The organism is Pedobacter sp. A2324 (genome assembly GCF_059693705.1).
This window is the reverse complement of the sequence record NZ_JCASSK010000006.1, coordinates 403,699-446,697: the sequence shown is the minus strand read 5'-3', so window position 1 is coordinate 446,697 and position 42,999 is coordinate 403,699. Positions and strand designations below refer to the sequence as shown.

General features: G+C 41.8%; 40 protein-coding genes, 2 tRNA genes and 1 riboswitch (1 of these 43 only partly in view). Of the genes, 27 read left to right on the top strand and 15 right to left on the bottom strand.

All coding sequences use genetic code 11. The features are described 5' to 3' along the window. From AC570I_RS19120 to AC570I_RS19100, 5 genes are all read left to right on the top strand, one after another. Positions 1–180, top strand: a 180-nt coding sequence (locus AC570I_RS19120; protein WP_497406758.1) for a type IX secretion system membrane protein PorP/SprF, incomplete at its 5' end; no start/stop codon positions are given. Positions 181–222: 42 nt separating this feature from the next. Next, positions 223–2,184: an OmpA family protein gene (locus tag AC570I_RS19115; RefSeq protein WP_497406757.1), complete on the top strand. Its 1,962-nt coding sequence runs from the start codon at positions 223–225 to the stop codon at positions 2,182–2,184. Between the two features lie 201 nt (positions 2,185–2,385). Then, on the top strand, positions 2,386–3,690 hold the full coding sequence (gene dinB / locus AC570I_RS19110) for a DNA polymerase IV (RefSeq protein ID WP_497406756.1): 1,305 nt from the start codon (positions 2,386–2,388) through the stop codon (positions 3,688–3,690). A 67-nt stretch (positions 3,691–3,757) separates the two neighbouring features. Then, the gene (gene dnaE, locus AC570I_RS19105) at positions 3,758–6,757 is read left to right on the top strand and encodes a DNA polymerase III subunit alpha (RefSeq protein ID WP_497406755.1); all 3,000 of its coding nucleotides are present in this window, start codon (positions 3,758–3,760) and stop codon (positions 6,755–6,757) included. A 53-nt stretch (positions 6,758–6,810) separates the two neighbouring features. Then, positions 6,811–7,329, top strand: coding sequence for a YdeI/OmpD-associated family protein (locus tag AC570I_RS19100; protein ID WP_497406754.1), 519 nt, complete (start codon positions 6,811–6,813; stop codon positions 7,327–7,329). Here AC570I_RS19100 and AC570I_RS19095 read toward each other — a convergent pair. From AC570I_RS19095 to AC570I_RS19065, 7 genes are all read right to left on the bottom strand, one after another. Continuing rightward, positions 7,318–8,058: a polyprenol monophosphomannose synthase gene (locus AC570I_RS19095; RefSeq protein ID WP_497406753.1), complete on the bottom strand. Its 741-nt coding sequence runs from the start codon at positions 8,056–8,058 to the stop codon at positions 7,318–7,320. The genes AC570I_RS19100 and AC570I_RS19095 overlap by 12 nt on opposite strands. Positions 8,059–8,172: 114 nt before the next feature. Further along, positions 8,173–9,654 (bottom strand): peptide MFS transporter, encoded by a 1,482-nt coding sequence (locus AC570I_RS19090; RefSeq protein ID WP_497406752.1) that lies wholly within the window; start codon positions 9,652–9,654, stop codon positions 8,173–8,175. 66 nt (positions 9,655–9,720) lie between these two features. Continuing rightward, positions 9,721–11,316 (bottom strand): peptide MFS transporter, encoded by a 1,596-nt coding sequence (locus AC570I_RS19085; protein WP_082120746.1) that lies wholly within the window; start codon positions 11,314–11,316, stop codon positions 9,721–9,723. A 146-nt stretch (positions 11,317–11,462) separates the two neighbouring features. Continuing rightward, positions 11,463–12,356, bottom strand: coding sequence for a hypothetical protein (locus AC570I_RS19080; RefSeq protein ID WP_497406751.1), 894 nt, complete (start codon positions 12,354–12,356; stop codon positions 11,463–11,465). Beyond that, positions 12,357–13,535, bottom strand: a complete 1,179-nt coding sequence (locus tag AC570I_RS19075) for an acetyl-CoA C-acyltransferase (protein WP_497406750.1) — start codon at positions 13,533–13,535, stop codon at positions 12,357–12,359. It abuts the gene before it with no gap. A 104-nt stretch (positions 13,536–13,639) separates the two neighbouring features. Then, positions 13,640–13,813 carry a type II toxin-antitoxin system antitoxin gene (locus AC570I_RS19070; RefSeq protein WP_082120747.1) on the bottom strand — a complete coding sequence of 58 codons (174 nt, stop codon included), beginning with the start codon at positions 13,811–13,813 and terminating at the stop codon, positions 13,640–13,642. A gap of 34 nt (positions 13,814–13,847) precedes the next feature. Beyond that, positions 13,848–14,705 (bottom strand): SPFH domain-containing protein, encoded by an 858-nt coding sequence (locus AC570I_RS19065; RefSeq protein WP_497406749.1) that lies wholly within the window; start codon positions 14,703–14,705, stop codon positions 13,848–13,850. A 190-nt stretch (positions 14,706–14,895) separates the two neighbouring features. Here AC570I_RS19065 and AC570I_RS19060 point away from each other — a divergent pair, with 190 nt between their 5' ends. From AC570I_RS19060 to AC570I_RS19020, 9 genes are all read left to right on the top strand, one after another. Further along, positions 14,896–16,902 carry an HD family phosphohydrolase gene (locus tag AC570I_RS19060; RefSeq protein ID WP_497406763.1) on the top strand — a complete coding sequence of 669 codons (2,007 nt, stop codon included), beginning with the start codon at positions 14,896–14,898 and terminating at the stop codon, positions 16,900–16,902. 81 nt (positions 16,903–16,983) lie between these two features. Continuing rightward, positions 16,984–17,070: transfer RNA gene (locus AC570I_RS19055), tRNA-Ser, on the top strand. A 100-nt stretch (positions 17,071–17,170) separates the two neighbouring features. Beyond that, positions 17,171–17,244: transfer RNA gene (locus tag AC570I_RS19050), tRNA-Pro, on the top strand. A 533-nt stretch (positions 17,245–17,777) separates the two neighbouring features. After that, positions 17,778–18,116 (top strand): avidin-fold protein, encoded by a 339-nt coding sequence (locus tag AC570I_RS19045; protein WP_497406748.1) that lies wholly within the window; start codon positions 17,778–17,780, stop codon positions 18,114–18,116. Between the two features lie 112 nt (positions 18,117–18,228). Further along, on the top strand, positions 18,229–18,816 hold the full coding sequence (locus tag AC570I_RS19040; protein WP_497406747.1) for a DUF4468 domain-containing protein: 588 nt from the start codon (positions 18,229–18,231) through the stop codon (positions 18,814–18,816). 286 nt (positions 18,817–19,102) lie between these two features. Next, on the top strand, positions 19,103–20,998 hold the full coding sequence (locus tag AC570I_RS19035; protein ID WP_497406746.1) for a 7TM diverse intracellular signaling domain-containing protein: 1,896 nt from the start codon (positions 19,103–19,105) through the stop codon (positions 20,996–20,998). A 253-nt stretch (positions 20,999–21,251) separates the two neighbouring features. After that, on the top strand, positions 21,252–24,338 hold the full coding sequence (locus tag AC570I_RS19030) for a SusC/RagA family TonB-linked outer membrane protein (protein ID WP_497406745.1): 3,087 nt from the start codon (positions 21,252–21,254) through the stop codon (positions 24,336–24,338). An 11-nt stretch (positions 24,339–24,349) separates the two neighbouring features. Beyond that, positions 24,350–26,224, top strand: coding sequence for a RagB/SusD family nutrient uptake outer membrane protein (locus AC570I_RS19025; RefSeq protein WP_497406744.1), 1,875 nt, complete (start codon positions 24,350–24,352; stop codon positions 26,222–26,224). A gap of 36 nt (positions 26,225–26,260) precedes the next feature. Next, on the top strand, positions 26,261–27,433 hold the full coding sequence (locus AC570I_RS19020; protein ID WP_497406743.1) for a glycoside hydrolase family 88 protein: 1,173 nt from the start codon (positions 26,261–26,263) through the stop codon (positions 27,431–27,433). Between the two features lie 101 nt (positions 27,434–27,534). Here the strand turns inward: AC570I_RS19020 and AC570I_RS19015 are convergent, their stop codons facing one another. Genes AC570I_RS19015 through AC570I_RS19000 form a run of 4 tightly spaced genes read right to left on the bottom strand, consistent with a single transcriptional unit; the run spans position 27,535 to position 30,204 of the window. Next, on the bottom strand, positions 27,535–27,792 hold the full coding sequence (locus tag AC570I_RS19015; protein ID WP_497406742.1) for a Trm112 family protein: 258 nt from the start codon (positions 27,790–27,792) through the stop codon (positions 27,535–27,537). After that, complete coding sequence (locus tag AC570I_RS19010; protein ID WP_497406741.1) at positions 27,789–28,445, bottom strand: thiamine phosphate synthase; 657 nt, start codon at positions 28,443–28,445, stop codon at positions 27,789–27,791. The genes AC570I_RS19015 and AC570I_RS19010 overlap by 4 nt, the downstream gene beginning before the upstream one ends. Then, positions 28,442–29,479 carry an AIR synthase family protein gene (locus tag AC570I_RS19005; protein WP_497406740.1) on the bottom strand — a complete coding sequence of 346 codons (1,038 nt, stop codon included), beginning with the start codon at positions 29,477–29,479 and terminating at the stop codon, positions 28,442–28,444. The genes AC570I_RS19010 and AC570I_RS19005 overlap by 4 nt, the downstream gene beginning before the upstream one ends. A gap of 8 nt (positions 29,480–29,487) precedes the next feature. Further along, complete coding sequence (locus AC570I_RS19000) at positions 29,488–30,204, bottom strand: class I SAM-dependent methyltransferase (protein ID WP_316799623.1); 717 nt, start codon at positions 30,202–30,204, stop codon at positions 29,488–29,490. Positions 30,205–30,289: 85 nt separating this feature from the next. Next, positions 30,290–30,391, bottom strand: a riboswitch (TPP riboswitch). Positions 30,392–30,459: 68 nt separating this feature from the next. Here AC570I_RS19000 and AC570I_RS18995 point away from each other — a divergent pair. Next, positions 30,460–30,642, top strand: coding sequence for a hypothetical protein (locus AC570I_RS18995; RefSeq protein WP_316799622.1), 183 nt, complete (start codon positions 30,460–30,462; stop codon positions 30,640–30,642). A gap of 17 nt (positions 30,643–30,659) precedes the next feature. Here the strand turns inward: AC570I_RS18995 and AC570I_RS18990 are convergent, their stop codons facing one another. Further along, positions 30,660–31,421, bottom strand: a complete 762-nt coding sequence (locus tag AC570I_RS18990; RefSeq protein WP_497406739.1) for a hypothetical protein — start codon at positions 31,419–31,421, stop codon at positions 30,660–30,662. Between the two features lie 137 nt (positions 31,422–31,558). Here AC570I_RS18990 and AC570I_RS18985 point away from each other — a divergent pair, with 137 nt between their 5' ends. Both AC570I_RS18985 and AC570I_RS18980 read left to right on the top strand, forming a co-directional pair. Beyond that, entirely contained in the window at positions 31,559–32,140 is a 582-nt protein-coding gene (locus tag AC570I_RS18985; RefSeq protein WP_497406738.1) for a DUF5025 domain-containing protein, read from the top strand. A 25-nt stretch (positions 32,141–32,165) separates the two neighbouring features. Beyond that, positions 32,166–32,303 carry a hypothetical protein gene (locus AC570I_RS18980; protein ID WP_497406737.1) on the top strand — a complete coding sequence of 46 codons (138 nt, stop codon included), beginning with the start codon at positions 32,166–32,168 and terminating at the stop codon, positions 32,301–32,303. A 26-nt stretch (positions 32,304–32,329) separates the two neighbouring features. Here AC570I_RS18980 and AC570I_RS18975 read toward each other — a convergent pair whose 3' ends face one another. Continuing rightward, positions 32,330–33,418, bottom strand: a complete 1,089-nt coding sequence (locus AC570I_RS18975) for a ligand-binding sensor domain-containing protein (protein WP_497406736.1) — start codon at positions 33,416–33,418, stop codon at positions 32,330–32,332. A 100-nt stretch (positions 33,419–33,518) separates the two neighbouring features. Here AC570I_RS18975 and AC570I_RS18970 point away from each other — a divergent pair, with 100 nt between their 5' ends. From AC570I_RS18970 to AC570I_RS18960, 3 genes are all read left to right on the top strand, one after another. Continuing rightward, complete coding sequence (locus AC570I_RS18970) at positions 33,519–34,409, top strand: winged helix-turn-helix domain-containing protein (RefSeq protein ID WP_497406735.1); 891 nt, start codon at positions 33,519–33,521, stop codon at positions 34,407–34,409. A 188-nt stretch (positions 34,410–34,597) separates the two neighbouring features. After that, positions 34,598–34,816 (top strand): hypothetical protein, encoded by a 219-nt coding sequence (locus AC570I_RS18965; RefSeq protein ID WP_497406734.1) that lies wholly within the window; start codon positions 34,598–34,600, stop codon positions 34,814–34,816. A 329-nt stretch (positions 34,817–35,145) separates the two neighbouring features. Continuing rightward, positions 35,146–35,709 carry a hypothetical protein gene (locus AC570I_RS18960; protein WP_497406733.1) on the top strand — a complete coding sequence of 188 codons (564 nt, stop codon included), beginning with the start codon at positions 35,146–35,148 and terminating at the stop codon, positions 35,707–35,709. A gap of 74 nt (positions 35,710–35,783) precedes the next feature. Here the strand turns inward: AC570I_RS18960 and AC570I_RS18955 are convergent, their stop codons facing one another. Beyond that, complete coding sequence (locus AC570I_RS18955; protein ID WP_497406732.1) at positions 35,784–36,053, bottom strand: DUF3072 domain-containing protein; 270 nt, start codon at positions 36,051–36,053, stop codon at positions 35,784–35,786. A gap of 449 nt (positions 36,054–36,502) precedes the next feature. Here AC570I_RS18955 and AC570I_RS18950 point away from each other — a divergent pair, with 449 nt between their 5' ends. The 7 genes from AC570I_RS18950 to AC570I_RS18920 all read left to right on the top strand — a co-directional run bounded on the left by AC570I_RS18950 (position 36,503) and on the right by AC570I_RS18920 (position 42,668). Beyond that, entirely contained in the window at positions 36,503–37,726 is a 1,224-nt protein-coding gene (locus AC570I_RS18950; protein ID WP_497406731.1) for a hypothetical protein, read from the top strand. Next, positions 37,723–38,238, top strand: a complete 516-nt coding sequence (locus AC570I_RS18945) for a hypothetical protein (protein WP_497406730.1) — start codon at positions 37,723–37,725, stop codon at positions 38,236–38,238. The genes AC570I_RS18950 and AC570I_RS18945 overlap by 4 nt, the downstream gene beginning before the upstream one ends. Before the next feature lie 145 nt (positions 38,239–38,383). Continuing rightward, entirely contained in the window at positions 38,384–38,899 is a 516-nt protein-coding gene (locus tag AC570I_RS18940) for a PH domain-containing protein (RefSeq protein WP_497406729.1), read from the top strand. Between the two features lie 90 nt (positions 38,900–38,989). Continuing rightward, entirely contained in the window at positions 38,990–39,283 is a 294-nt protein-coding gene (locus AC570I_RS18935) for a hypothetical protein (RefSeq protein WP_497406728.1), read from the top strand. Then, complete coding sequence (locus AC570I_RS18930) at positions 39,274–40,506, top strand: redoxin family protein (protein WP_497406727.1); 1,233 nt, start codon at positions 39,274–39,276, stop codon at positions 40,504–40,506. The genes AC570I_RS18935 and AC570I_RS18930 overlap by 10 nt, the downstream gene beginning before the upstream one ends. 678 nt (positions 40,507–41,184) lie before the next feature. Next, on the top strand, positions 41,185–41,883 hold the full coding sequence (locus AC570I_RS18925) for a DUF421 domain-containing protein (RefSeq protein ID WP_497406726.1): 699 nt from the start codon (positions 41,185–41,187) through the stop codon (positions 41,881–41,883). Positions 41,884–42,116: 233 nt separating this feature from the next. Then, the gene (locus tag AC570I_RS18920; protein ID WP_497406725.1) at positions 42,117–42,668 is read left to right on the top strand and encodes a hypothetical protein; all 552 of its coding nucleotides are present in this window, start codon (positions 42,117–42,119) and stop codon (positions 42,666–42,668) included. A 31-nt stretch (positions 42,669–42,699) separates the two neighbouring features. On the opposite strand, the gene pncB is transcribed toward AC570I_RS18920, so the two are convergent. Beyond that, positions 42,700–42,999, bottom strand: the 3' end of a protein-coding gene (pncB, locus tag AC570I_RS18915) for a nicotinate phosphoribosyltransferase (RefSeq protein ID WP_497406724.1). 888 nt of this gene lie beyond the right edge of the window; the window shows 300 of its 1,188 coding nt (coding positions 889–1,188); its start codon lies off the right edge, out of view; the stop codon is at positions 42,700–42,702.

Genomic DNA, 42,999 nt, shown 5'->3' with positions numbered 1-42,999 from the left:
CCACGTAACTCTGCTGTTGCAGCGATACAGATCTTCCCATCAGAAAAAATCAGGATTGGTTATGGTTATGATTTCTCTATCGGTCCTTTACAGGGGTATAGCGGAGGTACACATGAGATCTCAATTGCGTATTCATTCATTAAACCAAACATCCGACTGGCAACACCAAGAGTTTTTTAAACATTAAATCAGTAAATTAGCTAAATTATCCAATCAATTATAATGAAGAAAATTTTAATAGGTACCTGCTTCTCTGCATATTGTTTATTTGTAACTGGTTTCTCTGCGCAAGCGCAATATGTAATCAAGGATGCTGATAAACAGTTTGACTTGTTTAATTACAGCAAGGCGGCAGATTTATACGAGCAGGCCTATAAAAAGAAAGAAACTTTACACGCTGCCGAACGTTTGGCCAATGCATACGCCAATATGTACAATTACAAACAGGCAGAAAGCTGGTATGCAATAGCTTCTAAAATGGCCGGCAGTAAACCTGAAAATATTTTAGGCTATGCAAAAGCGCTCCAGAATAATTCAAAATACAGTGAAGCAAAAGTTCAGTATTTAAATTATATCGAGCAGAAAAAAGACGTTCCGGAAAGACAGCAAGCCGTTTGGATCGGATCATGTGATTCAGCAATAAAATGGATCAGGAATCCAAAAAAAGTAGAGCTGATCAATCAAAAGGAATTAAACAGTACACAATCAGACTGGGGAGCTTTCAAATATCAGAATGGAGTAGTTTTTACATCCGACCGTTCAAACAGTAAACTGGAATCGAACGAAAGCCGCCCTTTCTTACGATTTGATGGCACCAAAGAGCCTAATGCTAATATATATGGCTGGACGGGAAATGGCTACCTCAAATTATATTATAAAGCCTCTTCTAAAGACAGTCTGGCATTGTTTCCAATCAGAACAGGTACGCGTTATCATGTGGGTTCAGCAAGTTTTACTGCTGATGGAAAAACCATGTATTTTACACTCACCCGCATTACCGACGAACTGGAACGTTTGAAAAAACAACCCACAACGGTTAACGTTGAAATATTCAGCAGCACCAAATCCGCAGATGGTACCTGGAGCGAACCGGTATCTTTCGCCTACAATAACGTGAACGAGTATTCTGTTGGAGATCCATTTGTCACCACCGACGGCAATAGTCTGTACTTTGCATCTAACATGCCTGGCGGCTTAGGTGGAACAGATATCTACGTTTGCCTGAAAACCGATGCAGGAGAATGGGGAAAACCAATTAACCTGAAAGAGGTCAATACACCTGGTAACGAACGGAGTCCGGTTTTCGATGAGAAAGATAATTTTTATTTTTCAAGCGATGGCAGAGTGGGTATGGGCGGACTGGATGTATACCAGGCTTTAAGACAAGGAGGTGGGATTGGTGTAATAGAGAATCTTGGTTACCCCTTTAACTCTCCGCAGGATGACTTTAGTTTCAGTCTGAATGAAAAAGGCGGCATTGTTTACCTGTCCTCAAACCGTGAAGGTGGAGTGGGTAGTGATGATATTTATTCGATAGATCAGAAAGCGATATTAGCTTTTAAACTGGAAGGACGGGTTTTCGATCGTAAAACCAGCGATCCATTAACGAATGCGGTGGTTACACTTGCTAAAGTGAATGGCTCAGTAATCAAAACCGAAACAGATGAAAACGGATTCTATGAGTTTAATCTCGCGAAAGAATCTGAGTACAATGTTTCTGCTGAAAAAACCGCTTACAGATCTGAGGTAGAAAACCTGGCGACCATTGGCTTAACAACATCGGAAGTGTTGAAACAGGATTTATACCTTGAAGCAATTGAGTTGATGAAAGGGATCAGACTGGAAAATATTTACTACGATTTCGATAAATGGAACATTCGTCCGGATGCAGCGGTTGAACTGGATAAGCTGGTTAAGATTTTGGTTGAAAATCCAACGATCTGGATTGAGCTGGGCTCGCACACCGATAGCCGCGGAAAGGATGGCTATAACCTAAGCTTGTCGCAAAAAAGAGCTGAGTCTGCCGTTCAGTATATCATATCAAAAGGCATTGCTAAAAACCGCATCACGGCTAAAGGTTACGGCGAAACGCAACTGTTAAACAAGTGTAGCAATGGTGTAGAATGCAGCGATGCTGATCACCAGTTAAACAGAAGAACGGAGTTTAAAATTGTTAAGCAATAAATAAGACTAATAGCATAAATATTGAAATGCCCTGATAGCAATATCAGGGCATTTTTTATGCACCAACATTCAGAACAAAAAACGTTAAGCTAAAAATGTTAGTATATTGTGGATAATTCACGAATTCATTTTTAAGTCAAAGCTAAATATATTAGTAATTTTGATTGTAAAATTATTCTTAACATTTTAAACGCTGATGATATGAACCAGACTGATAAACATATCATACACATGGATCAGGATGCCTTTTTCGTATCTGTAGAATTAAGGAAAAATCCCAGCCTGGTTGGGAAGCCTGTTATTGTTGGAGGCGGATCTGATCGGGGCGTCGTAACTTCCTGTAGTTATGAGGCCCGTAAGTTTGGTGTACATGCCGCTATGCCAGGAAGGATGGCCAGACAACTCTGTCCCCAGGCAATATTTGTCCGCGGGAATATGGAAGACTATTCCAAAGCATCTCATGAAATCACAGAGATTATTGCAGATAAAGTCCCGCTTTTCGAAAAGGCGAGCATCGATGAACACTATATCGACATGACCGGAATGGACAAGTTTTTTGGCTCCATGAAATTTGCTTCCGAATTGCGCCAAACCATCATTAAAGAAACCGGCTTACCGATATCTTTTGGCTTATCTGTTAATAAAACGGTTTCAAAGATCGTAACCAATGAGTGTAAACCTAATGGAGAGCTCAAAATCCCCTTGCCTGAAGTACGCTCATTTCTGAATCCCCTGGCCGTGCATAAAATACCGGGCATTGGCGATTCAACCTATAAAAGGCTAAGTGAGATGGGCGTGCGTAGAATACAAACACTTGCAGAAGTTCCGCAGGATTTGATGTTTAAGATTTTGGGTCAGCATGGACTGGGCATCTGGCAGAAAGCCAACGGAATTGATCTTTCGCCCGTAGTGCCTTACCGGGAACGTAAATCAATCGGTACCCAGACAACTTTTGAAAGTGACAGTATGGATATTTCGAAGATGAAGGCTATACTAAGTGGAATGGTTACCAATTTAACTTATGAACTCCGGCACCAGCAGAAACTTACAGCCTGCATTACGGTTACGATCCGGTACTCGAATTTCGAAACGGTTACCCAGCAGGCGCGGATTCCCTATACTGCGCTGGATTCATTCCTGACCGCAAAAGCGCACGACTTGTTTGAGCGACTCTATTCCCGCCGGATGATGTTGCGCCTGATCGGGGTAAAACTGTCTCATCTGGTGAGCGGGTTTGAGCAGATTGGCCTGTACCATACTTCTGAAGTTGAATACGATTTGTACCAGGCAATGGATAAAGTACGGGATCATTATGGATTAGAATCGGTAGTGAAAGCCTGCATCGTCAAGCCCCCGCTTAAAGACGAAAATAATAAAGTAATTAAATATAACCCCAGGAAGAAAAAAGCGACAACAGAGCGGCCGGATGAGACGGAAGAGAAGAGACGTTCGCGGATCAGAACCTTCATTAATACTGACCTGGGAACAGCAACGAAGCTGGATTAGTTAAACTGTCCACCCATCATTCAATCACCCACCATATCTTGTACCTGATACTGAAATGTTTCTAAACGTGCATTCTACATATAGCCTTAAATATGGAACCATTCCCGTTCAGGAAATTGTACGTCAGGCCCGCGCATTGGATATTCACCAATTGGTTTTAACCGATATCAATAATTCAACGGGTGCCATGGAGTTTATCCGTGAATGCGAAAAGCAAAAACTCAAGGTCGACAAAACAGAACAGCACGCAGGAAATGACCCATATTTAATTAAGCCGGTTACCGGCATTGAATTCCGGTTAAATAACCTTTTACTTTACATTGGTATAGCAAAAAACAAGGAAGGTATGCGGGAGCTCAACGAGTTTTTAACCTTTCATAACCTGAATCAGAAAGAACTTCCACGAACTGCACCAGCTTTCGAAAATGCTTTTGTGATTTATCCTTTTTCCAAAAATTCCGACCGGACCTTGAGATCAAATGAGTTTATGGGCATACGACGTGACCAACTCAATTTTTTGTATTCCCATCCTTTGGATTATATCAGGCATAAGCTGGTGGTTTGGCACCCGGTAACAGTTACAGGAAAGTATGAGTATCGTTTGCATGAGTATTTGCGGGCAATCAGTTCCAGCACCTTGCTAACTAAAGTTGATGAAGCAGATAAATGTTTGGAAGCAGAAGTTTTGATTTCGGAACAGGAAATTGAAAATCAGTTTGCCGAATATCCTTTTATACTCGAAAACACCCGGCGTATATTTGATAGTTGCTCCATGGATGACTACCTAGTGAAGGGCAAGTTCTCAAAAAATAAAAAAACTTATACTAGAACAGGTCCGGATGGTGACCGGCTGATGCTTCGCTATCTCGCGTTGAAAGGTTTAGCATACAGATATGGGATGGGCCATGCTGTTGCCAGGGAAAGGATCGAAAAGGAACTCAGGGTAATTGAAGCATTGGATTACTGTGCATACTTTCTGATTACCTTTGATATTATTCGTTTCGCTATCGACAAGTGCGGTTTTTATCATGTGGGGAGAGGATCTGGAGCCAATAGCATTGTTGCCTATTGTTTACGCATTACAGACGTTGATCCAATTGAACTTGATTTGTATTTTGAACGGTTTTTAAATGAAAAACGTACAAGTCCGCCTGATTTTGATATCGATTTTTCATGGGACGAACGGGAGGTGATACAGCGCTACCTCTTTGATCGGTATCCTAAAGGACATGTAGCATTTCTAGGAACCATGAGTACTTTTAAAGACAGGGCAATTATCCGCGAAATAGGAAAAGTACTTGGCTTGCCCAAAGAAGAAATTGACAGTTTTAGCGACCAGACAAAAGAAAGGGACAACCTCCAAAACCCTACGTTTAAAAAGTTAATGCTGGTCCACAGCCTCATGAGAGATATGCCCAACCAAAGATCGATTCATGCTGGCGGGATCTTAATTTCTGAAGAGCCGCTTACTTACTATACTGCTTTGGATTTACCTCCCAAAGGCTTTCCAACCGTACAATGGGATATGTATGAAGCCGAATTTATTGGTTTCGAGAAATTCGATATTTTAAGTCAGCGGGGCATAGGGCACATTAGAGAGGCTGTTCGTATTGTTAAGGAAAACCAGGGTAAGGATGTAGACATTCATAACTTCCCCAGGTTTCGGGACGACCCGAGACTGAACGCTGAGCTCAGGGAAGGTCAGCCCATCGGTTGCTTTTATATCGAATCGCCGGCCATGCGTCAATTGTTGAAAAAGCTTACTTGTGAAGATTACCTTACGCTGGTTGCAGCAAGCTCTATCATCCGTCCCGGGGTAGCCAGCTCTGGTATGATGAAAATGTACATTCAGAGTTATCATGCTCCTCACCAGGTCGAATACCTCCACCCGGTGATGAAAGAGCAATTGCTGGAAACCTTCGGTGTTATGGTTTATCAGGAGGATGTGATTAAGATCTGTCATCACTATGCGGGTTTGGATCTGGCCGATGCAGACATATTGCGGCGAGCCATGAGTGGCAAGTACCGGTCGAAACTGGAGTTTGATAAACTGGTACAACGTTTTTTCGATTCCGCGAAACAGTTAGGACGTGATGAAGAAGTGACTAAAGAGGTTTGGCGGCAGGTTTCATCGTTCGCAGGCTACAGCTTTTCGAAAGCCCATTCGGCTTCCTTCGCGGTAGAAAGCTATCAAAGCCTTTACCTTAAAACTTATTTCCCAAAAGAGTTCATGGTTGCGGTACTGAACAATTACGGAGGTTTTTACAGCAGATGGGTGTATGTACATGAATTACAGAAAACAGGCGCCAGGGTGCATTTGCCTTGTGTAAACTATAGCGATGAGGTGGTCAATATAAAAGGGAATGAAGCCTACCTAGGCTTTATAGGTATACAGGGGCTTGAAAATAAGTTTATCGAACGAATACCCCACGAGCGTGGGTTAAATGGCAATTTTAAGAACCTGGAGGACTTTGTGAAGCGTACACAGATTACACTGGAACAAGCTATTTTACTGATTCGTTTGGGCGCGCTAAGGTTCACGGGCAAAGATAAGAAGAGCCTGTTATGGGATATTCATAACTATCTCGGGCACCAGCGGAAGTTAACCAATACCGCTGAGCTGTTTAGTGTAGAACATAGCGTATATCAGTTGCCAGAACTCGAGAATTCCGCTTTGGAAGATGCCTATGCAGAGCTGGAGCTATTGGGATTTCCTCTAAATTACACCATGTTCGACTTTTTGAAAACCAAATACCGTGGTGACGTAAAGGCGGCAGATCTGCAGCGATTTGTGGGGCAGACAGTGAAAATGGTTGGTAATTATGTTTGTGAGAAAACTGTCCGTACTATCAAAAATACTAAGATGTGGTTCGGCACCTTTATAGATGATCAGGGCGATTTCTTTGATACCACCCATTTTCCGAATACTACACCGTTGTATCCTTTTAAAGGGAAGGGCTGCTATCTGATCTTAGGTAAAGTAGTGGAAGATTTTGGTTTTCCAAGTATTGAAGTTTTGAAGTTTGCCAAGCTCGAGATTGTGATGAATCCGGTAGCAGTTCACTAATACCACCCGATTAATTCATATCTTGGCTGATGTAATGTCCTCGAGATTTAGTTATGGTTCACCTTAAAGCAGAAATAGAGCGCTTCGCGCAAATGGGCGAAAAGACGGGATGGAGTTATGTATTCATTCCCGCGGCTAAGGCAAACGAAATAAAACCCGGTTGCAAAGTAAGTTTCAGGGTGAAAGGAACAATTGATGCGCTTGAAATAAGCGGTCTGGCCACCATTCCAATGGGCGAGGGGGATTACATCATTGCGCTGCGATCTGAGCTTCGTAAAAAGCTTAAAAAAGAGGCGGGAGCAGCTATTGAATTATCCTTGGAAGAGGACATGACATTCAAAATTGAAATGCCCGAAGATCTGGAGATATGCCTGGCCGATGGGGAAGGACTATTGGAGCATTTTCTGGGGCAACCGAAGTCGCATCAAAACTATTTTATTAAATGGATTAACGAGGCTAAAACAGAAGCTACCCGAACTAAAAGACTGACCATGACCGTTAGTGCAATGGAAAAAGGGCAGGACTATGGAGCAATGATCAGAGCATCTAAATCCAGGCCTTTAGATGGATGATTTCCGGTTATAGTCCCTGAACCAGCTACTTGCTTTCATCTGGATAACACCTAAAAATGCTTCACGGAAAATTCGCGTGCTCATCTTTGATGTCCCTTCAGTCCGATCAGTGAAGATGATGGGGACTTCTACCACATTGAAACCGAATTTGATGGCCGTAAATTTCATTTCGATCTGGAAGGCATACCCCACGAACCGTATTTTGTTTAGCGGAATAGTCTCCAGTACAATCCGGCGATAACATTTAAAACCGGCAGTGGCATCCTGAATATTTATTCTGGTGATAAACCGCACATACATTGAGGCGAAATACGACATCAGCACCCTGCCCATAGGCCAGTTTACCACATTAACACCTTTTACATATCTCGATCCAATCGCCACATCCGCACCTTGTAAACAGGCATCACGTAAGCGGGCAAGATCGTCGGGATTATGCGAGAAATCTGCATCCATTTCAAAGATGTATTGATAGTCCCGTTGCAAAGCCCAGTTGAAACCATAAATGTAGGCTGTGCCCAGTCCTTGCTTCCCTGACCGCTCTTCTATGAACAAATGATCCTGATACTCTCCCTGCAGCGATTTTACAATCTCAGCTGTGCCATCGGGCGAGCCGTCATCAATAATTAAAACATGAAAAGGCTGAGTCAAAGAAAATACCTTTCGGATAATCTTTTCTATATTTTCCTTTTCGTTATAAGTAGGGATGATAACTAAACTGTCTGACACGGTTATTATTTTTTTAACGAAAGCCATTTTAGCTTTCAAACTGCGAAAGTAAATATTAAAAGTGAATAATCCCTATCCGGAAGCCTAATAGGGATTAAATGTTTGATGTAAAGCTTAACGAACTTCGCCCATTAATTTCTTCACCAGCTGCGAAAACACGATCAGTCCAACGCCGGCAATTAATGAATACAATGCTAAAACCTTGTATCCCTCGGTGTAAGCAACTAGTTTAGCCATCAGCGAAGCATTCTCTATAGTCGACATTTCTGCGCCTAGTTTACCTGCTGCAAGCTGCCCGAAAGCACTGGATAGAAACCATAATCCCATCATCATACCGAACATCTTTTTTGGGGAAAGTTTGGTGATGATCGACATCCCGATTGGACCCAGGCAAAGTTCTCCGAGGGTAAGCAAAAGATAGGCTAACGTGAAAATATTCAACGAACTAATCCCTTGCGCATTGGCAAAGAAACGCGTAGCATAGAAAACGTAAAAGCTGAGTGCCAGTAACAGAAAACCGATTCCAAACTTAACAACGGTATTAGGTTCTATCTTGCGTTTATGCATCCCTATCCACAAAATACCTATCAACGGGCTGAAAATAATCACAAATAGTGAGTTTACACTGTTGTTAACCACATTAGGGTCGATGTTAAGAAAAACCAGACTATGATCGAGATTATCTTTTGCAAAGAGCGATAATGAGCCGCCGCTTTGCTCAGAAATAGCCATAAAAATGAAATAACAAAAAATGAAAACAAAAGCTGCAATCAGTTTATATTTCGCCTGCAGGGTAGGTACCATAGCTGTTTCATAAATAAAATAAATCAGGGCTATAATGCCAATGGTGTACATGAAATAATCTGTATAATCGGTGTTCTTTACCATGATAAAGATTAGTGGAATCGATATCAGCGAGCCGATGTAGACGGCGATTTCATAAATTGTACGTTTCTTTTTATCGAGGTTAAGGAGTGGAGAATCACCAATAGGTCCGAGGTGCTTTTTAGTAAAGATAAACGTACCAAGACCAAACGCCATCACCGATGCTGCCGATAGAAAGCAATAGTGCCAGTTGTAATACTTGCCCAGATAAATGCACATCGCACCACCAAGCAAACCACCAATATTTATTCCCGCATAGAACAACCCATAGCCCGCATCTCTTCTGTTATCTTTCTCGTGATACAGTTCACCAACCATCGATGAGATGTTGGGTTTAAAGAAGCCGGTTCCAATGATTGAAAGCGTAATGCCCGCATAAAAGAAATCGTGTGGAGAAACCGCGAGGATGAGGTTTCCCAAAATCATCAGCGAACCACCCCAGAACAAAGATTTTTTGAAGCCTAATACTTTATCGGCAAAAATGCCACCTATAAAAGTAAAAGCATACACAAATGCTTGTATTGCACCATATTGAAGATTTGATTTCTGGTCGCTCAAACCCAGTTGCTCCACCATGAAAAAGGCGAGTACACCGCGCATACCGTAAAAACAGAATCGCTCCCACATCTCTACAAGTGACAGGTACCAAAGTTGCTTTGGATATTTACCTTCAAAATTCTGAATCTGCTCTAATGTTATTTCTTTTTCCATTACAAGTTTTTAACAGAAAAACCCACCAGTAGTGGCGGGTTTTTAAAAATTAGATTATTTTATTTTCTAGTGTACGCCATGCATCCATTTACGCAATATCGGACTAATAGCAAACATCACGAATCCGGCCACTACCGGAATAATAGTGAATATTAAGAAGAAGGTTGATATAGAATATTCTGCACTGATTTTATCGATTAAAGAACCGGTTGCACCTGCAAGGTAATTTCCAATCGCTGTACAGGTAAAGAAAACGCCAAACATCAGGCCTACCAGATTGGGAGGGGCAAGTTTACTCACGTAAGATAATCCGACTGGGGAAATGCAAAGCTCACCAACAGTATGGAAGAAATAAGCAAAAATTAGCCAGAATAAACTTACCTGGGCTGAAGTAGCGCCCTGAGGGATATCTGATCCGCCGTAGGCTAAACCCGCAAAACCGATCCCTACAAATATTAACCCTAAACCAAATTTCACCGGACCGCTGGGGTTAAATTTACTCTCCCAGAATTTGGAAAAGATTGGTGCAAGTGAAACAATGAAAAAGCTGTTTAAAACGCTGAACCATGAAGCAGGAACCTCTGTGCTTACAGAACCTAACTCTCTGTCTACTTTCCAGATGGCAATAACCCAGATGATAACAAAGCTTAACAGGGTAAACAAAATGGTTGCCGGATATTTTTTAAATATTTTAGAAGCTAAACTGGCCAATACTACAGTTACCGCTACCAAAGGGAAAATGGTTAAAATACTGTCAATCCATTTAAAAGTTGTCGCTGCACCTCCTGTCAGGTTTCTCAATGTATAATCCTTGGCGAAGATTGTCATAGATCCGCCAGCCTGTTCGAAAACCATCCAGAAGAAAATTGTAAATATAGAAAGGATGGCGATCACCCATAAACGCTGACTCCTCACATGTTTAGGGATTTCAACAACAGTCGGGTCTGCTTTTTCTACTTTTTCGGTTTTATCAACAGCAGCACCGATTACACCGAATATTTTTTGTGCAAAGTAAAACTGGAGCATCCCGAAAAGCATGAAAACTCCTGCTAATCCGAAACCATAATGCCAGCCCACTTTTTCGCCAATATAACCGCACATTAACATACCTATAAAGGCACCTGAGTTGATACCCATGTAAAAAATGGCGTAGGCACTGTCTTTTTTATCGCTGATAGGAGGGTAGAGTTTACCTACAATGGAGGAAATATTTGGTTTAAAGAATCCGTTTCCGACGATAAGCAGTAGTAAACCTAAATAAAAGAAATTGGTACTGATTCCTTCCAGAGCCATTGAAGCATGTCCAAGGGTCATGATAGCAGCGCCAAGGATAACAGCCTTTCTGTAACCTGTAAATCTGTCGGCGATTAATCCGCCCAGTATTGGCGTAAAATAAACAAGTCCGGTATATAATGCATAAAGTTGCAGTGCTTCCGGACGAGGCCAGCCCCAGCCATTTTTACTTAGATCACTGATTAAAAATAAAACTAAAATGGCACGCATACCATAGTAGCTGAAGCGTTCCCACATTTCAGTAAAGAACAGTACAAATAAACCTACGGGATGGCTAAATAGTTTCTCACTTGATACGCCCTGACTTGCTAAATGGAGGTCTAACTCCTTATCATGGTCAATGCTAGTCGTTTCACTAGATGTTTGCATAAAACGTTTGTTGGTTTTAGTTTATGAATTCAGAATTTGTGTGTTGTTTAAGCTAGTTTGCAGGGCGCAATATAGTCAGTGATTGGCAAACTCACAAATATTTAGTATACCCGGAAGGTAATGAACTTGTTAGGTGACCCTAGAAATTAAAACTTCCTGATGGGCTTTAGATTTTTCTTCGGATCGGCATAGAGTTCATCCATTGCATTGGCTTCATTCGTCAATTCTACTTCCTCCTGTAATTTCAGTCTGCCTCCTATAAATTTAAAGCCATCGAAAGTACCGTCAGATCCGTAAAACTCGGGCCTTCCCACCATTTCAGGGTCAAAAGGAGCCAGGTGGTCGAACACAATCATTCCTGCCTTCTGATCGGTTTTAAGAACCATAGCATTCGATTTAGCATACTCGAAAATGATTCTGTTTTTACCCTTCAGTTCTTTGCCGTCAAAAACAGGCGCGCCAAAAACAAGGTTATCTTTTTCAAAAGTCAGTACTTCGATGATTTTTTTAGTGGTATTTTCATTATTGCCTTTCCAGCCTAATAATACATAATAAGGCAGCCGGTTTGATGTCTTAACCGGAACAATTTCATAATACCTCGCACCATACCATTTCTGGTTATTGTTAATGGCATTTGCATCAGTAAAATTATCTGTCTGATCAATTAAAGGATAGAGTTTTAAAGGCCCGTTATTCGTATTCATCTGTATCGTTCCGTAATAGCGGTAAGTGCCATTACTTTGCTTCAGGTACCAGCTCAGAACTCTGAACGCTCGGTCTGGCGATTGAATGACCGATACATTTTTCAATGAGTCGAATGGATAAGAGAAGGAATTAGGGATTTTTAAAGCCTCTACAAGTGTTTTTACAAAACGCCCGTTAATTTCGGTTTTTACCTCGTCACTTTCAGCAGCAACTGCGGCCGTGGAAATCTTAATAAGGGTATCCTGTAAACTGTTGAGTTTAAGGTCGTGTTGCTGAGCCTTTACTTCAACGATCAGCAACGCCAATATAATGAAGAGATAATATCTGATATTCATTTAATACATTTTCTCAATAACCAGTGCACTGGCACCACCGCCGCCATTACAAATTCCGGCAACACCTATTTTCCCGTTGTTTTGTTCCAGCACCGATAACAAAGTTACAACAATTCTGGCACCAGATGCACCCAACGGATGGCCTAAGGATACTGCACCGCCATTAACATTTACCCGATCGGGATTGAGATTCAGGTTCTGGTTATTAGCAATCGAAACGACAGAAAAAGCTTCATTGATTTCAAAGAAATCCACAGACGCCAGAGGTGTGTTTGCCTTTTGCAACGCTAAGGGAATGGCTTTTGACGGCGCTGTAGTAAACCATTCCGGTGCCTGTTGCGCATCAGCATATCCTAAAATTCTGGCTATGGGTTTTAAACCAAGTTCCTGTGCTTTTTCCAGGCTCATCAAAACCAGTGCTGCAGCCCCATCGTTTAGTGTCGAAGCATTTGCAGCTGTTACAGTTCCATCTTTTTTGAATACAGGTTTAAGACTTGGTATTTTGTCGAACTTCACAGCATAAGGTTCATCGTCGGTATCTATTACAGTGATTTCACCTTTTCTGTCTTTCACTTCAATCGGAATGATTTCTGCTGAAAACTTACCCGATGTTTGCGCAGCTTGTGCCTTTCGATAGGATTCAATAGCAAAATTATCCTGATCCTCGCGGCTGATGTTGCACTCCGATGCACAAAGTTCTGCCGCGGACCCCATATGGTAATCGTTATAGACATCCCAAAGCCCATCTTTTACCAGACCATCCGTTAGCTGACCATGCCCCAGGCGATACCCATTTCTGGCCTTATCCAGGTAGTAGGGTACATTACTCATGCTTTCCATGCCGCCTGCAACAATAATATCCTGATCGCCGTTGCCTATACTCTGGGCAGCAAGCATAATGGCTTTTGTGCCTGAAGCACAAACTTTGTTGATGGTAGTGGCGGGTAGGTCAGGAAGTCCGGCAATTTTAGCAGCCTGTGTAGCCGGTGCCTGTCCCAAGTTTGCCGAAAGCACATTGCCCATGTATACTTCCTGAATTTGTGCGGGTTGTAAGCCTGCCTTTTCAATAGCAGCCTTAATGGCAAAGCCTCCAAGCTGTGTAGCCGAAAACTGAGATAATGAACCTCCAAAACTTCCTATGGGGGTTCTGACTGCCGATACAATTACAACTTCTTTCATGAATTAAAAATTTTATGAACTTTTGGTTAGGCTACTAAGTTATATATTTTTTTTTATCTTCAACTAACGGGTGAAAAGTCATTTTAGCATACCAGTTCAATCGGTTATACCTTGTCTTCTTTTGATTGCCCTCTTTTTCTCAATTTCAAAGCCTGCGTAAGCAAAAATTCAATCTGCCCGTTAGTGCTTCTGAATTCATCAGCAGCCCAGGTCTCAATATCCTTTAGTAAGGCAGGGCTTATTCTTAAAACAAATGCTTTTTTATCTTTCTCCCCCATAGCTATTGCTTAAAGTTTCTCCCGGAAATGCATACTAATTATATAAGGTTCCGGTATTAACTACTGGCTGCACGTGTCTGTCGCCACATAGCACTACCAGCAAATTGCTCACCATTGCCGCTTTGCGTTCCTCATCCAATTCCACGATCCCTTTTTGCGATAATTTTTCGAGCGCCATTTCGACCATTCCCACAGCACCCTCAACAATCAGCTTACGTGCAGCAATAACTGCCGTAGCCTGCTGACGCTGCAACATGGCACTGGCAATTTCAGGTGCATAGGCCAAATGCGAAATCCTGGCTTCCAGTACTTCAATACCAGCCCTCGACAGCCTTTCGTTCAACTCATTTTCCAGTAGCTCACTTACTTTCTCTGCCCCGTCTTTCAGCGTGATACTGGTCTCTTCGCCTTCGGAATGATCATAAGGAAAAATATTGGCCAGGTGCCGTACGGCAGCTTCGCTTTGAATGTTTACGTATTGCATGTAGTTTTCCACCGAAAACACTGCTTTGGCGGTTTCATTAACTTTCCATACTACAACAGCAGCAATTTCGATCGGATTACCCAATTTATCATTTACTTTTAACTGCTGGCCGTTCAGGTTATTGGCTTTTAGCGATAGCCTTCTTTTTGCCGTTAATGGGTTTACCCAGAAAAATCCGTCAGCCTTAACCGTTCCCGTATATTTTCCAAACAAAGTTAAAACCATCGATTGATTGGGATTGATGATTAAGAAACCTGGAAAAATTAAGAAGATATCGATGGCCAATAAGATACTTCCCCAAAGAAAGACTTCTGTGAAAAAACAAAAAACTGATACACCTAAAAGTGCCAGACTTAATACGAAGGTTAAATAACCCGAGGGCGGACTAATGATTTTTTCCTGATACATGATTGATATTAATTTGATATCATAAAGTAAAATATAAAATGCGGTAAATGCAAACAAAACACTTAAAATTTATATTAGATAAAAATGTTAATTTTGAAAGCACAATAATTCTATCGCTTTGGCCAAAATCAAAAGAAATTCTCATAAAATACTGTACCGCAAGTATTCATCAAATCTCAAATATCTGATGATGATATTTACGGTTTTCATCATCACGCTTTTCCTTCCCAAACAACCCCGCTTCAGGTATGAGTTTGAAAAGAATACGGTATGGAAAAATAAAGACCTGATTTCCCCTTTCAGTTTTGCTATCCTGAAAACTAATCCACAGGTAAGTACCGATAAGAAAAATGCGCTTAAAGACATTTTGCCCGTTTATCAATATCAGCGGGAAGTAACCAGCAATTCGCTTGAAGAATTTTCGAATGAATTTGATATCAAATGGAAATCAACCCAGCTTGGTGAAAAAGACCGGATAGAGTATAAAACTCAGGCTTATAAAATTCTGCAGTCTGTTTATGATAAAGGAATTATTGGGCTCAACGTCAAACATCAGGCGGGAGGGAAGAATTACGACTTTTCGTTGATGGAGAATAATGTGGCAAGGGAGGTGAATACACAGGATGTGTTTACGGCTGAAACCGCATTGGATTATTTTAAAGCCAATTTCAAAGCGCCGAATCAGGTAGTTGTAGATTTAATTGTTAATCTGGCACTTGATCATATTTCCCCGAACATCGTTTTCGATGAACGCTTAACCCAGACGATCCAGGAAACCACACTTAATAATATTTCTACGACAAAAGGAATGGTGCAAAAGGGCGAGCTGATTGTAGCTAAGAATGACGTTATTGACGAAGATATTTATCAGAAGCTCGAATCGTATAAGTCAACCTACGATGCACAAACCAAAACCATTGGCAGCCGCGCACTGGTATATCTGGGGCAGGTTGTATTGGTAAGTTTCATCTTAACCATTCTAATGTCGTTTCTGTTCTTGTTTCGCAAGGATATATTTGCCGATAACCGTCAGCTGTCGCTATTATTAATTGTGACAACCGGAATGTTGCTTGCACTTACCTGGGCGATAAAAGTAGAGATTCCGAGCTTATATTACATACCTTTCTGCGTCGTGCCTATTATTATCAGGATTTTATTTGATACCCGACTGGCACTTTATCTCCACATGCTGGTTATCCTGGTTGCCGGTTTCTTCGTAGCCAATAGTTTCGAATTCGTGTTTTATCAGGTTACGGCAGGTATGGTCGCTATTTTTAGTATTAAGAACTTTGTAAAGCGTGAACGTTTTCTGGTTTCTGCCTTGTATATCCTGATGTCGTATTTCGTAGCTTTCGTTGGTATTGCACTTTTGCGCGAAGGCTCCTTTAGGGAAATTGAATGGATCAACTTTGTGCCTTTCATATTTAGCGTATTGTTATCATTGCTGGCTTATCCATTAATTTATTTGTTTGAGCGTATTTTCGGTATCACATCAGATGTAGCCCTAATAGAACTTACCAATACCAACAATAAACTTTTACGGGAACTGGCATTTAAAGCACCCGGAACCTTTCAGCATTCATTGCAGGTGGCTAACCTTGCAGAAGCGGCGATATTTAAGATAGGCGGTAATTCTGTATTGGTTAGGGCAGGAGCATTATACCATGATATTGGTAAAGTAGATAATCCGCAGTATTTCATCGAAAACCAAAATACAGCCATTAGTCCGCATGATAAATTGCCCTATGAACAAAGCGCACAGATTATTATCCAGCATGTTCATAAAGGAATAGAGATTTTGAGAAAAAATCAAATGCCTGAAGTGATCATTGATTTTATCCGCACGCACCATGGAAATACCAGGGTGGACTATTTTTATCAGTCGTTTTTAAAAAATACGCCAGAAAAATTTGTTGATGAAAACATTTTCAGGTACCCCGGACCGATCCCTTTTAGCAAGGAACAAGGGGTGTTAATGCTCGCTGATTCGGTAGAAGCTGCCTCCAGAAGTCTGAAAAATCCCGATGCGCAGAACATAAATGATATCGTTGAAAGGATAATTAATTACAAACTTGAGCAAAATCAGCTCGATGACTGCGATTTGACATTAAAAGATATCGAAACTATCAAATTGATATTCAAGACGATGCTCATGAGTATCTATCATGTGCGCATAGATTATCAACAAATTTTGTAATTTTTTTTTGTAGAATAGGTTGTTTTACTATATTTGCACACCTCAAAACAAGGTCGGTATGACAAAATGATTGAGGAAAACGGAGAGGTGCCTGAGTGGCCGAAAGGAACAGTTTGCTAAACTGTCGTACTGGTAACGGTACCGCGGGTTCGAATCCCGCCCTCTCCGCAAATTGAAATAAAAAGGCAAAAAATAATCGTTTTATAAATTATAAAACATATCTTTGCCACCCCTTGGAGAAGGGAAGTAAAAAAGAAGATACCAAGTTCGGGATGTAGCGTAGCCCGGTATCGCGCCTGCTTTGGGAGCAGGAGGTCGTAGGTTCGAATCCTGCCATCCCGACTTCAGAGGACAAAGTGAATTTACTTTCATTTTGTCCTTTTTTATTTTCTAATAAACCACCACCAACCGCGAATGATTTTTCAATAACTAAATATCTAAACTGAAATACCGCAAGCAAATAATTTTGTTCAATAGCAAACCAAGATTGTTCAGGCTTCAACATTGAACTACTACTTTCTGATCTTATTTCATTTGCCTCCCTGGGGACTACATTTCTATGAATACCAGGAACTAATTTTTGTTTTTCAATTATTCCCATCTGTCTGAATTCACTATCAGCTAAAGGTCCTTCTATAATCCAGAGTCTATATCAACAGAAAGATATCTGGTAGACTTTCCAAGAGGTTAAAGTGTAATTACTCTTTTCTTGCGCAGTGCTCACCCAATTCATGACTGGGTAAGCACTGGGTAAGCACTGGGTGACGACTGGGTAAGCACTGGGTAACACTCAGACGGTTATAACCCTGTCCTATAATGTGTCTATACTGGAATAAGTTTACAGTATAAGACATTACCCTTGTCCAATTAGCACGATGATCAATTATAATAATAGAATCTTCATTCCATCATCCAATTCTGAGAATGGGGAAACTTCTGAAGAGACAAAATTTCATTATTCGCAAGTGGGTACTATACTTACTGCCAGCTATTCAGGAGGTCAAATCCAAACAGGACACTTAATAGGTATTGTTAGTGCCGACGGCTCAATTGATATGCGGTATCATCAGGTAAATTCGTCCGGGCAGTTGATGACAGGAATATGTAATTCATTCCCTGAGATATTGCCTTCCGGAAAAATTCGTCTACATGAAACCTGGGAGTGGACTTCCGGCGATAGATCAAAAGGTTTTTCCGTTATAGACGAGGTTTAGTTTTTGATAATCTCGCCTTTAACTAACTTGCACTTTACATGTGTATTCCTTACGTAGTGTTATGGCCAAATGATTTATCTTTGTTAGTACATTTACTAAATGAGTTATAGCCATGAAAAATATATCAGGTAACCTGGAATTCTGGTCGGTTCTGTTTTTGATCCTTATTTCAACATCATCATATGGTCAAAGCTACCAATACCAGCAGGATTTACCCATCAAAAACGGTAAGCTGGTATACGAAAAAATTGTCGAGGGGATGGACGTAAAGAAGCCGCTATTATACGCCAGTGCAAAAAAGTGGATGGCTGATAAGCTTAAAAATACCGGACCTGTTCTCCAGTCTGAAGACATCACTACAGGACAACTCATCGGGAAAGCATTTTTAGACGTCCAGAACCGGTCTTCCCTGGTGAGCAGTCTTGAAGGATACCCGATCTATAAGTTTAGCGTTCAATTCGATGTCAGAGACGGAAAATACCGGATGAGGATATATGACATCCTTTTAAACATTCAGCCCCGGGTTGGAGAGGAAGTGACCGCTAATCTTGATTCGCTGATCCTGAAATCTCCGCCGATAACAGGAAAAGCACGCATTGACAGGGCGAAGGCAACTTCACTGGAATTGAATACCATTTTCCGGGGGCTATTGAATTCCTTTAATGAAATCATCAAGGAGGCCAGACTCGATGAGTTTTAAATCACTCATTGCCTGCGTGATAAATGTTAAGTGGATTTAAACCAGGCTTCATCGCCGCATCAAGGCAGGATAAAGGCAGTCAAATCCTACCATCCCTGCCCCCTAAACTTCGTGATAAGCACCTTAACTCCACCTTTTAGCGCAAAAAGGTAGTGTCACTGTGGAGTAGAGGTGGAGTCAGATTTTGCGAATAACCCGCTTAGGCAATAATTTTCAGCGAAATCTCACTTAGCAATTGGGTTTCTGCAATATTCTTTGTAATATAAGCCGACTAACCAAATTTATCATGCAAGTTACGTTCCAGTTCATCTACGGAAAGGCAGGGATTATTCGCACATTAAAATCCCTCAAGCTCATTACAATCGGTTTGTGTGCAACCTTATTTATTTTCACAGGTAAAATAAGCGCCCAGGTTCCGCTTAAAATTGATGACAATACCCCACACCAGCTCTTTACTTACAATCAAATCGACATTCTGGAAGATCCAACGGGTAAACTCGGCATCGGAGAGGTCATCACTTCAGTATATCAACATCAGTTTAAACCCAATAAAAACCGGATCCCCAAAAACGAGCATCAGGCATCTGCTTATTGGTACAGGTTTAAAATCGGTCACAATGAGGCCTCTCAAAAGAAATGGATCCTGGAGTTTTTTGATCAGTCCATAACCGACCTCAAACTGTACGTGTCCGACGGCTTCACCAGCTATCAGGAAAATTCATTCGGTACCCGATATGATTTTGCTAACCGGGTATATGAACATAAGAACTTTACATACGACCTCAATAATAATTCTAACAAACTGTTAACTTATTATGTCAGGATTAAATGTGATAATCCGGTAAGCGCTATTTTTGTGGTGCGCGATTTCAGGTGGTTTTTAGGCTATGCCATTAGCGAATACTTCATATTCGGGTTATTCTACGGTATGATCTTCGTGTTTTGCTTGTACAACCTGCTCATGTATTTTGCCATAAAAGGGAAACAATATCTGTATTACGTACTGTACAATCTCGGGATTGGCCTTTACGAAATGTGCAACGATGGTATTGCTTTCCAATACCTCTGGCCTTCTTTTCCTGCACTAAACACCTATGGATTCGGGGTTTCACTTTTCATCAGTAGCATATTCGGAATGCTCTTCACCATCAGATTCCTTTATCTAAAAGCAAAATCACCACTATTCCACAAGATAGTTTTGTGCACCATTTTTCTACGTACCGTATTTTTTCTGGCCTGTTTAATCTCTCCAACGCTTTTCAACTTTAAGATAATAGAAATCATCCCGCTGATCGTGGTTTTTTCATCTGCTATGTCCGTTTACCGGATGGGTTTCAAGCCTGCACTGTTTTTGGTTTCAGGTTACGGAATTCTCCTGTCTGGTTTCGCTGTTAAAATACTATTACTGCTCAAATGGATTCCTTACGGTACGCTGGTTTATTATAGTTTAAGTATTTGCTTTGTAATTGAAATGGTGTTGGTGTCATTTGCAATAGGAAACAGCATCCGGAGTTTAAGAAAGAAAAAGAACTTTGCACAAAAACGCATTATTGAACAGCTTCAGGTGAATGATAAGCTTAACCAGACACTGAATAATGAACTGACAGCGATGGTTGAATCCAGAACGCGTGAGCTTCGTGAGAAGGCAGAAATTATTGAGGCACAAAACGTGGAAATTTCGGTAATGAATGCAATGTTGAAACAGGATGTTAAAGAACTGAACCTGAACATCGAGCGTGTAACTAAGGCACGTGTCATGGCTAAAAAAGTGGATTTTGAAGAGTTCAGCAGAATCTATCCTGACAAAGAAAGTTGCTTTAAGTACCTCTCTGAGTTAAAGTGGTCTGCGGGATATGCCTGTAAAAAATGCAATAATGATCACTATTTAAATGGTGCCACACCCCATGCCCGTCGTTGTACCCGCTGTGGTTACGATGAATCAGTAATTGCCGGAACACTCTTTCAGAACAGCCGGATTCCAATTAATAAAGCACTCTATATGCTGCTATTGGTATACAACTCCAAAGGCACAATATCTTCCTATAAACTCTCTCAGATTCTGGAGATCCGGCAGGGAACCTGCTGGACTTATAACTCCAAAATGCAGAAGATTTATCAGGAAAAGAAAGACATGGTGAAAAAGGCCGGGGAAGAGGGGTGGACTAAACTGATCATGGAGTAGAATGGCTATCAATACCCTAAATCGCTTAAATATTCACAAAAAAAATCTTGCTGTTAAAGCGTATTACCCTGATTTTGATTAGTAGCTATAGCGCTGTCGTAAACAGCTTTTTTGTTTTTAAGTTATTGCGTTTAAAGTGTATTGGTTTTGTCTTTAACTAATTGAAATGTAGTGTTTTATGTGTAATTTCTGTTTGTTTTTTGGTTTTAAATAGAATACGTTTGTGTTCTTAATTTCTTAACCAAATACAATTATGAGAAAAAAAATTACGCTATTTTTTAGTTTGGTTTGCTTTATGCTGCTCTATGCCCACGCGCAGGAAGCCACCATAAAGGGAACTGTAAAAGACAAAGCAGGGGCAGGCATCCCCGGTGTTTCGGTGAAAATTAAAAACGCAAGAACGGGTGTCTCTACCGGGGCTGATGGTGGTTTTTCCATTACCGCACCATCCAATGCTACGCTGGTATTTTCAGCAGTTGGTTATACCCCGCAAGAGGTAGCAGTCAGCAGACGCACCACTTTTTCAATCACACTGCTCGATGAACCGCAGAACCTTAGCGATGTGGTGGTAATCGGTTACGGAACAGCAACCAAACGCGACGCCACCGGTGCCATCTCCAGCGTTAAGGCTACTCAGCTAGAGAATGAAAATCCGCAGAGTCTGTCCGACGTACTCCGGGGAAATGTTCCGGGACTGTCTGTAGGCCTGAGCTCAAGTGCCAAAGGCGGAGGCGATTTCCTGGTGCGTGGAAAATCAACGTTAAGCGCCGGAAGCTCGCCATTAATTGTATTGGACGGCGTGATTTACAACGGACAGCTGGCAGATATTAACCCCAATGATATTGAAACGGTAGACGTACTGAAAGATGCCAGTTCGCTGGCTGTGTACGGTGCCAAAGCTGCAACAGGAGTGATTGCCGTGACCACCAAGAAAGGTAAAGGCGATGAGCCGCTCATCACCATCAACACCAATGCAGGTTTCGCAGAACTGGCCAAAAACATGCGTAGTTATGATGGAGAAGATTTCCTGGCCTGGAGGGGCGACGTATTAAGGAGCGGCGCAACAACACCCGAATATCTGTATAATGACCCCAGAAATCTTCCTGCCGGAGTTACGTTAAACCAGTGGTTAAACGGTCAAACGGGCGATCCCGTAGATTTGTGGTTAAACCGCCTGGGCCTCGTGGCCAACGAAAAAGCCAATTACCTCGCAGGTAAAACAGAACCCTGGTACGATGATATCTTTAGAAAAGGGTTTCGCCAGGACCATACCCTAAGCCTGAGCGGAAGAAAACAGGAAATCAACTATTACATGTCTCTGGGTTACCAAAAGAACCAGAATGTAATTGAAGGTGGAGACTATACCGCCATCAGGGCCAGGATTAATCTGGAAGGACAGGTCGCAAAATCAGTCACACTTGGAATGAACTTCCAGTTCGCCGATCGCGATGAAGCCAGAACCGGCACCGGCTCACTCGAGGCAGACTGGACCCAACTCATCAATCTTTCCCCTTATGGAGACCGTTACCTCGCTAACGGAGAGTTGCGCCGGATCCCTACTGACGACAGCGGATTGAACGCCAGAAATCCTTTTTTAAGCATGACCTATAACGAAAGGATGAATAAACAGAATACCATTTTCGGAAGTGTATATGGCAAGGTAAAACTTCCGTTTGGCTTTAGCTACCAGATCAATTTTAGCCCCGGACTGGATTTCTACCGTACCTTCGATTACCGCTCTTCCAGAAACCCTGACGTGGTAACCCCCGGCGGTTCGGCAACCAGATCAAATGAAACCCGCTACAACTGGCAGGTCGATAACCTTATTAAATGGAATAAAACCTTTGCCAATATTCACAACTTCGACCTGACGCTGCTTGCAAATGCCGAAAAATACCAAACCTGGTGGACACAGGCAGGTAATGAGGGTTTTGTACCGGGGGATGTGCTGAGCTACCATAACTTATCAAGTGGTGTCAAGCCAACAACCAACAGTGAAGATAAAGTTTATACGGGCGACGCTTTGCTGGCCAGGTTAACCTATTCACTTTTACAACGCTACTACCTTACCCTTACCGTTCGCCGTGATGGATATTCTGTATTCGGCGTCAACTCAAAAAGAGCAACTTTCCCTTCCGCCGCGCTGGCCTGGGTATTTACCGATGAAAAGTTTCTTAAAAATCAAAAGTGGCTCAATTACGGAAAACTAAGGTTATCGTACGGGGTAAATGGAAACCGTGACCTGCGTAATCCTGATAACGGAACAGTGGATCCTTATGCTGCTTTAGCACAACTGACCAGTGGAAAATACCAGACGGTAACTCCCGGAGGCACAGCATCTGATGTAAACACGGTGCAGATTTCCAGCAAGATGGCCAATTCCAATCTGAAATGGGAGGAAACCACCGCACTAAATATTGGTTTAGACTTCTCGCTGTTTAATGACCGCATCAATGGTTCCATTGAAGCTTTTACTAAAAAAACAACCGATTTGCTGGTGCGCCAGACGCTGCCTAACGTAAGTGGCTATTCAAATGTATATTCTAATCTTGCCCGTATCAACAACAAGGGTGGTGAATTTAGTGTAACCACAAAAAACCTGATAGAAGGTAATATTAAATGGAGCACAAACTTCAATATCTCCTTTAACCGGAATAAGATTATCGCCCTTGCACTGCCAACCAACGATCCTGGTAACGGATGGTTTATTGGTAAAGACATCGACGTGATCTGGGATTACAAGGTAAACGGCGTTTGGCAGGCAGATGAAATGGCTGAAGCAGCGAAATTCACCAAAGCAGCAATTAAAGCGGGTGATTTCAAACTGGAAGATGTGAATGGAGATTATGCCTATTCTGATGATGATAAACAATTTCTGGGATATAAAACCCCACGCTATTTTCTGGCGATGAGAAATGAGTTCAATATCTTCAAAAACTTTGATTTCTCCTTTCAGCTCTTATCCAACTGGGGACAGATGAAACAGTACAACCTGGCAAAGAACCAGCCCGGAAGTGTAGGCTTTGCCCGCTCAAATTCTTATGTATTTCCGTACTGGACACCATCCAACCCTATCAACGACTATGCGAGATTAAATTCAGGTTCCAGTGGCACCAGCTTCAATGTGTATTGGGATAATTCATTTATCCGCCTGAACACCGTTGCCCTGTCGTACTCTGTTCCTGTAAACCTGCTAACTAAAATACGCGTTAAATCAGCAAAAATATATGCCAACGTCACCAATGCAGGTTATTATGCACCAACATGGACCTTTTGGGATCCGCAGAATGACGGACCAACTCCAAGATACTACACTTTAGGCCTTAATGTGACGCTTTAACATTGATGAATATGAAAAATACAAATAAAAACATACTATTCTTTCTTGGATTCGTTGCCCTGATCATAGCCGCAGGATGCAAGAAAAGCTATCTGGATTCCGAGCAGCTTTCGGCTTATGCTCCGGAGAATCTCAATAATCTCGTTGCCATGAAAGCCGCACTTAATGGTTTAGGTGCAGCAACCAGAAGAGAGTTTTTCGGCGATTCTGCACCTATGCTTACCGAATCAATCTTCTCAGACGTTGCCGTAGAGGGCACCACCGATAAAAATACACCTGCCCAGGACCTGATTTCGAGAATTACGCCCGATGCCAACCTGAACAGTGACGACTACAACAAAATAGGATGGTACTGGGAAAACGAATTCATTGCCGTTAGACAGGCCAACACCATTATCTCCAATATCGACAGGCCTAGCTACAGTTCCGAGGCAGAGAAAAACCTGATTCTTGGATCAGCATTATTTTACAGGGCTTATAACTATTACCGGTTGGTACACCAGTTTGGCGACGTCCCTTTACTTTTACAGGATCTGGAATCTCCTAAAGCCGATTTCTATTCTACCAAAAGAGAGGTGATCCTGGCTAAACTGAAAACAGATCTGGAGTTTGCACAAACCTGGGTAACCGACGGTGGTAATAAAGGTGAGGTGTCAAAAGGCGCAGTCAGCCACCTGCTCACTAAAGTCAACCTGGCCCTGGGCAAATTTGACGATGCTATAGCTGCTGCAAACAATGTGATTAATGGTGGTAAATATGGAATGATGACAGCACGCTTCGGGAGCACCGCTTCAGATGCCAGCAAAAATGTAATCTGGGACTTGCACCGCATGGATAACAAGTCCATTGCCTCAAACCGCGAAGCGCTGTTTCTGGTAATCGACAGGGAAAATTTCGTGGGCTTCACCGCTAACGGATCGCAGCTGATGAGAAATACCGTACCGGCCTGGCATTTTGCAAATGTAAAAACACCTTCCGGCGCTACGGCCATCGTCGATGCCGTAACTGCCGAAATTCCCCTCACCAGAATGTACGGCAGGGGGATCGGACGTTATCGTGGTACGCCGTACAGCACAAAATACATCTGGACAGATAATACGGATTACCGGCATGCAAAAGGGATGTGGATGGATATGACGGATCTGGTTTACAATAACCCAGCCTTGAAAACTTCATCAAACGCTGCAGACAGAGCCCTTTACGGACAGCCGCTACAACCTTATTCGTCGTCAAATCTTGCCCAAAGATTTACCAATGGTGCACTTGATACCATTCGGCATTGGTTCGGATGGCCGCATTATAAGGTGTTTATCAATTCTACCAACGCACTGGCTAACGATCCATACTGGACGCCACCACGCGGAACAAATACGGATTGGTACGTATTCCGATTGGCAGAAACTTATTTGCTGCGGGCCGAAGCCTATTACTGGAAAGGCGATCTTGCCCTTGCAATGGCCGATATCAATGTCGTTCGGGCACGGGCCAATGCAACCCTGTTAACCAACGCCAGTGCCATCACTATTGGTACTATTCTGGATGAACGCGCACGGGAATTGTATTGGGAAGAACCCCGCAAAACAGAGCTGACCCGCATTGCCTATATTTTCGCACAAACCGGCAAAGCAGCATACAATGGAAAAGTGTATACCACTGCCGCATTCTCCGACAATAACTTTATGTACGACAGGATTATGGAGAAAAATGATTTCTATAAAAACCAGGTTCCAACCCTGCAGGGCGTAAATTATAAAATTGCACCGTATCATGTACTATGGCCGGTTCCTGCTTCAGCTCAGCGATTTAATACCGAGGGAAGGATTAACCAGAATAAAGGCTATGCAGGATATGAACTTAATGTGCCTGCCCTCGATAAACTTCCGTAACTTGAATATGAATTTGAAGCATAATCTAGCGACTCCATGAAATTTAAAATCAATATTACATTACTCATTCTCCTGTCTTGCCACGTTGCAAACGCACAAAACGTTGATGTTAAAAAAGCCTTTGCATCCGCCGGCAAGCAAACTGATGTGCTTATCCGCAATGTCGACTCTGCCCGATTGGTGAAGCCTAGCCAGGTTTCACCACGCACGGTAGAAAAGGGTCAGTTCAAAATGGTCGTTTCAAAAGACTGGACAAGTGGATTTTTCCCTGCCGAACTCTGGTACTTTTATCAGTTTACGAAAGACGAAAAGTGGCTCAAGCTAGCCAAAAAGTATACCGACGATATCAAAGAGGAGCAATACAACCGGGGTACGCACGATCTGGGATTTATGATTTACTGCCCCTTTGGAAACGGCTATCGCTTAACCAAAGATACCGCCTATAAGGCTGTAATTATCCAGGCGGCCCGGTCGCTTGCCACACGGTTTAACAAAACGGCAGGCGTATTGAAATCCTGGGACCATAATGGCGATAAATGGAAGTACCCGGTTATCATCGACAATATGATGAACCTGGAATTACTTTTCGAGGCGACCAAAATGACGGGTGATTCTTCATTTTATAAGATTGCCGTTTCCCATGCAGATCATACTATTAAAAACCACTTCCGGCCAGACTTCAGTTCTTATCATGTAATCGACTATGATACCGCTAAAACCGGGAACATTTTACAGAAGGTTACGGCTCAGGGCTACGCAAACGAATCAGCCTGGGCGAGGGGACAGGCATGGGCATTATATGGTTACACCATGTGTTTCAGGGAAACGCAGTACAAGAAGTATCTTGCTCAGGCAGATGGTATTGCAGGCTTTATCTTAAATAATAAGATTACTCCAGCAGATGGTGTTCCTTATTGGGATTATAACGACCCGAAGATTCCAGATGCTTCAAGAGATGCCTCCGCTGCGGCCATTACGGCATCTGCATTGTACGAGCTGGCGAAATACAGCAGCAATGGCAAGAAATATAAAGCCGCTGCAGATCATATCTTGAGTTCACTGAGTAAAAACTACACCAGTAAGTTGGGCGATAACTATGGTTTTATACTCGAACATAGCACCGGTCATCGCCCTGCCAAGTCTGAAATTGATGTGCCCATTAACTATGCAGATTACTATTATCTGGAAGCACTGTTAAGAAGTAAATAGGAAGATTAAGTTGGAAACCTTATATCCTTGACTATCAAATGAAAAAGCCTGTCTGAGTACAGGCTTTTTCATTTGTTTTTATAGTGCTTCAAGCTGAAGCTTTAGGGCAGTAGCCTGGTATCTGTCAGTTCATGCTCAAGTTTCCACTTTTCCATTATTGGTTGTTCAAGTTCAATCTGACGGTATTCATCCGGCGACATAATCGGTACCCCATGAACAATAGGAAATTTACGTTTACATTCTATGCAAGTGAGTACTCCTTCCAGAACGTTTGAGTCGATGTCTTTTACAAATATGTCTAGCTTAAGGTCCTTTTTATCAAATGGACAGCATAGTTTTTCTATGGTTTTGGTTCTCATAATATTTTATTGTTTGTTGTTAATACTTGCTGATATTGCCTTGTTCGCGCAACGGGATTATCAGCGTTTAAAATCCCTGATATCACGGCAACACCATCGAAGGGTATCTGTTTACTCAACACATCCGCATTCTCCGGTGTGATTCCTCCCGAAACAAACAGCGGCAGATGGGTAAGCTCGCGTGCTGCGCTCACGGTTTCCGGTAATACAATGTCGCAACTCCCTGCCGAGCTCGAAGGGAACATCGAGCAAAAAGAGATATAATCAAGCTTATCCTTATGTGCGAGCCGTACCGTATCCAGATTTCCCGAACAGGTTACGCCGATCATAAAGTCTCTGGCCACTTGAGTTTTAATCCAGCTAAGATCATCCGGGAAAACATCGAAATGTACGCCGTCGAGCTCCGAAGATTCTTTCAGCAGGGTCCACTCCTGGTTGATGAGAAGCGGAATTTGATAGGGATGGGAAAGAATGGATATTTCCTTTATAAAACTCAGCTTATCTATCCCTTCAGGCCAGTTATTCCAGATCTGCAGCACATCAATTCCTCCCGCCAGTGCCAGCTTAATTTTATCCATTAAAGCAGCCCTCTGCATTGCCGGATCTATTACCAGATAGATTCCGCCTGTAATATTTTTCCTAATGTTGCTCATGTCCATCCTTTCTTTAGTGCAGAAAAAAAAGCACTCCAATACGGATCCGTAGAGAAATACGGCAGATCAACCAACTCATCCGCTTCGCGTATTTTGTATCCTTTTTCCTTTGCGGTGAAACTACCGATGATAGTCGCCTGAATATTTTCACGCTCGAGCTGATCAGTTAGGTTTTTTGCCTGGTCACGGCTTACCGCCATGATCATACTCCCGGCGCCAACGCAGAATCGTGGATCAATTTCAAAGAGCCTGCATACCTCAATGGCCGTCTGGCTTACCGGAATCGCATGACTATCGATTTCTACGCCATTGCCAGAGGCAATAGCCATCTCATAAACTGCACCCAATACCCCGCCCTCGGTTACATCGTGCATGGCATTCGCCTGTCCGGCCGCGTTAGCAATCATCGCCTCTTTCAGACTTGATGTCTGGTAGAAAAGCTCACATCCGTTCTGATAGGTTTCTGTTCCTAGTCTGGCCACCACAGTTTTAGGAAAACTCATGGATAAAATAGCGGTAGATGAGGTAGCACATCCTTTGGTTACTACAATGAGGTCGCCGGCCTGCGCTTGCCTGCTCAGTAAAATGTTTTGTGCAGGTGCCGTGAGCAGCATGGTGCCACCGCCAGCTATGGTCGAGTTTTGCCCCTCAATGCTACCGGTATGTCCGCCGGTAATCGCTACACCAATGGCTTTGCAGTATTGATGAACATGTTCCCAGTAAATATTGAAATCCTGTTTAGTCAGCGACGCAGGCAGGTTGAGCACCATTTGCGCATACATAGGAGCAAACCCGGTGGTAGCCATGTCGTTAGCCATTAAATGAACCGATAGCCAGGCTGATTCCTGCAAACCCAAAGAGGGGATCAAAGACAAGGGGTCGCTTGTCATCGCCAGTGCCAGTCCGCCGGGCAGGTTGACCACCGATACATCCACGCCAAAAGCTGGTCCGCAATGTACCTCACTACGGTTCTCTCCACAATGCTGAAGAATGATTTCCTCAAGACCATCGTTATCTATTTTTCCTAAGCCCATAGTTTCAACTAATCCCTGAAGTGAACGTAAAGACCAAAAAAATCTCCGTAAGGCAAACTCCATTGCTGAAGGGGAAACCACTTTGGTAAACCGGTACAGGTCCATTCAATGGTATACTCACGTCCTTTTAGCGCCTTATGAACCTTTTCAATCAGCATTTGCGGGGTGTAAAAGGTAGCCGTAACGTAGAATGGGTTTTTTCCGAATGCCTGCTGTATTCGTCGTCTGAAAAACTTGGGAGAATTTCGGTTCATCATCCCAAATGCAATTCCCTTTCTGCCCACTCTGGCGGCCTCCCTGATCACTTGCAGAGGGTCGCGGTAATACTCAAATGTGGTAATGAATGCCACTGCATCAAAGCTGTTATCTTTGAAAGGCATATAGTGAGAATCGGCATTGACCAGGTCGCCATCGAATAAGTGCACAGCCTGGCCAAGCATAAAGGGAGAAAGATCTCCGCCGGTGGCCTCAATGCCTATTTCTTTCCACCATCTGGTGAAGCGGGTAGTGCCGCATCCAAATTCCAGAAGTTCTTTTATGCCGGGATGGCTGGTGAGTAACTGACCCATCACCTTTTTCTGCCACACCTCTGCACGTTTGTAACGCCCTTCGTACCATTGCTCGTAAGTATCGGTATGTTCGCGGTTAAAAAACCATTCTTTCCGTCCCTGCCAGTTAGTAAGTTGGTCTGAAAGTACGCTAAAGCTTTTTTGTTCTAATTGCATATGTTTAAATATTTATTCCTGTCAGCTAACCGGTTTTAACGGATAGTGAACAGGGCAAAAATTCAAACAGCCAGGCAGCCGCAATCCTTTTGAGCCAATGCATCCCTACGCCGGTATTATCCGTGTCAGGTTCGCGGGTATTCATCTCAGCCTTCAACATTAGTTAAAAGCACCCCGTGCAACAATGGCAAATATATTGATTTTAAATTCTTTTTTGCAAACACTTATTGGCCTGTAATTTGCTTCACAGTGCTTATGAAAATACAAATAGAAGCCACAACCCAGCAACTTAATAGCCTCATTCAGCTTTTAGAACCAAATTCTGAATTAGCGGATTTAAAACAGCAGTTGATAACCGCTATAGCGATGGATAACCATGAACAGATGGATGATATTCCAAAACCAGGTGATCATCCCATTATAGATAGGTTTGAATAGGAGCGGGCAGGTTGAACTTATTCATTCCTTTTTACCCCTTCAGCAACCGGTTCAGGATCTAAAATAAATCGCTTTTTAACGGCATTGTAGCTTACATTCAGGTAGCCGCCAACCCGCCCGATTTGATTGGAAACGTAGAAGTTATTTCCATTACTAAGGGTAACATTATCATAAATAATGGTCATGATGTTGCCCGTAGGTGTATCAATGTTTTCAAAGTTAAGCGTCTGAAAAATAGTATTGGTTTTTTTGTTAATGATCCTCAATGCGGTCATATTTGCATCTTCACCGGTACTCTTCTTTGCATACAAACCGACAAAATAATAGTCGTTCAACGATGCAAGCTGAAGGATTTTAATATCCTTAAACGCCTCATCTGAGAGATCGCTCAGTTTATTGTCAAGCTTAAGTTTAACTATTCGTTTGTTTATTCCACTATTCCAGGTACCAATTAATTGCTGATTGGAAAACCGGAGTTGAAAGATTGCTGAAACCTTCCCATTGCTCCCAAGCTCGTAAAGTTCAATCTCATTAGTTTTTTGCTTAAATCTGCCTTCTAATCTGATGGGGTTGTTGAATTTGTCATACTTATAAACTCCAATTGCATTAAAAGTTTTTTTCGCAGCCTCACCAAAGTAGCCGTCTCTTAACTGAAATGATAAGGTAACCGGGTAATGATCAATAGCGCCAGCGTAATTGTAGATTTTGTACCAGCCTCCAAAGGAATCTACAGATGTTAAAACGAAAATGGCGAGCAGTGTAATAAGTTTTGCTTTCATGGAGTGTATTAGAAAACGTCAAAAATAATTTACAGATAAGTTAATAGTCAAATCTAAATCTTTTTTTGATTTCTTGTTTAGCTTATAAACCTATTTTGAAGTAGTCGTTCGATTTGAATTTGTTATATTTGTTATCTATGAAAACGCATAATACAATACTTACACTTTTGTTTCCCGTATTATTCTTTTCCTGTAAGAAAGACGTCGCCGAGGTAACTGAAAAACAACCCTATGTCCAGTACTTCAAAGCAAACGTAGCTGGTCAGTCTCTAGATATAAAAGGATCAAATTCTACAAACAGAGAAATTTTCCGCGGCAGCAGAACCATAATCGGCGACGCTGATGGTACGCAACATGAGATGTATACGGTAAATGTCGCCCTTCAGGCTACAGTTCTCAACACCACATCCCCTTCAAAACTGCAGTTTCAAATATTCGATATCAGGCTAAAGGAATATCAGCTAGCAAACGGTGATGCCTACCAAAAGAATTTTTCAACGCATATTTTTTTGGTAACCGACCTGGGTATGCCAGATTCAAAGTTATATACCACCAGCGCTGTTAAGTCGCCGTTTCATATTGTTATTTCAAAATACGATATGCCAAAAGACAGTGGAATTCCTTTTGTCGGGGGCAAACTGGATGGTGTATTATACAATGTCAAAAACCTTCAGGATTCGATTGTGATCCGCAATGGTGTGTTTGACGTTAGGTTTTAAACTAAAGCTGGCTTATCTTTAGCCAATGCCTCGAAAAACTCCATCTATACCTGTAAATCACTTTGGCGATGAATATGGCCTCGGGCTTAGTATCGAACGCTTCAGTTTTGAAGATTTGCCGGATATGGGTGAATGGGAACAACCGGAATCAATACCGAAATAGCCTTGGTTTCTAAGTAGATATAAAAGCTACTTGAAGTCTTTGATTGCCGTACCATCATACCGGTGTACCCCATCAAAATCACCAAACCAGATATTCCCTTTTTCGTCTTCCTGAATTCCGAAGATCATGGGCTTATAAACAATTTCAGTTGTCATCGGTCTTTTATCAGTTAGCGATTCCGCATGATAGCGTGTAAGCGCCCAGGCAGGGCCTTTCGACCTATTTCCAGTCGCCGTGTTGGTATTGTCAGCGCGTTCGGAACTTGTCCATATGTTTCCTTTCTTATCTTCATAGATGTAGCCTACAAATCTTCTGGTCAAACAAGTAAAAGTTTTGCCGTTGTAGCGCCAAAGCCCATCTGCACCGCCCAACCAGATATTGCCGTTTTTATCTTTAATGATGGAACGCATATTGGTAAAAGGTTTACCATCAATATTGGTTAAAGTGATAAACGTTTTTCCGTTGTAAATGGTAGTGTAACCGCGTGTCGCGATCCAATATCTCCCTCTCTCATCTTCGATAATGCCATTCACATCATTGTGCATCCAGCTGTCTTTCGGAAGCGTGTGCTGGTAAGCTGAGCTGTGGACAGAATCAGCCTGAGCAAGGGTATTGGCCTTATTCATTTTGATATTTCGAAAAGCTTTACCATCATAAATGCTTACCCCATTCTCTGTTCCAAACCAAACATCGCCACTCTTATCTTCGTAAATATGAGTCACTCTGTCGCTGGCCAGCCCATCCTTCGTTGTAAAGTTCTGAAACGATTTCCCATTGTAGTAATAAATGCCCGAACCCACAGAAGCAAACCAGAAATTGCCTTTCATGTCTTCCAAAACAGAAAAGAAGCGTGCCGAACTCACACCGCTGGTCATATTCGTAAACGTTTTTCCGTCATATTTAAAAACACCACTCCATGAAGCAATCCACATATTGCCATTACTGTCTCTTTTAATTGTTCTCACAATACCTTTCGGGATAGGAGTAAGTGGTAAATCGCCAGTGTAAACATAATCCTGAGCGTCGTTTTTTTGTTGTCCTCTTGCTGGCAACTGAAGAAATATTACTGCCATCAAAAAGAGCAGGAAACAAAAAGCATTCGTTGTATTTTTCATGTTTTTTAAATTGGTTCAGCGAAATTACTTTGATATCTTTCCTACAGCCTAATCTGGATTGTAAAAAAAATTGTAAACTTTGTAAATAAAACCTGATCACATGCAAACCGCCCGAAATCTGTTTACCGGAAACCATAAATATATGGTCGGATTGATATTACTTTGTTTTATCTCCGCTATTTGTGTGGCTTGCAGCACGGGCGGTGTTGATGATTTCGATCAATCCAAAAGAGAAATCTTACTTCGCAAATTAGGGCATGAGTTGCTGTTGCAATCAGGCGATCGTACATCAAGGGTGCTGCCCGTGAAAAAGATTGATGAAAACAATTATCAAATCAGCTTTGAGCACGAGTTTAGTTTTCTGCCGGATGCTTTGGTAAATACCACACGGCGTCTGCTGGCCCACGATCCACTCGCGAAAGATTATATGGTTAATGTGCTCAAAAGCGGCAGCACTGCTGTAGTGTATGGTTATGCCATTTCAACAAATAAGCGTGATGATATCATATCCTGTAAAGGAAGAATGCAACCTAAAGCGTCCTATCTGATTAATGTCAAATTCAAACCTACAAAAGGCAGTCCGGCTAACAAAGAGTATTTGCTTGGTAGCCTGTCATTCCTGGCCTTCGTTGGATTTTTCGTTTTGAAGTCCGCTAAGCCGTTAAAATCGCTGCCTGATGATTTGCCCGATGATGTATTCAGGCTAGGTTCGATACTTTTCAATGAGCAGCAAAAAACGCTTCAGATAGATGAAAATACGATTGATCTTACGGGGACAGAAACGCGGGTGCTCCGTATTTTCGCACGCCACCCAAATCAAACCATCGAGCGAAGCCGGCTGCAAAAGGAAATCTGGGAAGATGATGGTGTTATTGTTGGGCGAAGTCTGGATATGTTCATTTCAAAACTCAGAAAAAAACTGGAAACTGATGCCTCTGTTAATATCGTGGTGATCCGGGGGAAAGGGTATAAACTGGAAATGGGTGCTTAAATTATAGAACAAATGGAAACCGATTTCACCAATATAGCCTATCTCGAAAAAGGAAATGCCAAGCAGATGATTGTTTACGATTTGCTTTCCCGGTCCGGGATAATGCATCGGCTGGGTCATTTGATTCTCGGATATATATTGTTTTTAATCAAAAATAATTATATTTGACTGTATCAAAATCAAATTAAATGCGCGATTTCACCTCTCACAGTACCATGGAAGTTGGTCCGGTAGGCCTCTCCATTATTTTACTTCTCTACATTTGCTTATGCTTAATTTCAGCAAGCTACGGGCGGCCAACTAAATTCGGATTTTGGAAATCGTTCATTCTTAGCCTGATCATAACGCCTTACTTTGCAGAGATGATCTTGATTTACCTGAGAAACGAAAAAGCGGTTAGAAGATAGCTGATTGACATTTACTAATTACAAACTCGAATCCTTGTGTTTGAAAAAATACACCAATGCGATTGTAGTAATCATCGAAGATCCAATCTGGACTGGTATAGGAATTTCTAACTGTAGAAAGAGATTTGCTGCATAAAAAACAACATTGTAAATCAAAAGCATTGTCAATGCAATCAGGTAAATTTTCATAGGATGTTAATTAATATTTTAAATATAGTAAATTTTCATACACTTATAAATAATCGGTGACGCCTGATTCACACTCCCTTGCATATCCTGCGACGAATGCATACATTAGTCTCCCAAGATAAATGCTAAATACCTTAAATATGTTAATAACCAAGGTTTTTTATATCATCCTATTTGTTTTCTTTACGCCAATCCTAATCAGCTGCACCAATAACAATCACAAATTGATTTCCATTTCAATAAATGATAGCACGATAAAAAGTAGTTCCGATCGCCGCATTCCACGGCAAGCTTCTCCGGCATCTCGTACAGAAAATGAAATCGCAGGCACCTATGTCATCGTTAACGGGCCAGTAGAAGCTGATAAGTGCTCCATAACAATTACCATTTCAAAGAATGCTAATGGCTATAGTTATACGTTCAAATCTGATAGCAGGTTGTTGAAAGGAAAGCTCTCGGTTGAAGCGACCGGTGAAAAAAATGGTTATTACATTACACTCGAAGGCATTGAATGGAGCGAATATGAAGGGGAACTGGATGATGAGGGTGAGTCCAAATCAAAAGAGGGCTTAGATTTACCCGTAGGTGTAGATGCATTACTTCAGGATCGTTCAATCACGCTGCAAAATTACGGCAACTCCATGAACTATTATGTAAAGCTTGCCGACTGTGGTAAAAAGTACATTATGCTGAATAAGCAATGAGTTTCCAACAGTCACCATTCATCTGTATAAAAAAGTAACTGGAAGCAATTTTCTTTGATTCCAGTTATGCTTTATTATTGGTCGTTATTTAAACCACGGCCTGTTTTGTGCTGCAGTTCATCAATTCGTTTTGAAGCTTCAGATTTGGTGAGACTGTCATCAAATTCTTCTCCTGCCTCGTCAGAAAGTGTTTTCAGGTACGATCCCTGTGCGCCAGTCATTGGCTCATCGCCCGTGGTCCAGTCATCAGGGTTTTTAATGGTATTACTACCTGTTGTATCCAAACCAGTATTGGGAGCAGCCTGGTTGGTCTGCTGTTCGTTTTTTTCTTCGTTGTTAATCATAATATTGTAGTTGATGTGGTTACTTAACAAATAAAAACCAACCAAAGTTTCGCTTCATTCCCTCAAAGGGTAACAATATTATCACACATCGGGGTTTGCGGAGTTCACCATATCTAATCTTAATAATCTAAGATTTTATTCTCCATCTCCGATAAAGTAAATATGTCATCAAATTTAACGCAGTAAATCTAGCCAGTGAAGTTACACAGGTCTTCCAAGATGGGATGATACACCAGCCTATATCCGAATATATTGAAAGATAGCCGAAAATCGATATTCTGCACGATTTTTTATCGCTCAATTGGTCTTGCCCAAAAACGCGGTCAATCTGTAAATATGCTGATCCAATTTGCCTAAATGCCTTGCAAATACTTTGTGATAACAGTTTGATATGTATATCTTTAAATGGCCAAACGTCAACAGCATAGTAACAAACTACTAAAGCAATCATGATTCGAAAACATTTTGACATGCCTTCAGCGGTGAAAAACGAGTTAATCCAAAAACTCCTGGCTAACCGTATTTCTCGTGATGAGCTCGATGTTCTGCGCGCTGAGATTGACGAAATTGATCTCGCAAACATCATTCAGCAAATTTACGACCTCAATATCGAACAGGTTCGTAAACTTGCTGCGTTGGCGCCGGTGATGAGCTGGGTTGACAAATTGAAAAACAGCAGGCGCAACCACCTTTTTGTAAAGAAAGTAAAAGCCAACTTCCGTAAACACATTGCAAAAAAGAACGGACTTAAAAACCGCGTAATTGTAGTGGAGGGAGATTCATGGTTCAATTACCCTGTTTTGCTTAGCGACGTAATTGATTGGATTTCAATGGAAGAAAATATGGCAGTTTATTCGGTGGCTTCTGGTGGTGATTGGCTCCTGAATATGATCAGTGCTAAAAAATATGTAGAACACCTGTCTACCTTGCAGCCCGATGTATTCATTATCAGCGGTGGCGGGAATGACCTGGTTGGGAATAACCGTATTGCCGCCATGGTAACTCACCTGGCCGATTCCAATGAATTCGAACACAGTGAATTTGCACAATACCTTTTCAAAACTGCTTCCCGTCCATTAAACGGCCAGCAACTGGCTGATTTCAAAGACGGCGCCAAATTCATATCCAAAGATTTTTATGCCTTGCTCGGCTTCTTCCAACTGCAATATTATTTCCTTATTAATGGTATCCTTAACTCCGGCAAAAACGAACCTGCAACAAGTAAATTTCCGGGTATTCAGATCATCACTCAGGGCTACGATTATGCCATTCCCAATGATCAGCGATGGGTAGGGTTAAATCCCTTTAAGTGGTACCGCACTTTCGCCCGTACCTTTCTGGGGCATGGTAGCTGGCTCAAAACACCACTTCAACTAAGAGGTATTTATGATTCCGGCGACCAGCGGAAAATCGTGTTCGCCATGATCTTCCTTTTCAACGAAATGATGATCGATATTGGGCGCATCTTCAAAGTAAGACTGGGGGATAACAGGGTGTTTCACATTGACTCCCGCGACAGCGTGGGCGAAAATGGCTGGACGGATGAACTTCACCCGCTGCCGGCCCATTTTAAAGAGACAGCCCAGGCATTTATTCAATGTATTAATAATCCTGATAAAACCGGCGATGCGGTAATCCGGGTTACTGATTTAAATAAGGAGAACAAGCCATGAAACATATATTCATTATAATATTATTTGTTTTGTCGGGCATCATGTATTTTCAGGGCAAAGTATTGCTGCGGGGCAGTGGTTATGGTCTACTTGATATTGAATTTGCCGGCAAGCAGAAAACTGCAGAGATCGTTCAAAGCTGGCACCAGCTATCTGAAGGCGACCAACAGCTCGTCACAATCGCCAGGAGAAATACGTATACCGACTTCTGGTTCATCCCGGTTTATGTACTCCTGATCATTACCTTATCAAACGCGAGAATGCAGCGTGAAAAGCGTTACTGGTTAAACGAACTCTTGCGGCTAAATTTGCTATTAGGAGTATTAGCAGGCAGCCTTGACGTTATCGAAAACCTTATGCTATTACATAATTTCCACTATCCTGGTATTGCTGAAACATGCTATAGCATTCAATACGTTGCTGGTGGTAAATTTGGTATGCTGGCGTTTGTCCTTTCCGTTTATGTGTTTTCGCTGGCTGTGCCTAAAAAGGGTTCAATACACGCGCGGTAGCGATCATCTTAATTTTGCTGTAATTCAAGTATATACTCCAATAATTCTCAATTTCTATTATATTTGAGATAGCCGGCTTTTCACCAAAAAGCCTTTTAAATAACGAACTCGAAAACAGCTCTCGCGAAGGATAGATCTTAACCCTATGGAATACAAAGCATCACTTGACACATTTGGTAAAATCATTACCGCAGGCGTATTAATTGTCTTCATCGCAATAGGGCAGAAGAACGTAAGCGCAATAATTTCATCAAATGGTGATGTCAAAACAACCCTGATACACGGCGGAGTTCTATTGCTCTTTGTGTTAACTGTTATCGGTAGTTATCTATACAGTACCGGGAAATATTCCGTTACCGGAGATACGCTTGTTATTCACCGTCTGATCGGTAACAGAGTAATTAAACTGGCCGACATTACAGAAATAAGATTTATTGATTCAACGGACTTTTCAGGAACCATCAGGACTTTCGGTAACGGAGGGCTTTTCGGTTACTATGGAAAATTTTATAACACTAAAATTGGCAGCATGACCTGGTATGTTACACAGAAGAAGAACCGGATTCTTCTTCGAACACTGCAAGGCGATAAGATCATTATTTCCCCCGATGATATTAGTTTGGTTGATTGTTTGAGGGATTCAACAGTCAATAATATGTAGTTCATATTTACTGATATTATTTTAAGCTATCAACATTCGCGAATAATGGGTCGAATTTGATAGATTTAATTTTTTCAAGTTTCAATGCTAATGAAGTATAACCACTCACTTCCACTCCTATTACTTCTGGCGTTATTGCTTACTTCCACATTTGCAAAGGGGCAGACCGATTATAGAATGTTAGATGTTCCGGCAGCAACAAAGATCAGAAAGTTAATCAAAATGATTGATGAGAATCCGGATGATGCTGAGGCGCATTACTGGTATCTCAATACAATGGGTAAGGATACTACGGCAGTTGAAATGCAGTATGTCTCATGGATGAAAATATTTCCGAAAACAGCGATGGTATCCTTTCAGCTTGCCATTACTACATGCAGCTAGATGTCGCAAAAGCCAGGCAATACCTGGGGCAAGCTATAAAAACAAATCCACAACTGATTAAAGGCTGGCAGGATTTATACCTGTTGTCGTACTTTGAAGGGGATAGGGACGCCACCTCCATTTTAAAAAATGCACTTGCTGCAAACCCTGGTAACGCTGAGCTGGCTTTTCGCTATGCTTACACTTTCAAACTTACCGATCCTGAACAATACCAGCAATCCCTAAAGAAGATTGCATCGAAAAAAAACATCGATAGATACAATGTAAAAGCAGCAAGTCTTTTAGCTGATATCAGTAATAGTTACCCTTATAAAAAAAAGTTATACGAGGGGATAAAAGAAAGGTATCTCTCAATTGATCCGGCTTATGCTTCTCAAGCCATGTTAAAGTATTATCTGCTATTGCTGGGAAACGAAACGGAAAAAACCATTCCGCTGATCCATTCTCTTTTAAAAATGAAGACCCGGCCTTTTGACTGGGGATCTCTATTATTAATCACCAAATCAGTCATGACTTCCCGCGAGTTGCTGGCTGCCGGAAAACCAGCCGAAGCACTGGCGGTATTACATAATATTAAAGCTCCGTATTTTATTAAAATTTCGAAACTTCCGTTATATGATATTAAAGCCGAAGCCATCGCTAAACAAATCGGGACACAACCTGCCATTGATAGCCTCATCCAGTTTTTCACAGAATCCCCTTCAACCGGAATATATAAGTCGATTTTAAAGTATGGAGCCGAGCTTGGCCAGGATTCTCTTGCTACTGCGTCTTATTTTAAAACAAAATTTTATTCTGATGTAAAACCTGCATCATTATTTAGACTTAAAAATTACTTTAATAGCGATTCAACTTCGCTCGATTCATTAAAGGGATGTACTATTCTCCTCACTTACTGGTATCCGAAATGCGGCCCTTGCCGTGCAGAGATGCCTTTTTTTGAAGAAACACTTAGTTTGCTTAATGACAAAAGCATCAAATACGTGGCAATTAATATTGTTCCGGATCAGGCCAATCAGGTGCATCAACTAATAAAACAGGAAAAACATAGTTTTATACCGCTCGAAGAAATCAAGTATCGAAATAAGGGAAATTTGGATAATCTAGGTGCTGCACCGTCCAATTTTATTATCGATAAAGCCGGGAATCTTATGTTCAGTAATTTTTTTATTGACGAGGATAACAGTGATGTTCTTAAACTCATGCTTGATTTGATTCGCTAACTCAAAAAACTTTTTGCAATTTAGAGTTTGAAAGGAAGGTGTATTTAAATAAGATATTAGAATTAATTCCATGCTCTCGTTGGTAGTCGATTATTAACGCATTTGGCATGGTAGACGAATACAATTGAGTGTGCAAAAAAAAACACTGATAATAAACTACGGTAACTAATTAAAATTTAGATTAACGTGCAGTATTTTTTCTCTTTTATTTGGTATACTTACCTCATTCAATCCATATCTGGCATTAACTTTTTCCACACGTTTTTCTAATTTTTGTTCAGGAGCGCTGGCCGAGTTGTTCGGGAGTTGTTCGGGTAACCTTGTAACCCGCTTAGGGAAGTGTTCGGGAAAGCTTCGGGAAACCTCCCGAAAAACTGGCAGAAAACTTCTGGAAAAGTTCGGGGCGAGTTCTGCACGGTCTCAGGTGGGGGCAGAACGCTTGCAAATGCCAACCCGAAGTTTTGTGGAATTTGGTATGAAGTTGTCTGGAAATGAAGCAATCGGTTCGCCAGCGGTCAGTCATTAGTTTCCCGACTCAAATCTTCCCAACCCATCACCCTGGTGTTCTGTGTTTCCACAATAGGAATAATCCCGTCTAACCCATTAAATGCTTTATCCACTTTGCCAGGTCTAAAACTAAATAGGGGCGTCAGTGGTTATGATCTCAAATCTATAGAGATGGTAACTTTAAATATAAACTGGACGGAATTTTTTATTGGTAAAGAGGACTGGGTATTTCTGCTGGAAATTGCGCTTCGTACGTTTGCCATGTATATTATCATTCTTTTAGGCCTTCGATTACTGGGCAAACGAGGGGTTAAACAGTTGTCTATTTTTGAGTTGGTGGTGATCATATCCCTAGGTTCAGCAGCTGGCGATCCCATGTTTTACAAGGAGGTTGGGCTAACGGTGCCTGTAGTGATCTTCGGCGTCATTGTCCTCAGTTACCGTCTTACGACTTTTCTAACCGCAAAAAGCCAGACTGCAGATGACATCATCGAGGGGAAGTGTACGTACTTAATAGAAGATGGTGAATTTTCAATTGATAATTTTAGTAAGGAGACCCTTGCCTACGATGAGTTTTTCGCCGAGCTCAGGCAATACGGCATCTCACATCTCGGGCAGGTAGACACGGCAATCCTGGAAACATCTGGGGCAATCAGCGTTTATTTTTTTGAGGATGAAAAGGTAAAGTACGGCCTTCCGATTTTACCGCACCTTTTCGATGCAAGCTGTGAGGAAATAACATCAGTAGATAATTATGCATGCTGCTTTTGCGGTAATGTAATGGAATTAGTCCCGGCCGAAAAACATATCTGTAAAAAATGTGAACATGCCAGGTGGGTAAGGGCCATTAGCGGAAAAAGGATTACGTAGGTTGGGGTACAAAAGAGGGGCGTGTTGGCGGACTTTTAGAATTGGAACCCAAAAGAAAACGGGAACCATCACGAATGATGATTCCCGTTCATCTAAATTAACGCTCTCGGTATATAATACGCTGATAATTCCGGTTTATTGTATTGAGCTGATTTTTTAACTGCAAAATATATTTTACTCAGGCTGTAGCAAAACTCATTCTCACCACGTTTCTAAAATAAAAACCGCTACATATGAAAAATATCGCTCTGAGAACCTGCACTTTGATCTTACTTTGTACAGTCATGTTCAGCTTAGGCTGTAAAAAAGGTAACAACCCGGTTCAACCTCTTGCTTCTAATTCTTTTCTGCCGATGCAGGTAGGCAATCTTTGGTATCATAACAGCCAGAACTACACAGAAATTAAAGACAGTGTATTGATTAATGGCAAGCTTTACTACAAGTTCTTTTCGTTGATTGGGGGCGATGCGGTAAGCATTTCTTACCTACACATCGATGAACAGGGAAAATTAATTGCCGGTGACCCAAAATATCCTGATTTAAGGGTTATTCGTGCTGATTTTAATGCCAAAGTAGGGGATAAGTTTTTTACCACCGGTGAGGGAGATGACACGGATAACCAGGTAACCGTAACTGAAAAAAGCGATTCACAAATGAGCTTTTCATTTGATGCCATTTATCATCCTAACCTTAAGGGGCACCCTTATGTAGTTAGTTATGTGAAAGGGCAGGGCTTTCCTGGTAACTGGACTAAACTTAAAATAAATGGGCTAACTTTGAAATAATTGCTGATCAGGCTGGAAACTACCACAGAAATCAGTCCATGATACTCAAAATAGTCTTCGCAGCCTCAATCATCGCAGGCTCTCCCGTATTTTTTTCAGGACTGTCTGATAGCTTCACCACTGATGTCCATCGTCCGTTAGTTTGCCTTGTTTCGGTCATTTTCACGACAATGTTCATTGGATTTAACCCTACATCGTTGCTCAGGTTAGTTCCTATGCCAAATGAAAAACCAATCTTACCTCTACAATATTCGGTAATTCGAGCAACTTTTTCGTAATCCAGCCCATCAGAAAAAATGATGGTCTTGCTCAATGGGTCAATACCCAGTTT

Bases quoted from the DNA above. Each gene is read 5' to 3' on its own strand.
- AC570I_RS19115 (WP_497406757.1), top strand. From the start codon at position 223: ATGAAGAAAATTTTAATAGGTACCTGCTTCTCTGCATATTGTTTATTT.
- dinB (WP_497406756.1), top strand. From the start codon at position 2,386: ATGAACCAGACTGATAAACATATCATACACATGGATCAGGATGCCTTT.
- AC570I_RS19100 (WP_497406754.1), top strand. From the start codon at position 6,811: ATGGTTCACCTTAAAGCAGAAATAGAGCGCTTCGCGCAAATGGGCGAA.
- AC570I_RS19090 (WP_497406752.1), bottom strand. From the start codon at position 9,654: ATGGAAAAAGAAATAACATTAGAGCAGATTCAGAATTTTGAAGGTAAA.
- AC570I_RS19085 (WP_082120746.1), bottom strand. From the start codon at position 11,316: ATGCAAACATCTAGTGAAACGACTAGCATTGACCATGATAAGGAGTTA.
- AC570I_RS19080 (WP_497406751.1), bottom strand. From the start codon at position 12,356: ATGAATATCAGATATTATCTCTTCATTATATTGGCGTTGCTGATCGTT.
- AC570I_RS19075 (WP_497406750.1), bottom strand. From the start codon at position 13,535: ATGAAAGAAGTTGTAATTGTATCGGCAGTCAGAACCCCCATAGGAAGT.
- AC570I_RS19070 (WP_082120747.1), bottom strand. From the start codon at position 13,813: ATGGGGGAGAAAGATAAAAAAGCATTTGTTTTAAGAATAAGCCCTGCC.
- AC570I_RS19065 (WP_497406749.1), bottom strand. From the start codon at position 14,705: ATGTATCAGGAAAAAATCATTAGTCCGCCCTCGGGTTATTTAACCTTC.
- AC570I_RS19060 (WP_497406763.1), top strand. From the start codon at position 14,896: ATGATATTTACGGTTTTCATCATCACGCTTTTCCTTCCCAAACAACCC.
- AC570I_RS19045 (WP_497406748.1), top strand. From the start codon at position 17,778: ATGATCAATTATAATAATAGAATCTTCATTCCATCATCCAATTCTGAG.
- AC570I_RS19040 (WP_497406747.1), top strand. From the start codon at position 18,229: ATGAAAAATATATCAGGTAACCTGGAATTCTGGTCGGTTCTGTTTTTG.
- AC570I_RS19035 (WP_497406746.1), top strand. From the start codon at position 19,103: ATGCAAGTTACGTTCCAGTTCATCTACGGAAAGGCAGGGATTATTCGC.
- AC570I_RS19030 (WP_497406745.1), top strand. From the start codon at position 21,252: ATGAGAAAAAAAATTACGCTATTTTTTAGTTTGGTTTGCTTTATGCTG.
- AC570I_RS19025 (WP_497406744.1), top strand. From the start codon at position 24,350: ATGAAAAATACAAATAAAAACATACTATTCTTTCTTGGATTCGTTGCC.
- AC570I_RS19020 (WP_497406743.1), top strand. From the start codon at position 26,261: ATGAAATTTAAAATCAATATTACATTACTCATTCTCCTGTCTTGCCAC.
- AC570I_RS19015 (WP_497406742.1), bottom strand. From the start codon at position 27,792: ATGAGAACCAAAACCATAGAAAAACTATGCTGTCCATTTGATAAAAAG.
- AC570I_RS19010 (WP_497406741.1), bottom strand. From the start codon at position 28,445: ATGAGCAACATTAGGAAAAATATTACAGGCGGAATCTATCTGGTAATA.
- AC570I_RS19005 (WP_497406740.1), bottom strand. From the start codon at position 29,479: ATGGGCTTAGGAAAAATAGATAACGATGGTCTTGAGGAAATCATTCTT.
- AC570I_RS19000 (WP_316799623.1), bottom strand. From the start codon at position 30,204: ATGCAATTAGAACAAAAAAGCTTTAGCGTACTTTCAGACCAACTTACT.
- AC570I_RS18995 (WP_316799622.1), top strand. From the start codon at position 30,460: ATGAAAATACAAATAGAAGCCACAACCCAGCAACTTAATAGCCTCATT.
- AC570I_RS18990 (WP_497406739.1), bottom strand. From the start codon at position 31,421: ATGAAAGCAAAACTTATTACACTGCTCGCCATTTTCGTTTTAACATCT.
- AC570I_RS18985 (WP_497406738.1), top strand. From the start codon at position 31,559: ATGAAAACGCATAATACAATACTTACACTTTTGTTTCCCGTATTATTC.
- AC570I_RS18980 (WP_497406737.1), top strand. From the start codon at position 32,166: ATGCCTCGAAAAACTCCATCTATACCTGTAAATCACTTTGGCGATGAA.
- AC570I_RS18975 (WP_497406736.1), bottom strand. From the start codon at position 33,418: ATGAAAAATACAACGAATGCTTTTTGTTTCCTGCTCTTTTTGATGGCA.
- AC570I_RS18970 (WP_497406735.1), top strand. From the start codon at position 33,519: ATGCAAACCGCCCGAAATCTGTTTACCGGAAACCATAAATATATGGTC.
- AC570I_RS18965 (WP_497406734.1), top strand. From the start codon at position 34,598: ATGCGCGATTTCACCTCTCACAGTACCATGGAAGTTGGTCCGGTAGGC.
- AC570I_RS18960 (WP_497406733.1), top strand. From the start codon at position 35,146: ATGTTAATAACCAAGGTTTTTTATATCATCCTATTTGTTTTCTTTACG.
- AC570I_RS18955 (WP_497406732.1), bottom strand. From the start codon at position 36,053: ATGATTAACAACGAAGAAAAAAACGAACAGCAGACCAACCAGGCTGCT.
- AC570I_RS18950 (WP_497406731.1), top strand. From the start codon at position 36,503: ATGATTCGAAAACATTTTGACATGCCTTCAGCGGTGAAAAACGAGTTA.
- AC570I_RS18945 (WP_497406730.1), top strand. From the start codon at position 37,723: ATGAAACATATATTCATTATAATATTATTTGTTTTGTCGGGCATCATG.
- AC570I_RS18940 (WP_497406729.1), top strand. From the start codon at position 38,384: ATGGAATACAAAGCATCACTTGACACATTTGGTAAAATCATTACCGCA.
- AC570I_RS18935 (WP_497406728.1), top strand. From the start codon at position 38,990: ATGAAGTATAACCACTCACTTCCACTCCTATTACTTCTGGCGTTATTG.
- AC570I_RS18930 (WP_497406727.1), top strand. From the start codon at position 39,274: ATGCAGCTAGATGTCGCAAAAGCCAGGCAATACCTGGGGCAAGCTATA.
- AC570I_RS18925 (WP_497406726.1), top strand. From the start codon at position 41,185: ATGGTAACTTTAAATATAAACTGGACGGAATTTTTTATTGGTAAAGAG.
- AC570I_RS18920 (WP_497406725.1), top strand. From the start codon at position 42,117: ATGAAAAATATCGCTCTGAGAACCTGCACTTTGATCTTACTTTGTACA.